Below are 40866 nucleotides of genomic sequence, written 5' to 3'. Positions count from 1 at the left end.
AGAGAATAGTGATCGAAATGAAGTTCATCGTTGTTATGAAGATCATTTGGTAGAGGAATAGCGTTTGAAATGAAGTTCATCATGGTTATGTAGATCAATTGATCGAGTAAATACCTAAAAAATGATGTTCATCCACTACTGGATGAGCATCATTCGTATTTATAGCTTATAGAACAACTTGACATTCAGGCCTCCTACCTGCCACTTCCATAAGGAAATTTTTTGAAACCTTTTTCTGTAACTATCGTATTACTTACTAAATACATACGAAAGGAGATTTAAGTTAATAAAAGAGGTGATTAAATGGAGCTCTTTGGCTATCCAATCCAGACAGTTTATTTGACGACACTGATTGTCTCGGGTGTATTAACGGTGTTGTACATCTTTTTTGGTGATATTGTGGAAGCCGCCCTTGATTTCTTGAACCCAACTCTTATTCTAGCGTTTGTCACGTTTTTATCAGCTTCGGGTTATTTATTAGAGTTAATCACGCCGCTAAATAGTTTAGTAATCCTTTTCATCGCTATTGTCATTGCTCTTATATTAGATACTCTATTAAATATCTTTGTACTGGTTCCTATGTCATCTGCTGAGGAGTCACTAGTTTACACTTCTGATTCATTAAAGGGTAGAGTGGGAAGGGTGCTTATTCCCATTCCACAAGACGGGTTTGGAGAAGTTGTGCTAAAAAGTAGTAGCGGGACGATTTCGAAACCAGCGAGAAGCTTTGAGAATCAACCGATTGCTGAGGGAGAAAAGGTGTTAGTGATTGATGTAAAGGATGGAGTACTACATGTTGCACACTACGAGAAAACAGAAAAGCTATTTTTTACTTAAGGAGAGATGTCTATGTTACCCATTTTTATCGTAGGGGGGATTGTTGCCTTTCTACTAATTGCACTTATTGCTGTATTCATTACAAAATATCGTACGGCAGGACCTGATGAAGCGTTAATCGTTACGGGGAGTTATTTAGGAAATAAAAATGTACACGTTGATGAGTCAGGAAATCGTATTAAAATTATACGAGGTGGCGGAGCATTTATTTTCCCAGTGTTTCAACAAGCAGAACCATTGAGCTTGCTTTCGAGCAAATTAGAGGTGACGACACCTGAAGTATATACGGAGCAAGGGGTTCCTGTTATGGCTGATGGGGTTGCGATTATTAAGATTGGGGGATCAATCGAAGAAATCGCCACTGCGGCGGAACAGTTTTTAGGGAAAGCGAAGGAAGACAGAGAAAATGAAGCGAAGGAAGTTTTAGAAGGACATCTACGTTCCATCCTCGGCTCAATGACTGTAGAGGAAATTTACAAAAATCGAGATAAGTTTTCTCAAGAAGTACAAAGAGTAGCATCACAAGACTTAGCCAAAATGGGACTGGTCATCGTATCCTTTACAATAAAGGATGTAAGAGACAAAAACGGATACTTGGATTCATTAGGTAAACCAAGAATTGCACAGGTAAAAAGAGATGCAGACATTGCAACTGCTGAAGCTGAAAAGGAAACACGAATCAAGCGCGCCGAAGCAGCTAAAGACGCTCAGAAGGCAGAGATTGAACGAGCGACTGAAATTGCTGAGGCTGAAAAAGTGAATCAAATGAAAATTGCTGAGTATCGTCGTGAACAGGATATTGCGAAAGCACGAGCTGACCAAGCGTATGATCTTGAAACGGCTAGAGCCAAGCAAGAGGTTACAGAACATGAAATGCAAATCAAAATTATCGAGCGTCAAAAGCAAATAGAACTAGAAGAAAAAGAAATTCAGCGTAGAGAAAGACAATATGATTCTGAAGTAAAGAAAAAAGCGGATGCAGACCGTTATGCGGTGGAACAAGCGGCTGCGGCTGATAAAGCAAAACAGCTTGCCGAAGCAGATGCGAATAAATACCGCATTGAGGCAATGGCAAAAGCGGATGCTGAAAAAGTACGTTTAGACGGACTTGCTAAGGCTGAGTCAGAGCGAGCACAAGGGGAAGCGGAAGCTGAGATCATTCGCTTGAAAGGTTTGGCTGAGGCAGAAGCGAAGCGCAAGATTGCAGAGGCATTTGATATGTATGGTCAAGCAGCTGTTATGGATATGATTGTAAGGATGCTCCCTGAATACGCCAAGGAAATTGCAAGCCCACTATCCAATATTGATAAAATCACCGTTGTTGATACAGGTGGTGGTGAAGGTGGCGGAGCAAATAAAGTGACTGGGTATGCAACCAACTTGATGTCTTCCTTACAGGAAACATTAAAAGCTTCATCAGGAATTGATGTGAAAAATCTGCTAGAGACTTTCGCAGGTAAAGGGAATGTTAGACAAAGTATTGATCAGTTAGCAGAGGATATAAAAGAGAGTAAAGCAGAATAATAAAAAAGATCCAGCGAATATTCGCTGGATCTCTTTTTATTAACGAGAGTAGAATTCAACGATAAGAGCTTCGTTGATTTCAGCTGGTAATTCAGAACGCTCAGGTAAGCGAGTGAATGTACCTTCTAATTTGTCAGCGTCGAAAGTTAAGAAATCAGGTACGAAGTTGTTCACTTCAACTGCTTCTTTAACGATGTCAAGGTTACGTGATTTTTCACGTAATGTAATTGTTTGACCAGGTAGTACGCGGAATGATGGAATATCAACGCGCTTGCCATTTACTAAAATGTGACCGTGGTTAACAAGCTGACGAGCTTGACGACGAGTACGAGCAAGACCTAAACGGTATACTACGTTATCTAAACGTGACTCTAAAAGAGCCATGAAGTTTTCACCGTGCTTACCAGAGATTTTACCTGCTTTGTCAAAAAGGTTACGGAATTGACGCTCAGTTACTCCATACATATGACGAAGCTTTTGCTTCTCTTGTAATTGTAAACCGTATTCAGATAACTTCTTGCGTTGGTTTGGACCATGTTGTCCAGGAGCGTAAGGACGCTTTTCTAATTCTTTACCAGTACCGCTTAGAGAGATTCCAAGACGACGTGATAATTTCCAGCTTGGGCCAGTATAACGAGCCATGAATGACTCCTCCTCGTGTTTTTATTTTGTTGTAAAATAAAAACAGTAGTGTTCACAAGCAGTATGACCATTTTGTTTTCATGTACCTTCGCCCTAGCAGCTCAAGGGTTACCGATACCCCATCCTAGAAGGTAATCCTTCTATTGAGGAACAAAATGTATTCATAAAGGCGTTCACATATGCTGCGATATTTTACACAAAGAATATTATATGTTTTTATATGATAGAAAGTCAAGGGAATTTTATTTTTTAGGAATATGTTATTATCTTAAGATAGATAGTAATTATGGTATAATCTTATTATGAAAAAGAGTGATTTACGTGCTAGAGACTAGGAAAGAAAGAAGAATGCGTTCTCTTTTGCTTTTTATTTGTATTGGTTTTACAATAGGAGCATTGTACTATAAATATAATAATCAAAAAGAAATTAGTAATCCTCCACTTGTTACAGTCCTCCATCAAAGCCTAGATAAAGAAGATAATCCTATCATCGTTTTAGCAAAAAAACAAGAAAACAACTATATATTAGCTGAATATGAGGTTCAGTTAAACAATAACTATCTGTTTAAAACAATGAAGGCCGCCACCCTTGAGGGAAAGCCAACGAAGCTTTCTTTGGATAAAGAGAGTGAAGGTATATGGGTGGAAATTGATGATGAATGGAATTATTTCACAAGTGATTTTGAACTAGCTATACGATCACCTAAGTATAGAGAGCGTACGTCTGCAGAACAATCAAACATCATCGTAAGAGAAGAAAGAGGACGGACAATTGTTCAAGTAGAAGACAAGCAGTTGGATTTGGGAGAGCGGAAAATCAAACAATTATATCCCTTAGCAACGGACGGTTCACTCTGGCTTGTTGTTACCGATCAAGAAATAATAATTTCAACAACATAATAATGATATGAATTTCATGCGGGATGAAAACCAATAAAGAATAGATATGGTTTCAAACTAGCTAAGGTATTAGGTGATGACGTAATGAGATTTTTTACTGAAAAATCAATTGAAACACTTAAAAGTCAGTTCTTTGATCTAATCGACACGGAGTCGGGAGTTTTCCACTATCAAGATGTAATAAAGACAATGCTTCATACCATTCAAAAAATACTTGAGCTTGAAGAAGTTACTATTTACATCAGCCAAGCTTGGAAGAACCAAGTTTCGATTAGGCTTTCTACAAATGCGAACAAAATACAGATAGGACAGTCTAGTTTATCGAATGAATGGATAGGTTTAGTGAAAACGGTTGATTTTTCTCCAACAGACATAAGATTTAAAGACTACCAAGTACTTATTCCTCTTTGTAAATCGGAGGAAGTTTTGGGTGTGTTATGTTTAAAAGGGAATCAATCCTATATTAACCCTTCTAATCAAGATTGGTTTGAACAATTTGCTATTGTATGCACTTCGTTTGTACAGAAAGCTCAGGAATTATACAAAATTGTAATGGAAGAGAAACGTTACAAGCAGTTGTTTCGTGTGAACGAAAAGTTTCATTCGACAATGGATATGGAGGCTGTGTTAGGTGAGATTATCTATACGCTTCAGGAAGAATATCCGAGTTTTACGTACTATCTCATGTTATCCCATGACAATGACAATCATAGTGAGCTCCCAATTAAGGATTTGGAGTACGATAGTGAAAATATAGCTGCTATGGAGGCATATTTAACTGGTACCATTCAAATGGAAGACTCATTGACTGAACGACGTTCTGTTCTTTATGCACCGCTAAAAGGGAAACAAGGTGTATATGGTGTGCTTCAAGTAATTGCTCCAGACACGTTAACGTTTCCTAGTAACGAAGTAGAATTTATAAAATTATTGGCAAATACGGCTGGTTCTGCGCTTGAAAATGCACAGCTCTATCAGCAATCCAAACGATTAATTGCAGACCTTCAATTGATCAATGAGACCTCTCATCGGTTAAATTCTAATTTGCGATTAACCGAAACGATGTCGTATATGACGGAACAAATTGTACAGTCATTTGATGCCGAAGAAGTATGCTTTGTGTTGGTTTCACCAGATTTAAAACCAATTAGCGTATTAGCGGGTTCGACTCCATTTTTTGAAACGGATGATTCCATGGTATACGTTTATTACGTAGTTGAAAGATTGAAAAAAGAAAAGGACTCCATTTTTATGGGGGATGTAGAAATAAAACTTGATAAAGATATGAAAAGGTATCGCTCGATTATGGCGGTTCCGATGGTGCAATCCGGATTAATTAAAGGGCTAGCTCTCGTTATGCACAGAGAGCCATATCACTTTTCTTTTGAAACCTTTAAATTGCTGCAGTCATTAATTCATCATTCTACCTTAGCGTTTACGAACTCAATGCTTAGAGAAGAATTAGAGAAAATGGTTGTTACTGATCATTTAACAAAGCTTTATTCAAGGAACTACCTAGATACTCAGGTTCATGAATCACTAGTTGAGGATCAGCAAGGAACATTCCTTTTAATTGATATTGATAATTTTAAATGTGTTAACGACAAGTTTGGTCATCAAGTAGGGGATGAAATCCTTATCCAAGTAGCCGAAATAATAAAAAGTAATATAAGAGACAGCGATATTGGTGCCCGTTGGGGTGGAGAGGAGCTAGCTGTTTATTTACCTCGTATTCCACTTGATGCTGGAATCAGTATTGCCAACCGTTTAGTAGATAAAGTAAGGGAATTATCTAAACCATCTATAACCATTTCCTGTGGTGTCTCGTATTGGAATGTGGACAATCCAGATAATTTCACAAACCTGTTTAAGCGAGCAGATACTGCCCTATATGTGGCCAAGGATACGGGCAAGGATCGAGTAGTCGTGCAAGAAAAGTTACCATCTCTTTAGAAAAGGAGCTCAAAAATTCGAGCTTCTTTTTACTTTCCAAATGGGTAGGGGTCACATATGCTAATAGGGAAGGATGTACGAAAATATTGAAAGCGGTTACACAAAGGAGGAGCATATGGGAGAGAAGAAATCTTTAAGGTTTGAAACGGATGTGATCCACCATGGCTATGAGGCAGGTTCATTTGAAGGCAGCTTAGTTCCACCTCTTTTTCAAACATCTACTTATTGTTTTTCTAGTGCGGAGCAAGGGGAAAAGAGGTTTGCTGGTGAAGAAACTGGATATATCTACTCCCGTCTAGGTAATCCAACCGTTACTATTTTAGAAGAAAGAATGGCAGCAATAGAGAAGGGGGAAGCTGCTCTTGCGTTTGGTTCAGGAATGGCTGCTGTTTCAGCTGTTTTAGTTTCCCTTACAAAAGCAGGTGATCATGTTCTCTGTTCGCAGGGGGTATATGGGTGTACGTTTGGCTTATTAAAGATGCTAAATAATAAATATCAAATCACCTACACCTTTTCTGAGATGAAGACAAGGGAACAGCTTTTACAAGCCATCAAACCTGAGACAAAGTGTATTTATGTGGAAACGCCAATCAATCCAACGATGAAGCTTGTTGACCTTGAAATGGTTGCATCTGTTGGAAAAGAAAAAGGCATTCCGGTTGTTGTAGATAATACGTTTTGTTCCCCTTATTTGCAGACACCTCTAGAGCTTGGGTGTGATGTTGTAGTTCATAGTGCAACAAAATATATTTGTGGTCATGGAGATGTAATTGCTGGCATCGTTGTCGGAAAACGTGATTATCTACATGAGGTTGCAATGACAACACAAAAAGATTACGGAGGCATTATTTCTCCATTTGATGCATGGTTGCTATTAAGAGGATTGAAAACCTTGCCAGTAAGAATGGATCGTCATTGTGAGAATGCTAGAAGGATATACTCGTTTTTGAATGATCATAGGGCTGTTAAGGAAGTCTTTTATCCAGGAGACCGTAAGCACCCAGACTTTTTAATCATGAAAAAGCAAATGCGCCAAGCAGGTGGATTACTTTCTTTTACTTTGCATGGAGGAAAGGAAGAAGCCCAGAAGTTTATGAACCGGTTAAAATTAATAAGAATTGCCGTTAGTCTAGGTGATGCTGAAACATTAATACAGCACCCGGTAACAATGACCCACTCCGTCGTACCAAAAGAAGAGAGAGAAAAGATGGGGATAGAAGATAATTTGATACGTCTATCGGTTGGATTAGAAGCATGGGAAGATATTCAGGAGGATTTAGATCAAGCTTTGCGGTTCATCATATAAATAAAGAGGCAGATATCTGCCTCTTTTATAGGTGGTTAATTAATTCATCAACAAATAGTTCAAGCATTTTTTGATCTAATTCGTCAAAACGGGCCTTACTAGGTGAGTCAATATCTAGAACTCCAAGAAGTTGCCCATCTTTAATAATTGGTACAACAATCTCTGCTTGTGAAGCGGCATCACAAGCAATATGTCCAGGAAACTCATGAACATCTTCAACTAACACGGTCTTTCTTTCCTTCGCGCTAGTTCCGCATACACCTCTACCAAGAGGAATTCTTACACATGCAGGTAAGCCCTGGAATGGTCCAAGCACTAGTTCTTTGTCGCCGTCCATTAAATAAAAACCGACCCAATTGACGTCAGATAAAAATTGATTTAATAGGGATGAAGCATTGCTCAAGTTCGCAATTGAATTTGTTTCTCCTTCAAGAAGAGCTTTTAGCTGTTTTATTAAAACACGATAATTTTCCTCACGTGTTCCTGTATAGTTATTTACTGCAAACATTATCTTCCCTCCAAAACTTAGGTAATTATCATATTTTAGCGAAAATCAGGGGACTTTGTCGAGTTTTTTATACAGGAGAAGGAATGTCGATAAAGAATTGTTTAGGTAGGGCTATTTTCTGTGGATTTAGAGATGGAGGTGGATCATATGAAAAAAAATTCAAAGGATTCCATTGTTGAGGCAGCAATTTATCTTTTTAATACGAAGGGGTTTTCAGGAACTACAATTCGAGATATTGCCCAGAAGGCAAACAGCAACGTCTCTAACATCTCCTATTATTTCCAGAATAAACACGGTCTACTTGAGTATTGCTTTTTAAAGTATTTTGAAGCGTATCTTACAGAGCTTGAGACGGCATTTTTATGTATTGACCAAGGTGCAAAAGCTACCCTACAGAAAATGGCTGAAAGTATTATTAATTATCATACTGAAAATATGCAGCTTACAAGATTAATTTTAAGAGAAATGTCCCTTGATTCCCAAACCGTCCGAGAAATTATGAGTACCTACTTTGCAAAAGAAAAATATTACTTTAAAGCTGTCATTGAGGAAGGGATAATAACGGGAGAATTCAGACAGGTGTCTGTCCCTTTTGCTATTGTCCAACTCAAATCGCTTTTATCAATGCCTTTTTTAAATACTCATTATCTCTCAGAGGTTCTCCATGTCTTTCCTCATGAACCGTACTTTACAAAGAAATATATAGATGAAATCAATAACTGGATTGAAGGAGTATTGAGCCCACATCAACCAAAGGAATTAGTTTTTTAACCCTTCAGTAACTGCTCGTAACCTTGAAAAAGCTCCTTTGCTTGGTGAGCATCCGACCCATAAACCATAGAAATGTTGAATTGAATCGCTTGGTTTGCGATTGCAGTTGGTGGATATGGCTCCCGACATAAGGGCTTAGCTGTTCCAGCTCCGTTATAATCGAGCTCGTAATCTCTTTCTTTAACTTCTTTTAAAATATTTCGTATTTCCTTGTTAAAGCTAACCGGACAAGGATATTTTTTTTGGAATTTATTCACTAATGTCATATGTCCGATGCGCTTAGGTTTGAAGCTTCCTAAATTGGATCTTATGGATAATAAAAGTGTTTGGTAATAGCATTCATACACTTTTTCTATTCCTCCATAACGCATGATCATCTCACCAAACACATCAGGGCTATAGTCTAAACAATCATACTTTCCTTCATGCTTTAAAAAGTGGACGGACAAAATACTATCACTTAAATAAGAGCCATATTTGTTCAGAAAAGCTGTTGTTTCACTCTCAAATCCCTCGATGAAATCTACTTCTAGTCCTGTATGTATGGTGATTTTTCCTTTATATTTGTCTCTTAGAATGGCTAACTCTTCCAAATAGATTGGTAAATCCTCCGCTTTCATGGCGCTGTCTTGAAGGGGAGTTGGGTCGATAAATCCAACAGGAAGAGGTGCGTGCTCCGTAAATGAGATTTCGGTTATCCCAAGTTCCATCGCATGCTCTATATAGGTTTGAAAAGCATCATTTGACCCATGGGGGCAAAACTTTGAATGAACATGCCCATCACGCATGAGAAGAAAACCTCCTTGTCTATGAATAAATGCAGTATTTGTCGAAAAAAAGGGTGTAATGTAGCGAAAGTGATTATAAATAAATTTTAGTACAAAAAATTTGAAATTAATAGTCAAAAAATGTCGTTTACATGGTATCATAATAGCATTGAAAATACATTTATATGAACCTTTATGATAGAAAAGATAAATGTAGCTCGGATTAGAACAGGGGGCTTAACATGGAGTACATAATCGGGGGCTTAGTTCTATTACTAGCTCTGTACGTGATTGGATATACGATGAAAAAACAGCTTTATAAAGAAATTGACCGTTTGGAGAACTGGAAAATTGATATTACGAATCGCCCAGTCCTTGATGAGATGTCAAAGGTAAAACAATTGAATATGACAGGTGAAACAGAAGAACTGTTTGAGAATTGGAGAAATGATTGGGATGACATCGTCACCAGTCAGCTTCCAGAGGTAGAAGAGTATCTTTTTGATGCGGAGGAGTTTATTGACCGCTATCGCTTTAATAAAGCGAAGCAAGTACAGCGGGCTATTGATGCGCATCTAAAAGAAACGGAAGAGAAGATTCAGAAGTTACTTGATGAAATTAATGAACTCGTTGGAAGTGAAGAGAAAAATAGAATAGAAATTGAAGAGTTAAAAGAGGTGTATCGTGAGCGCCGGAAAACGCTTCTTGCCCATCGACACAATTTTGGTCGCGCAGAAGCGAAATTAGAAATCCTTCTTGATGAAATCGTAGCTTGCTTTACTAATTTTGAGGAGCGAACAGAGAACGGCGATTATTTACAAGCTCGTGAGGTTGTTCTATTGATTCAATCAAAGACAGATGATTTGAGTAAAAAGATGGATGCTATACCTAATCTCCTCATAGAATGTCAGACAAGTATTCCCTCTGAGATCGAGAATCTTAGAGACGGATTCCGTGAGATGCAAAATCAAGGGTATCCTCTTGAACATCTTCATTTTGAAGAGGAGTTAGAAAACCTTCAATCAGAAGTAAGTAACTGTTTGGAGTTAATTGAAAAAACCGAGATTGATGAGCTTGAAAAGAAAATAGATGAAGTGAAGGAACAAATTGATGTCATTTATGACCTATTGGAGCAAGAAGTAAATGCCAAACAGTTTGTTATTGAAAACGAACAGCCAACGAAAAGTATGTTATTTGCAGTTAAAGAGGAAAATAATGTTCTGAAATTTGAAGTACAGGAAGTACAGCAAAGCTATCATCTTGAAGAGAGTGAATTAGAAGGACAAGCTCAGTTTGAAAAGAAACTTGCTCAGCTAATGAAACGTTTTGAAGTATTAGAACACAAGATTATTGCTGATGAAACAGCCCTAACCATCCTAAAGGATGAGCTAGCCGAGTTAAAGATTGAGCTTGAAAAGTTAAACCAAGAGCAAAAAGAATACTCTGAAAAGCTTCAGACACTTAGAAAAGATGAAATTGCAGCAAGGGAAACAGTGGTCGAACTTTCCAAGAAGATTGCAGATTGCATTCGTTTAGTAAATAAAAGCAATATCCCTGGCCTTCCAGAAGAATATCGCTATTTATTAGAGGATGCGAGAGAAAGCATTACAAATGTAAAAATAAAACTAGAGGAAAAACCTTTAAACATTCCTACCGTACAGAAATATTTAGAGGTGGCTGTTATGACGGTGGATAAAGTCTATGACCATACCTCTCAGCTTCTAGAAACGGTTCTATTATCTGAAAAGGTCATTCAGTATGGTAACCGGTACCGTAGCACTTACCCTTCTGTACAAAAAGCTTTGGTAGATGCTGAATTAGCATTCCGAAGCTACGATTATCAAGCTGCGTTAGAGGTTGCGGCAACGTCTATTGAGGAAATTGAGCCAGGGGCACTAAAGCGAATTGAGGCATTATTGCAAGAAACAGTAGAGGTGTAAATTAAAAAGATCGCTTTTAAGCGGTCTTTTTCTAGTTGTTTTCCTGTTTCTGAATTATATGATAACATTATAAGTTGAGTTTACGCGTGATTGGTAGTTAAAGGGGTTTTCATACATGATCTATTTTGATAATAGTGCAACAACCAAACCATTTCCTGAAGTTATTGATTCATTTGTTAAGGTTTCCAGTGATTTTTTTGGCAATCCATCGTCTATTCATCGATTGGGCGTAGAGGCGGAGAGCCTGTTAGGCCAAGCTAGGAAACAAATAGGTGAGCTATTACAGATAAATTCGGGTGAGGTTTATTTTACATCGGGAGGTACGGAGAGCAATAACTTAGCAATTAAAGGTACAGCTCTTATGAATCGAAATCGAGGGAAACATATCATTACCTCGGCCGTTGAACATGCTTCCGTAAGAGAGGCGTTTCAACAGCTGAAGGAGCATGGATTTCGAATAACCGTCGTTCCCGTTGATAAGGAAGGTAGAGTTTCCGTTTCAGCGATAGAGGAAGCTATCTGTCATGATACGATATTAGTGTCCATCATGCATGTGAATAATGAGGTTGGTACGATTCAACCCATCGAAGAAATTGGTAACATGTTAAAAGGCTATCCGAAAATATTATTTCATGTGGATTATGTACAGGGGGTTGGAAAAGTAGCCCTTGATATTCAAAAATACAAAATCGACCTGTGCTCCATATCAGGACATAAATTTCATGGCTTAAAAGGGACAGGAGTTTTAATCGTACGTGAGGGAATCCAAATTTCTCCTCTTTTTTCAGGAGGCAATCAAGAATGGAAGCTCCGAAGTGGAACGGAGAATGTTGCTGGTGTTGTTTCAATGGCAAAAGCATTACGACTAACTTTAAGAAGTTATGAAACAGGATTACGAAAACTGTCCGAAGTTCAAATCTATTTACTTAAAGAACTACACAAGCTTCAAGATGTCGTGATTCATACTCCAAGTAAGGGACGAGCCCCGCATATCATTAATTTCTCTGTCAAAGGCTTTAGAGGAGAAGTATTTGTACATGCGTTAGAACAGAAGGGGTTGATTGTCTCGACAACGAGTGCTTGCTCCTCTAAGAAAAAGGCGATAAGCCATACGCTGTTAGCAATGAATGTGTCAAAAGAGATAGCTGAAAGTTCGATTCGACTCAGCTTATCCTATGATAACACCCTTGAAGAGGCTAAAAAGGCAATTACAATTATACAAACAACAGTTACTGAACTAAGAGAGGTTATGAGCTAATGAAATATGATCGAATTTTAATAAGGTACGGTGAAATATCAACAAAGGGAAGAAACCGAACGAAGTTTGTTGAAAAGTTAAAGAGAAGTGCTAAGCGTGCACTAACTGAATTTCCTAATATCAATATAGAGACAACAAGGGACCGTATGTATATCTTGTTAAATGGGGAAAATGGTGAGGGCATTATAGAAAAGTTAAAAACTCTTCCCGGAATTCAATCGTTTAGTCCGGTTATTAAGACTGGCTTGGAGCTTGAGGAAATTAAGGAAGCAGCTTTGCAACTATTTTTAAACAAATATAAAGTCGGAGATACTTTTAAAATTTCTACAAGGCGAGCAAATAAGGAATACCCTCTTGATACAGGACAACTAAATTATGCTCTTGGTTCTCATATCTTACAAAATGTCCCTGATCTAAAAGTAGATGTGAAAAATCCATCCATTAACGTTCAGGTTGAGGTACGTGTAGAAGCTGTCTATCTTTCAATCGAAACCATCATGGGAGCAGGGGGAATGCCCATCGGTTCTAGTGGGAAAGCAATGCTAATGTTATCTGGCGGCATTGATAGCCCTGTTGCCGGCTACATGGCTATGAAAAGAGGGGTTGAATTAGAGGCAGTTCATTTCTTTAGTCCTCCTTTTACAAGTGAGCGTTCTAAACAGAAGGTTGTCGAATTGGCTGAGAAGTTGTCCTTACTTAACGGTGGTTACTTTACACTCCATATTGTTCCTTTTACCGCTATTCAGCAGCTTATACAAAAGCAAATACCTGAGAACTATACAATGACTGCAACGAGACGAATGATGCTTCGAATAACAGATGAGATTCGCCGTAGATTAGAAGGGTTAGCTATCATAACCGGAGAAAGCTTGGGTCAAGTAGCAAGTCAAACATTAGAAAGTATGCTTGCAATCAATGATGTGACATCAACACCAATATTAAGACCATTAATAACGATGGATAAATCCGAAATAATAGATATTGCCAAAAAAATTGATACCCACCAGATATCGATTCAGCCTTATGAGGACTGCTGTACCATATTTGTCCCCGCAGCTCCGAAAACAAAACCAAAGCTGGAAAAGGTTCAATACTACGAAGGCTTTGTTGACTTTGAGCAATTAATCCAAGAAGCGGTTGATAAAGTTGAAACCATTCAAATAAAACCAGATAACAATAAAAGGGATCAAATATTTGGAGAATTATTCTAACGAAATTGTGAACAATTTCCAAGTGATTATTTGAATGAAGGCCATGTGTTTGACACAATCTATACTCACAAGGAGGTGATTCACATGGCAAACAACAACAACTCAAATCAATTACTTGTAGATGGTGCACAACAAGCAATCGACCAAATGAAGTACGAAATCGCTTCTGAATTTGGTGTTAACTTAGGTGCTGAAACAACTTCTCGTGCTAACGGATCTGTTGGTGGAGAAATTACAAAACGCCTAGTTTCATTTGCTCAACAATCAATGAGCGGAAGAGTTCAATAATCACTCCAACTAAATAGAGAAATGGCTACAGAGGCATTCCCTTACAGGGGGTGCCTCTTTTATTAGTTGTGAAAACAATTTTAAATTTTTAAATAATTTTGTATAATAACATATGTGACATCAGGGAAAATACATAAAAAATATTTTAGGGGGAGAGGCAGTGAAACGAGAAGATTTACTAGCACCTGAAAAATATAATTTAGTAAGTGAAATGGAACGGTTTTCTGACGATCACGAAAGAGTTGCGCTTATTTGGGAAGATGAGCAGGGATGTAAAAAGCAAATCACATATCAAGATTTGTTACTGAATGCAAATAAAATTGGAAACGTTTTCTTAAATGAAGGGTTAAAACAAGGTGATGTGGTTCTCATCATGGTGCCAAGATTAATTGAGGCATATCAAGTATACATCGCTGCACTTAAAGCTGGTCTGGTGGTAATTCCAAGCTCTGAAATGCTTCGTACAAAGGACCTTCAATATCGAATTCAACATGGAGATGTAAAAGCAGTTGTAAGTTATTTTCCTTACGCTGATCAATTTAGCGGGATTGTTGAGTGCAACCATATGCCTCGTTTTGTCATAGGTGGAAAAGCGGATGGTTGGAAGACGTTAGAAGAAGAAATGCAATCTGCCCCTTCAAAGCTTGAACTAGCCAATACCAAAAGTGAAGACATGGCTTTCTTATCTTATACTTCAGGAACTACAGGGAATCCAAAAGGGGTTGTTCACACACACGGATGGGCTTACGCTCATCTTAGAACAGCAGCGCCTAACTGGCTTTGTATTGAAGAAGGTAATCGTGTGTGGGCAACGGCGGGGCCTGGATGGCAAAAGTGGATTTGGAGCCCGTTCTTATCGGTACTTGGCTCAGGAGCAACTGGCTTTGTTTACAATGGAAAGTTTGAGCCAAGTAAATACTTAAACTTATTGCAAGATTACAACATAAACGTACTCTGCTGTACACCGACTGAATATCGTTTGATGGCTAAGGTAGAGAATATTCATGAGTATCAATTAAAAAATCTTCATAGTGCGGTGTCTGCGGGTGAGCCATTAAATAGAAATGTAATTGATACATTTAAGAAGCATTTTGGCCTTGATGTTCGTGATGGATATGGTCAGACGGAAAATACATTACTCGTAGGTATTACAAAAGGGATGGAATTAAAAGCAGGTTCGATGGGCAAACCAACACCTGGAAATAACGTAGAAATTATTAATGACTACGGTGAGATATGTGAGGTAGGAGAAGTTGGGGATATTGCCGTTCATGTTGAAACCCCAGCCTTATTTAAAGCTTATTACAAAGATGCCGAAAGAACTGCCATGCAATTCCGAGGAAATTATTATATAACTGGTGATAAAGCAAAGAAGGATGATGACGGTTATTTCTGGTTTGAAGGCCGTGGCGATGATATTATTATTAGCTCTGGCTATACGATTGGGCCATTTGAAGTGGAAGATGCTCTTGTAAAGCATCCATTCGTAAAGGAATGTGCTGTGGTTGCAAGTCCGGATGAAGTAAGAGGAAATATCGTAAAAGCCTTTGTTGTTCTGAAAGAAGGGATAGACGAAGAAGATTCCCAGCTTATCAGTGTCCTTCAAGATCACGTGAAAGAATTGACGGCACCTTATAAGTATCCAAGGAAAATTGACTTTATCAAAGAGCTCCCGAAAACAACCTCTGGGAAAATTCGTCGAGTTGAATTAAGGAAGAGAGAGCAGGAATTGGCAAGTCAGAATTAATAGTAGCAGAGAGAGAAGAATCCAGGTTCTTCTCTCTTTTTTTGAAAAAAATGTATAGCATGATTGGAATTTTCCCCTTATAATAAGTAAATGTTTCGAGTCTAGAAAGAATAGAGGGTACTCATGGGGAAAAATGAAATAAAAACAGGTGCGTTTCAAGCGGGCCTTTCGTATTTATTATGGGGAATTCTACCGATTTATTGGAAGCTACTGGATCATGTGAATGCAGAAGATATTTTAGCCAATCGTATATTTTGGTCATTCGCGTTTATGATGATGGTTTTATTTTTTTCAAAAAAGATGGGGAATTTATTTACGGTCCTAAAAAGCTTTAACCAAAATCGCAAAGAAATGTATGCACTAATTATTGCATCCTTTTTAATCAGTACTAATTGGTTTATCTATATATGGGCAGTGAATCATCATCAAATGATTGAAGCTAGCCTGGGCTATTATATTAACCCATTGGTTAGTGTGCTATTGGGGGTTATTTTCCTGAAGGAGAAGCTTTCTCCCGCACAATATGCTTCCTTTATTATTGCTGGGATTGGAGTCCTTATTTTGGGTATTTCATATGGGGAATTCCCATGGATTTCAATTGTTTTAGCTCTTTCATTCGGGATTTATGGACTTGCAAAGAAGATGATTAAAGTTGATTCTGCTGTTGGGCTAACGCTTGAGACAATGGTGGTGACCCCGTTTGCTTTAGCCTATATGGTCTTCTTATTTTTTACTGGCGAGCATGCGTTGCTCTCAGGTTCGGTGTCAACTGATTTATTATTAATTGGTGCTGGTGCAGCAACCGCTCTGCCACTATTGTATTTTGCGAAAGGGGCTCAAAAAATCCCGTTATCCATGCTTGGTTTGCTGCAATACATTGCACCAACGATCACCCTATTGTTAGGCGTTCTTGTATATGGAGAGCACTTTACAAAGCACCACCTACAGGCATTTATTTTTATCTGGTCCGCATTAACAATATACACCATATCCCGGACCAAACTATTTGCCAACTCCCAAGGATCGTTTCGGAAGAAATTTGGGGCATAAAAGAGGAAGCTGACTGCCTGGCAGTCAGCTTTTTATTTGAGAGGATGGTTGACTAAGTGCCCGTGGTGAAGGACTAAGGGCTGGATGGTAAGAAAGAGTGGTTGTCAGTGCCCATTCGTGGTGGAAGCAGAGCTGAATGGTAAGATAGAGGCAGTCTCAGTGCCCATTCGAGATGGAAGCAGAGCTGGTTGGTAAGAGAGAGTGGTTGTCAGTGCCCATCCGTGATGGAAGCAGAGTTGGATGGTAAGAGAGAGTGGTTGTCAGTGCCCATTCGAGATGGAAGCAGAGCTGGATGGTAAGAGAGAGGCAGTCTCAATGCCCATTCGTGATGGAAGCAGAGTTGGATGGTAAGAGAGAGTGGTTGTCAATGCCCGTTCGTGATGGAAGCAGAGTTGGATGGTAAGAGAGAGTGGTTGTCAGTGCCCATTCGTGATGGAAGCAGAGATGGATGGTAAGAGAGATTCAGTCTCAATGCCCTATTAGTAATTAATGAGTATCAAACGGTAAGAGAGCACTACTAAGCATGGCCAATAATGCCAGATTAAACAAAATGAGTATGTCTATTTGAACCTTTCGTATTATAATTTTTCTTTAGTATTCGTCTAATTACCTTCTCTGAAACGATTCCCCCACACCAGTTAAGAATGCCGATGGTTGTCACCAGTTTTTCTGGGAAAAGTGTCTGATATTCGGTAATGTTTCTTAAAACAGCAGCCTCTACTGGTTCCTTACCTCCACAAATTTCACAGTATACATACGATTGGCTTAATGGAAACAAAAACCGCTCACAACAACCACAACGAATCCCTTTATCTAAATCCTCATAGCTATAGCAAGGTAATCTTGTATATGGTGATTTTTTGAGGTGACATGAAGCAATTTTTTCCGCAACCATCTGATCTTTATTGGTTATTTCGCAGGTTTCCTGTTTTATTTTCTGTAGGAATCTCTTTAGCTGACTTGGAAGTAATATGGATGGGTGATAGGGTGCGTGGAATAGGGTGAACTCGGGGTTTACAAAGACTACATATGCCTCAACGGGAATGTGGATGCCAAGATCTCTTAATAGGCGACGGAAGGCTGTTTCGGTTCGATGAAGTTGAATGAGGGGATTTTGGATTTCAGTTTTTGTGATCGTATACCACCTATCATTTTCCACAAAGTACTCGCCATCATAATTCTTCACTTCAAAAATGGTAAACTTCTTACTGAGAAGCAAGGAATCAATCTGAAACATTTGTCCACCACTTGTGAGTAATAAATCATTTAATAGCAGGGAACGGGAAGAGGTTAATGCATCTGTTACAATGGTGTCCCACTGTAACTCACCGGCAAATCCTTTTTCTAATATCTTTAAGTGGTCTTCATCTAAATCCTTCAGCCGCCCCCGCAAGTACCTAAGTATCAAAAGTTCTTCTGGGATGGATCGTTGTTTCAAAATCATCTTTTTCCACCTTTCTAAATTTAGAGGGGGCATGTCCACCATCTGATAGAAGCCCCCATAAAAAATTATAAAAATGTTCTCTGCACTTTTTCCCAGAAGGAATTGTCCTTCAGTTTAACCGTTTTAATTCTTTTTTCACTAAGTTTAATATCGACTCTCTCAACATGTTGTAAGCTGAGGGCCTCATTGTCCATGCCCATGGTTGGGTGATCATTTCCATCTTGTACGACTCGTAAAGAAAGCTTTCTTTCTCCGCTTAAGATAAAGGGAGAGCCGAGTGTTCGGTAATAATTCGTATTTAAGGAAGCAAGCTCACTTACTTGGATAGAAGGCAAGAATGGGTCTACAACAGCCCCATTAACCGATTTGCTGTATGCTGTACTTCCGGTCGGTGTGGAAACAATCATCCCGTCTCCTCGGAAGGTTTCAAAGTGAAGATCATCGATAAATACTTCAAGAACGAATGTCTTAATAATAGAAGAGCGAATACTAAACTCATTCAAACATTGGAAGGACATTTGTCCATCAACCAAAACATCAATGGTTGGATAGCGTCTTACTTCTATTTGTTCATTTGTTGTAGCCTCAATCATTTTATCTGTTTCATTGATATGGAAGTCACAATAGACTTTTAAACTTTCAGTTGTAGAAATACCTGCGTATAGGCAGTCTTCACGAAAGCCGGTTTTTCTAACTGCTTGTAAGAACGTTCCATCACCACCAACACTTACAACGATATTCGCGTCTTTGTGGTCTTTGACTACCGTAAATCCTTGTTTTGCTGCAAGCTCATAGAGTGGTGAAACCGTTTCTAACATATCCGAATCTTTTTTGTGATAGAAATAAATATTTCGACGGTTAGGCATTGTATATTCCTCCAAATAAGTATAGATTTACCACTATATCATTATTTTGTTAAAATGTAGGCTACAGAAATTAGTTTACCTGTTTTTGAAACATTTTAAAAGGAGAACCGTAATAGTAAAGGAAGCGGAAAAAGGAGGATCATAGATGAATGGAAAGCGTTGGGCAGCAATTGTGATTGCTGCGGTACTATTATTTATTTCTTGGGTGACAAATACACTCTCATCGATGGCATTTAGCAATATCGAGAGCTCATGGACAGAGGTGTTTTCAGCGGCAGAGGAACCTTTTATCGAGGAAGTTATCGAGGAAGGAAATGCATCTAAGAAAATTGCTGTGTTAGAAGTAAATGGGGCGATACAAGATACAGGGGATGTAACATCATTTTTCCAATCACCTGGATATAATCATTCAGCATTTATGGAAAACCTGGAACATGTAAAAGAAGATAAAGATGTTAAAGCCATTATTCTAAAAGTCAATTCTCCTGGTGGTGGAGTGGTTGAAAGTGCGGAGATCCATGACAAGCTTGTTGAAATTTCAGAAGAAACCAAGAAACCTATCTACATATCTATGGGTTCGATGGCGGCTTCAGGGGGGTATTATATATCTGCACCAGCTGATAAGATTTACGCAAGTCCTGAAACATTAACAGGCTCATTAGGAGTAATTATGCAAGGAGTTAATTACGCAGGATTAGCTGAAAAATATGGTGTAGAATTTGTAACGATTAAAAGTGGTGAGTATAAGGATATTATGAGTCCTTCAAGAGAAATGACAGAAGAGGAGAAAAATATCCTTCAAACGATGATTAATAACTCGTATGAAGGCTTTGTTGATGTGATTGCATCTGGCAGAGGATTGTCTGAAGAAGAAGTGAGAAGTATCGCAGATGGTAGGATCTATGACGGAAGGCAAGCAAAAGAACTTGGTTTAATTGACGATTTTGGATACTTTGAAGATGTAGTAGAAGCGATGAAGAAAAATGAAAAGTTAGCTGGGGCACAGGTAGTTAGCTATAGTGAGAATTTTGGTTTTGGTTCATTATTTAGTATGACAGCTAGTAAAATGGTGGGAAAAGATTTAGAGATGACTGGTTTAATGAAGCTATTGTCACAGCCTAATTCTCCAAGACTAATGTATATGTATTCGGAATAAAGAGGGTGACCGTATGGATAACAATCAATTAGAATTTGAAGGACAATCAACGCCTTCTCAAGAAGGGTATACGATTTTCTCAAATGCACGTTTTGCAGGCTTTTGGATGAGATTTTGGGCGTACTTACTGGATCTGATTGTGATTGGAAGCATTGACCGGATTGTCATCAATCCAATCTTTCGGGCAACGGGTCTAGATTTACATAGTGGTGACTTTTTTGCCCCAATTACTATATTCACTGCTATAACGTTTTATGGATATTTTGTATTAATGACAAAATTCTTTGGTCAAACATTAGGGAAAATGGTTTTTGGGTTACGGGTGATTGATTTACGTGGTGAAAAGCTAACATGGAGCTCGGTGCTTTTTCGAGAGTGGATTGGAAGATTTATTTCCACATTTATCATTATCTTATATGTAGTTGTTGCGTTTCTTCCAAAGAAGCAAGGAATACATGATTTATTTGCAGATACGGCTGTTGTCCATGAGCCATAATATTAAACCTGTCAACAAATGTGTTGGCAGGTTTATTTTTTTTTACTTTTGTCGATACTGGTTACGGAAGGGTGTGAGAGTATTGAAGTGGCTACTTTTAATCCTAATCGTAATGTTGCTCTTATTTTTACTAATCATGTTTCTCAAAATAAAGGTGTTTATCCACTTCTATCATGGACAAGATGATGACCATTTAAAAATAAAATTCAAAGCGTTATTTGGTCTAATACAATATAAGCTGGAAGTTCCAATTATTCAAATTGATGACGATACACCAACTGTTGTCATGAAAACAAAAAAGGAACCAGGGAAAACAGAACAGGTGAAAGGTGAAGAAACTAGTAAATTTTCGCCTAAAGAAATTTTCAATAGCTTTTATGACTTTGAGGTTCTAATAAAGCATGTTGTTGGTTTACATAAAATTGTTCGTAGGTTTCTGAAAAAGGTAACGATTAAAGATATCAAGTGGGACTCAGTTATTGGTGTTGGAAACGCTGCTTATACAGGAATGTTTACAGGGGCCTGTTGGGCAGCGAAAGGCAGTATTATCGGTTTGCTTAGCACCTACATGCGAATGAGGAATCTTCCGCAAATAACAGTTACCCCACACTTTCAAATGCCGATATCTCAGACCACTCTAACATGTATGATTCAATTTCGTATCGGGCATGCTATGTTAGCAGGAATTAAACTGATTAAATTTTGGAAGGGTGGACGGCCTAACTTTAAGACGAAGCCGTTATCTACTTTATCTAATGAGAAATCTAAATCCATATAAGGAGGAATTTATATGTCTGAGCATCCAATTCAAGGATTAATGACTACTGCAATGGAAAATCTTAAGGAAATGATTGATGTTAATACAATCATTGGTGATCCAGTTGAAACCCCTGATGGAAGTGTCATTTTAACTGTTTCAAAGGTTGGGTTTGGATTTGCAGCGGGTGGTAGTGAGTTTACTCTTGATAATGGGAAGGAAGAAGCTTCTAAGCATCCATTTGGTGGAGGTAGCGGTGGCGGAGTTTCTATTACTCCAATTGCTTTCCTAATTGTAAATTCAAAAGAGGTAAAAATGGTCCACCTTGATGAGAGCACACATTTATATGAAAAGATCTTGGATCTTGCTCCGCAAGCTGTGGATAAAATTCAGCAAATGATGCAAAAAAATAAGGAACAAGGTCAAGGACAACAAGGTCAAGGACAACAAGGTCAAGGACAACAAGGACAAGGACAAGGCAGTGGAAATAACCAACAGCCAAATCCAGATGAATACGATGGTCCTAAGCATGATTTACAAATATAGGATTTAACGGGTTAACTTCCTGTTAGGGAGTTAACTCTTTTTCTTGTAAAGATAAGCGTAATTATTTGCAAAATTATGTTGAACGGGCTATGATTTTTGTGTACATATTCTGGTAAGGGAGGAATTTTTTTATGGCATCAATTACGTTTAAGGGGAATCCAGTTACACTTTTAGGTCAAGAAGTTAAGGTTGGAAACAATGCACCTGAATTTACGGTACTAGCTAATGATTTATCACTAGTTACATTAGCGGATAGTAAAGGGAAAGTTCGTCTAATCAGTGTGGTACCTTCTATTGATACAGGGGTATGTGATGCTCAAACTCGCCGTTTTAATGAAGAAGCAGCGAAGTTAGACAATGTACAAATTCTAACGGTTAGCGTTGACTTACCATTCGCTCAGAAGCGCTGGTGTGCATCAGCAGGTATCGATAAGGTACAAACGGTTTCTGACCATAGAGATCTTTCTTTTGGAGAAGCATATGGTGTGGCAATCCAGGAATTACGCCTACTTGCTCGTGCTGTCTTTGTTATTGATTCGAACGACAAAGTAACTTATGTGGAGTACGTAAGTGAAGCAACGGATCATCCTAACTACGAAGCAGCAGTGGAAGCAGCGAAAGCAGCACAATAATTTAGAGAGAAAGCCTCGATCACATTCGAGGCTTTTTTACATCTCTTCATTGCCTTCTTTCTGTATGCTAGATACAATAGAAGATATGAAATTTTTCAGGAGGAAGAAATATGTCACCTTCTACTTTAGAAGATTTATTTACATTGTTTAATGAGACGGCTTCTATTTTACAAGAGGAGCTGAATTGTACATACCTAGAGGCACTAGCCGAGACAGGTGAAAATCTATTTCAACAATCTGTATTACAAGAAGAACTAAGTGAATTAACACTTAAAAGATTAAAGAAAAGTTACGAAACGTTTCGTTCCGATAAATATTCAGCTGAGGAATTGCGTAAGGCATTTCAATTAGCGATTTTAAAAGGGATGAAGGAGAATGTCCAACCGAACCATCAGATGACTCCGGACGCGGTGGGAATGTTAGTAGGTTATTTAGTGGATAAGTTTGTCCAATCAACTAATTTCCGATTACTTGACCCAGCGGTAGGTACAGGTAATTTACTTACAACAGTGATCAATCATCAAGTAAATAAGAAGGTAACTGCAATTGGAGTAGAGGTAGACGATCTATTAATTCATCTTTCTTTTGTAAATGCGAACCTTCAAGAACATCAAATTGAATTGTTTAATCAGGACAGTCTAGAACCGTTATTTATTGATCCTGTGGATGCAGTCGTGGCAGATTTACCAGTAGGTTATTATCCAAATGATGTTCGGGCACAGGAATATGAGTTAAAGTCTTCGGAAGGTCATTCCTATGCGCATCATTTGTTTATTGAGCAAAGTGTAAAACATACCAAGGCTGGCGGGTATTTATTTTTTATTATTCCTAATGGTTTATTTGAAAGCGAAGAGGCACCTAAACTGCATGCCTTCTTAAAGGAACATGCTCATATTCAAGGAATATTGCAGTTACCAATGACGATGTTTAAAAATAAAGAAGCTGCAAAGAGCATCTTAATTCTTCAAAAACTAGGTGGGGAAATTAAACCACCGAAGCAAGTTCTTCTAGTAAACATTCCGACACTTTCTAAAGGACAAGAGGTGGAACGAATGCTTCGAAATATTGATTTATGGATAAAAGAGAATAAATAACCAGAAAACGATAGCCCTCCAAAAGGCTATCGTTTTTTTGCCTCATTTTCAGAATATAATTACTTTATTTTGTAACCGATACCAAAATTAGCTTGTTCTTGAAATGTGTAAGTGGCAGTGATTTAATGGGGAATGGAGAGATAGAAACGATCGACTTAGTGCAAAATAAATTTGTATTAGCGTATTGAGAGTTTTCTTTAAAAAAGGAGCGGTACTTTTATATGTCAAAGGTAATTGCGATTAACGCAGGTAGTTCATCATTGAAATTTCAGTTATTTGAAATGCCAAATGAAGAAGTTATTACAAAAGGTTTAATCGAACGTATTGGTCTAAAGGATTCTATTTTTACCATTTCCGTAAATGGAGAAAAGGTTGAAGAGGTTACAGATATTCCTGATCATGCTGTTGCAGTTAAAATGCTTCTGAATAAGCTAACAGAATCTGGTATTATTAAGTCACTTGAAGAGATTAACGGGATTGGCCACCGTGTTGTTCATGGTGGGGAAGAATTCAATGACTCCGTTCTTATAACAGATGAAGTGTTAAGAAAGATTGAAGAGTTATCAGAGCTAGCACCTCTTCATAATCCTGCTAATATTACAGGAATTCGTGCGTTCCAACAAGTACTGCCAAATGTACCGGCGGTTGCAGTATTTGATACTGCATTCCATCAAACGATGCCAGAAAGCTCTTTCTTATACAGCTTGCCTTACGAGTACTATAAAGACTATGGCATTCGTAAATATGGCTTCCACGGTACATCACACAAATACGTATCAGAGCGTGCGGCAGAACTCTTAGGTCGCCCACTTGAACAGCTTCGTTTGATTTCTTGTCACTTAGGAAATGGTGCAAGTATTGCAGCAATCGAAGGTGGTAAGTCTATCGATACATCTATGGGCTTCACTCCACTTGCTGGTGTAACAATGGGGACTCGTTCAGGAAATATTGACCCAGCATTAATTCCTTTCATTATGGAGAAAACAGGAAACAGTGCAGATGAAGTACTAGATATTCTTAATAAAAAGAGTGGGATGCTAGGGGTTTCAGGATTCTCTAGTGACCTTCGTGATATCGAGTTAGAAGCAGAAAAAGGGAATGAACGTGCGGAATTAGCGTTGGAAGTATTCGGTAATCGTATTCATAAGTATATTGGCTCTTATGCATCTCGTATGTTTGGGGTTGATGCAATTATTTTTACAGCGGGTATTGGTGAGAACAGTCAAGCAATTCGTGCACGTGTACTTCAGGGCTTAGAGTTTATGGGTGTATATTGGGACCCAGCTCTAAACAAAACACGTGGAGAAGAAGCTTTTATTAACTATCCACATTCTCCTGTAAAAGTAATCGTTATTCCAACAAATGAAGAAGTTATGATTGCACGTGATGTTTTAAAAATAGCTTTATAAAAGGTTTATTTTACAGGCAAATGCGAATAACGCATTTGCCTGTTTGCTTTTTCTCAAAAACAATGAGTATGCTATACTTAAGCTAGTTAAGAAGGAGGGAAGGCAATGGCTTTAACCAGTCGTGAAAAACAAGTGATGGCCTCGATTAAAGAATGGGAAGAGAGTCTCTTCAACCATACTCCTAATGATCTTGAAGTAACGTATGATAAATACGTAGAACGAGCTTTTTCCCTATTGCCTGAAGATACACAAAAGCAGTTTTACATAGCCTTGGATAGTTGGCTTTTTCATTTACATGCCTTAATACAAGGAAGTCAACTTCAGTTTGATGCAAAAGAAAGAATTCTTTCAGCAGGAAGAGTATTTGATCAAACGATAACGCAAGTTGAGCATTTAAAGGTTTTAAACATTGATCAGCTTCAGTACATTGCTGAACAACAAATTTCAAGACATAGGCTTTATTCTTTTGCTCAAGGCGGTATAGCTGGAACTGGTGGTGCGCTTTTATTAGGTGTGGATCTCCCTGCGGTCACCGTTATTAATCTTCGAGTGATTCAATTAATAGCCATGACCTATGGATATGAAGTAAATACTCCTTTTGAAATGATGAATTCTTTGAAAGTATTTCATGCAGCTACCCTTCCTGTGCGAATGCAGGTGTTTAGCTGGGAAGAATTAAAGGAGGATATCGGGAAGCATAGAGAGTACTTTTATGAAGGAAAAGAAGAGCTTACAGATATTACATGGATGGAATACCCATTAAAGCAGATTTTTAAGTCGATTGCGATTCTTTTCTTTAAAAATAGAACACTTCAAGGAATGCCCCTTATCTCAATGGCTATTGGGGCAGGGACAAATTATCAATTAACTAGGAAGGTTACGGATTTTGCTCATTCCTATTATCAGTTGCGGTATCTAGTAGAAAAGGAGAATACATACGATGAGTAAAGATGAGCACAAGAAAACTGCTCCGCGCTCTGTAATATGTAAAGTAATTACAGTTAGTGATACAAGAACAGAGGAAAACGATAAAAGTGGGCAGCTCATGATCTCGTTATTGAAGCAGAATGGTCATGATATTGGAGATTACGTCATTGTTAAAGATTCACGAGAAGAAATCACAAGAGAAGTTCTACGTGGCTGTAACGATCACTCAATAGATATTATCCTAACAAATGGTGGAACTGGAATTGCGAAACGTGATGTAACAATTGAAACAGTTCAAGCGCTGTTTGAGAAAGAAATAAGTGGGTTTGGGGAATTGTTTCGTATGCTTAGTTATACAGAGGATATCGGCTCTGCTGCTATATTATCTCGAGCAGTTGCTGGTGTCGTTGAAAATACAGCGGTTTTTTCAACCCCAGGTTCAACAGGGGCAGTCATGCTAGCGATGAATAAATTAATCTTGCCTGAGCTCGGTCATATCGTCGGGGAGCTGAAAAAGGATCTTTAAAAAAGTGAGACTAGGTTCTCACTTTTTTTGGTTAAATGAACGGTTCTTTGGGAAGAGTAATATATCAATCACTTCTTAAACGAGAAGGTGGGTCGATGAGAAATTTATTCTTTTTCCTAGTTATTGTATTTATGATTGCGTTACCTGCTGAGCAAGTGAGTGCAATAGAGGAACCAGTTCCTCCGTCAATAGACCTTCGTATACTGGAGACAACTGATTTACATAGTTACATGCTGGATTATGATTATCGTAACAATAAAGAAACAGTGGAATTCGGGTTTGCAAGGACGGCAAGCCTTATTAAAGAAGCAAGAAAGGAAGCGAAGAATGTACTTCTTTTTGATAATGGTGATTTAATTCAGGGAAGTGCCTTAGCTGATCTTGCTTCTAAAACTTATCAATTTGACCAAAGTTTTATTCACCCCGCATTTAAGGCTCTGAACCGTCTTCGATATGACGGAGCCACACTTGGCAATCATGAGTTCAATTTCGGATTAAATTTTTTACAAACGAGCTTACGAGGAGCTAACTTTCCATATGTGAATGCCAATATTTATGTAGAAGACCATAACTCCCATTCGTTCGATGATATTAACTATTTTAATCCTTACATCATATTAGAAAAAAGATTCACTGATACAATGGGTGTGGAGCAAGATCTAAAGGTCGGTGTACTTGGGTTAATTACTCCCATTGCAGCAAAGTGGGACGAGGAGTATTTTAAGGGGAAATTAAAAATAAAAAGTATGGTTGAGACCTCTGAGCATTTCATCCCCATTATGAAGGGGAAGGGTGCAGATATCATTATTGTACTAGCCCATGCGGGTCTAACTGCAGATGAGGGTGTTGAAAACAAAAGAGAAAATAATGTAATGGCATTAACAGAAGTCGAAGGAATCGATGCCATCCTATATGGACATAGTCACTCTTTGTTTCCTAATGATGATTATTTTTTACAACAACAATTTATCAATATTGAAAAAGGTACCATCCATGATACCCCATTAGTTCAAGCAGGTTATTGGGGGAATCATTTAGGGATAATTGATTTATCAATTAGGAAGGTAAATGATGGCTGGAAGGTAATAAACTCACGATCAGAGGTAAGATCGGTTTATAAAAAATCAGGAAAAGAAAAGGTGCCGCTTGTCCAGTCTGATAAGGAAATTATTGATGCATTAAGAAATGATCATTCAAACACGCTTGAGTATATAAAAAATAATAAAGAATAAAAGAACCTTCAGCAACTGAAGGTTCTTTTTAATGGTGTGCTTTCCCACCTATATCCTGGTTTGTCCGATACCATAGCCATAAATCATTAATAATAGAAGCAAGTTCAGCAATTTCGCTATTTAACTGACATGATTTTCTGAAATCACTTTCATCTGATAAAGAGGCTTGTTTCTTATTAATATATTCTTCCAATTCTGCTATTCGATCTGGAATATGTCCTCTTATTTTCTCCCATTCCAAAAGAATACTTTGTTGGGTATCAAAGGTATATTCTTCCCAGTTTTTATGCAAGGTAGGGAGCCTGATTCCGAGTCTCTCATTTAATTCAAAGTAATTTTCCATTGAAAGCCCCTCCATTTCATCTTATAACCATTCTACTACAGTCTATCCATGCCTTCCAGATGGAAGCTGAATAAATAAAATAATAAATTTTTATACATTTTTAAGAATAAGTATTGAAAATAGGAAGAAAACTTGTTACATTTGTATACATATTATAAAAGTATAAAAACATAAACCGATTGAATATTTATTCGATTTTAGGAGGATTTCCAATGTCAGTTCAAAAAGTTGTTCTTGCTTATTCAGGAGGATTAGATACATCAGTAGCAGTAAAGTGGCTTCAAGATCAAGGTTATGCAGTAGTTGCGTGTTGTTTGGATGTTGGAGAAGGCAAGGATTTAGATTTTATTAAAGAGAAAGCATTGCAGGTTGGTGCGGTATCGTCATACGTGATTGACGCAAAAGAAGAATTCGCGCATGAATATGCATTAATTGCTCTACAAGCACAAGCGATGTACGAAGAGAAGTATCCTCTTGTATCAGCACTATCTCGTCCGCTAATTGCAAAAAAATTAGTTGAGGTTGCAGAGCAGGAAGGAGCAGTTGCGGTAGCACATGGTTGTACAGGAAAAGGAAACGATCAAGTTCGTTTTGAAGTTTCCATTTCTGCTTTAAACCCTGATTTAAAGGTCCTAGCTCCTGTACGTGAGTGGAGCTGGTCACGTGAAGAAGAAATTGAGTATGCAAAGAAAAATGGTATTCCAATTCCGATTAACTTAGATAGCCCATATTCAATTGACCAAAACCTTTGGGGTAGAGCTGCTGAATGTGGAGTATTAGAAGATCCGTGGGCAGCACCACCTGAAGGTGCTTACGATATTACATTACCACTGGAGAAAACACCGGACCAAGCAGATGTGGTAGAAATTGAGTTCGTTAGCGGTGTTCCTGTTAGTTTAAACGGAAAAAGCTACCCACTTTCAGAGCTTATTTTAGAATTAAATACATTAGCTGGTAAGCATGGGGTTGGTCGTATCGATCATGTAGAAAACAGACTTGTTGGAATTAAATCCCGTGAAGTGTATGAGTGTCCAGGAGCAATGACATTATTAAAAGCACATAAAGAGCTTGAAGATTTAACACTAGTGAAAGAAGTAGCTCATTTTAAACCGGTTATTAGCAAGAAGATTGCTGAAGTAATTTATGATGGACTTTGGTTCTCTCCACTTACTACTGCTTTAAAAGCATTCCTTAAGGAAACGCAAAAGCATGTAACAGGTACGGTACGTGTGAAGCTATTTAAAGGTCATGCAATCGTGGAAGGAAGAAAGTCAGATTATTCGTTGTACGATGAAAAGCTAGCTACTTATACAGCTGAGGATCAGTTTGATCATCAATCAGCGGTTGGTTTTATTGAACTGTGGGGACTTCCAACGAAGGTTCAAGCTCAAGTGCAACAAAAGAAGGTGACTGTGTGAAAAAGCTTTGGGGGGGACGCTTTACCAAAACGGCTGAGGAATGGGTAGATGAATTTGGTGCCTCCATTTCCTTTGATAAGGAGCTTGTCCTTGAGGATATTCAAGGAAGCTTAGCACATGTAAGTATGCTTTCCTCTTGCGGTATTATATCGCATGAGGAAGCAGCTCAAATAACAGATGGTCTAAAGGTTTTACAAGAAAAGGCAAAGAATGATGAGCTAGAATTCTCTGTGGAATTAGAGGATATCCACTTAAATTTAGAAAGCAAGCTCATTGAATTAATTGGCCCTGTAGGTGGGAAGCTCCATACGGGTAGAAGTAGAAACGATCAAGTGGCAACAGATATGCATTTGTACTTACGTAAGGAGACTCTGCACACTATTGAACTGATCGAGGGACTTCAGCAAAGTCTGCTTCTTCAGGCGGAAAAGCATGTAGAAACCGTTATGCCAGGTTATACGCATTTACAAAGAGCACAGCCTATTTCATTTGCACATCATTTACTAGCGTATTTTTGGATGCTTGAGCGTGACAAAGAGAGATTCCAAGAAAGCATTAAGCGTATTAATAAATCTCCACTTGGAGCAGGGGCATTAGCTGGAACAACTTTTCCTATTGATCGTGAACTTACAGCTAGCCTTCTAGATTTCTCTAGTATCTATGAGAATAGTTTAGATGCGGTTAGTGACCGAGACTTTATTTTGGAATTTATGTCTATAAGCTCGATACTAATGATGCATTTATCGAGACTAGCAGAAGAATTTATCTTATGGTCAAGCCAAGAATTTCGCTTTATTGAGCTTGATGATAGCTTTACGACTGGTTCAAGTATTATGCCACAAAAGAAAAACCCTGATATGGCTGAGTTAATACGTGGAAAAACAGGAAGAGTATATGGCAATCTTTTTGGTTTGTTAACAGTGTTAAAAGGGCTACCGCTTGCTTATAACAAGGATATGCAAGAAGATAAAGAGGGTATGTTTGATACAGTTAAGACGATCACAGGATCATTGAAGATTTTTGCTGGAATGGTTGAAACCATGAAGGTAAATGAGAAAGAAATGGAAGTAGCGACAAAGCAGGATTTTTCAAATGCGACTGAGCTAGCTGATTATTTATCTGGTAAAGGCGTTCCATTCCGAGAGGCTCATGAAATCGTCGGTAAGCTAGTACTTACGTGCGTTCAAAGTCAATGTTACTTGGCGGACTTACCACTTGAGCAATATAAGGAAGCGAATTCTTTATTTGAGAGTGATATATACGAGGTATTAAACCCAGTGACTGCTGTGAAACGTAGAAATTCAGCGGGCGGAACAGGGTTCGAACAGGTAAAAGAGGCCATCGTTAAAGCAAAATCAAAGATAAAAGAAGAAAAGCACGCTAATTACTAATAGCGTGCTTTTCCTATTATTTAATCTTTTTCTGTTCGGACAACTAATACATCGCAGCGTGCATAACGCGTTATATGTTCGGAAACGCTTCCAATTAAGAATCGCTCTACAGCATTCAATCCAGTTGCCCCACAAATAATTAAATCCACTTCGTGTTTTTTTGCTAAATCTTTAGGGATTTTCACCTTTGGAGAACCGTAATCGATTTCATAAGATACATGTTGAACGCCAGCATTCAATGCTTGCTCCTTATAGCTTTCCATTAGCTCAGTAGCAAACTTGTCTGCTCTTTCCGCAATTGTACGGTCATATGCTTCAACGGTTGCAAATGTTCGAGTGTCGATGATGTGAGCTAAAATAATAGTTGCATTATTCCGTTTGGCGACCTCTATTGATTTCTTAAACGCCCATTCAGCTTCTTTGGAACCGTCAACGGCAACTAATATCTTTTTATACGTAAGACTCATGTTCATCTCCTCCTTTACCTATATTATACAATATTTAATTCATGTATATCTGTAGCAAATTTTCGAAAAATATATAGGTGGGAAAATACACTTTGAAGGAGCTCAATATTTAATGAAAAAGGATGAAATAAAAGGGCAATCGCATTATATTTATGACCATCAAGGCGAGAGTAATGTTAGTGCACAAATCATGGACGCTTATAATAGTGGTGTCATTGATCAGCCAAACGGTCAGTTCGACAATGAAAAATACGATAGCATGTTTGGAAACGAGTCGGAGTAATAATGAAAAAGGAAGCCCTTTGGCTTCCTTTTTTATCAAATCTATTGCTTTAGTTCTTGTAGTCTTTGTTTTAACATCTGTCCAGCAGTTTTTAAGTCTTCCTTCATTTTATCTATTACTTGACTCCATTTTGAGCTTTCTTCTTTAATTACTTGCTCGATTTTTTCAGCTTTTTCCTTGATTGCTTCTTGAGTTTCATCTGCGTCTTGCTCACCTTGCATTCTCTCGTTAACCGATTTGACCGTAAAGGATGTTTGCTCGGTAAATGGAATAGCCGCCTCCATAATCTTCCTAAAGATAGGAACGACTGTTTCTGAACTTGAACCGGTTAAATAATGATCTTGATCGGTTTGATCATAACCAATCCAAATGGCCCCAACTAAATCAGGCGTATACCCGACAAACCATTGGTCCTTTGTTCCATCACTGCCAGAAAAACTTAGTTGAGTAGAACCTGTCTTCCCAGCAATTGGAGATCCATCAATTTGTGCAGCTGATCCTGTTCCAGATTCTACTACATTTAAGAGCATGGAGGTCATTTCATTCGCTACTTTTTTTGTTGTGACTTGTACAACCTTCTTCTTATGTTCAGCGATAATATTTCCTGTCGGCCCTTCGATCTTTGTAATAAGATGGTCATCAGCGCGCTTCCCCTTATTTGCAAAGGCTGAATAGGCTGAAGCTAATCTGAGAGGAGAGGTTCCTTCGTTCATTCCTCCAAGGGCAATCGCCAAATGTTCATCCTCTTCTTGTAGTTGAATACCAAATTTATTTAACGATTCTATTCCTCTGTTTAAACCAATTTGGTCTAATAGCCAGACAGCTGGTAGGTTAAGAGATTCCTGTAGCGCAACATACATAGGGACTTCACCAGCATACGTTTTATTATAGTTTTCTGGTTGGTAGTCACCAAATGCTTGCTGTTTATCTTCTAATACAGAGGATAAGGCATATCCTTCTTCAAGTGCCGGAGTATAAACAGCTAAAGGCTTTAAAGTCGAACCAGGCTGAGCCTTTAAGTGGGTCGCACGGTTAAATCCACGAAAAACGGATTCCCCACGTCCTCCAACTAGTGCTCTTACACCACCAGTCGATGGGTCAAGAAGTACAGAACCACTTTGAACAATAGCATCTTTCTTGCCCCTAGGAAAATTGTTGTTATTTGAATAGATGGTTTCAAGAGAGGATTGCAGGTTTTGGTCCATCTCTGTATAGATTTTGTATCCTCTAGTTAAAATTTCTTCCTGTGTTAAGCCATATTGAGAAATGGCTTCATCAAGAACGGCATCGGTATAAGAAGGATATTTCCTGTCAAGGAAGCTGCCACCACCCTCTTCAAGGACAATCTTTTCTCCAATAGCTTCCTTATATTCCTGCTCAGTGATAAATTTATTGTCCTTCATTTTTGCTAGTACAACATCCCTACGTTCAATTGCAGCATCGTAATTTTGAAATGGATTACGTGCAGAAGGTGCTTGAAGAAGTCCGGCCAGTAATGCAGCTTCACTAATGGTTAATTCACTCGCACTTTTATTAAAATATTTTCCTGCTGCTTGATCAATCCCCCATGCCCCATGACCAAAATATACTTGATTGATATACATCTGGAGGATTTCATCTTTTTCGTATTCCTTTTCGATTTCAAGGGCTAGAAATAGCTCTTCAATTTTTCTTTTATACGTTCTCTCGGGTGAGAGGAGGGCATTCTTTGTTAATTGCTGTGTTAATGTACTGCCGCCACCTGTAATGCGACCTGCTAGTAAATTTTTAAAAAATGCTCTTGTAATTCCTTTTAGGTCGAACCCATTATGAACATAAAAACGATGATCCTCTATGGCGACAACTGCATTACCTACATAAGCAGGGAGTTCTGAGATTTCAACCCCTTTATTACGGTTTGTACTTATTTCGGTAGCAAAGTCTCCATCCTTGTCGTATATAACCGTCGATTGTTTTAAGCCTTCCTTTAAGGTTTGTACGTTTGCTTGGCTTGCAATGAAAGCAAAATAAAGAATCGCCAATAATACAAACACTAAAAGAAGTAATAATAGAAATTGGGTAATATGTGTGTTTCTCCAAAAACGAATGATTGCATTACGAAATGTTTCGAATCGTTCCATTGAATACCTATCCTTTAAAAATGAAATTATGACCATTATAACAGGAAATTATGTCAAAGGATGACAGAAATCTCTTTATTCCTATAATAAAAAAGTGGTATATTATTATCGGCTTCATGATTACTGATTACATATTTTGGAGGGTAAGGCATGCGTATTGGAGTTCCTAAGGAAATAAAGAATAATGAAAATCGGGTCGCTATGACTCCTGCTGGTGTTATTAATTTAGTGAAGTTTGGGCATGTAGTACATATTGAAACTGGGGCTGGTCTAGGATCAGGGTTTACTGACGCTGATTATGTGGATGCAGGTGCGGTTATTGTTGAAAGCGCTTTAAAGGCATGGTCAATGGAAATGGTCATGAAGGTAAAGGAACCACTTCCAGAGGAATATCAGTATTTCCGTGAGGGATTAATTTTATTTACGTATTTACATTTAGCGCCAGAGCCTGAATTAACAAAGGCATTAATTGAAAACAAAGTAGTTGGAATTGCCTATGAAACGGTACAACTTTCCAATGGAAGCCTTCCACTCCTTACGCCAATGAGTGAAGTAGCTGGACGAATGGCTACACAGATTGGTGCTCAATTCCTAGAGAAGGTACATGGTGGGAAGGGAATTCTTCTTGCTGGTGTGCCTGGAGTAAATAGAGGAAAGGTAACGATTATTGGTGGGGGAGTTGCAGGAACAAATGCTGCAAAAATGGCAATTGGACTAGGGGCAAGCGTAACGATCATCGACCTGAGTCCTGATAGACTTCGTCAGCTTGATGACATTTTCGGTAGTGATGTAACGACTCTTATGTCTAACTATTACAATATTGCAGAAGAAGTAAAAAGCTCTGATTTAGTTATTGGTGCTGTGTTAATACCAGGAGCGAAAGCACCAAAGCTCGTAACAGAAGAAATGATTCAATCGATGTCACCAGGCTCGGTTGTAGTCGATATTGCGATTGATCAGGGTGGTATTTTTGAAACGACTGACCGTATTACGACACATGATAAGCCAACATATGAAAAGCATGGTGTTGTCCATTATGCAGTTGCGAACATGCCTGGTGCTGTACCACGTACCTCTACGATGGCTTTAACAAATGTAACCGTGCCTTATGCACTTCAAATTGCTAACAAAGGCTACAAAAAAGCTTGTCTAGAAAATGAAGCTTTATTAAAAGGAATCAATACCCTTAAAGGTTATGTCACATATGAAGCTGTAGCGGAAGCCCATGGATTAGAATATGCAGATTCTCGGGAACTTTTAGAAAAATAGAATACAAGAAAGGCTCCTTGAGGTTATCAAGGAGCTATTCTTTACCTTATTACTTGCAATTCCTTTGGAAACTTGGTTAAAATTTCAACTCCATTTGAGGTAACTAGTACATCATCTTCAATTCTGACACCCGCTACTCCAGGAACATAAATTCCCGGTTCGATGGTAAAGACCATGCCTTCTTCAAGTAAGAGCGTATTCGTTTCTGTAAGGGAAGGATATTCATGAACACTAATTCCTAGCCCATGACCGAGTCGATGAGGAAAATATTCCCCATAACCGGCAGCTGAAATAATATTTCTTGCCGTTAGATCGACTGATTGACATGTTACACCAGGCTTACTCGCTTCAATAGCTGCGGCTTGAGCTTTTAAAACAGTATCATAAATTTCTTTTTGCTTGTCGCTTATATCACCAAGCGCAACGGTACGAGTAATATCTGAGCAGTATCCGTCAACAATTACTCCTAAATCAAAAAGAACAAGATCACCTTTTTTCATCTTGGTCAATCCAGGATTCCCATGTGGAGAAGCTCCGTTTTTCCCTGTTAAAACCATAGTAGAAAAAGACATCTCTGAAACGCCTTTCTTCTTTAATTCATATTCAATTGCTGCTAAGACCTCAAGCTCTGTTTTCCCTTCAGCGATTTCGGAACAACCTACCTCAATCGCGTAATCTGCTAGGGCACATGCCTCGCGAATCGTAGTGATTTCACTTTCGCTTTTTACCATACGTAATTTGCGAAGTTTTTCCTCCGCTGGAAGAAAGTCTGCTTGTGGAAAAAGGGAATGGATAAGCTCATAGCGCTCTACATTCATATGTTCTTTTTCAATTGCAATTTTTTCTACATTTTTGGTTCTATCGTTACATAGCTTATGTAAGATTGTCCATGGATTTTCGATATCTGTATATCCGATAATGTCATAGTTCCATCCAGCTTTTCTTGCATCCTCTTTCTCCATGGAAGGACAAACGAGAAACGGATCTCCACTTTGGAATATACCTACACCGAGAAGCCTTTCGTGGGGATCGCTCAAAAATCCACTTACATAAAATACACTATCAGGGTTAGTTAAAAAGCAGAAATCAATTTGTTCTTGCATGAGCCAGTTCGCTATCTCGTTAAGTTTCCCAATCATAGTTATTCCCCCTTCTGTACTATAGATTTAGAGTAACAACATTACTTTTGAAAGTAAACTTATATTGGTAGTAAAATATGGGTATAAGGTATTTGAAAAGTCAAAAGGAGTGTGGAGTATGAAAATTAGCTTTCATGGACATTCAGTGATTTTAGTTGAGGCAAACGGAACTAGGATTCTTTTCGATCCTTTTATTAATGGAAACCCAGCAACAGATTTAAAAGTAGAGGAAGTAAAAGCAGATGTGATTATTGTAACGCACGGGCACAATGACCATCTTGGTGATACGGTAGAACTCGCTAAGAAAAATAATGCACTAGTTATCGGAACCGCAGAATTGGCAGATTATCTAGGTGCCAAAGGGATAAACACACACGGATTACATATCGGAGGAGGATATAACTTCGAGTTTGGAAGAGTGAAGCTTACCCAGGCATTTCACGGGTCAGGATACGTAAATGAGAAAAATGAAATCGTATATTTAGGTATGCCTGCTGGTGTCCTTTTAACGATAAATGGAAAAACGATTTATCATGCAGGAGATACGGGGCTATTTTCAGATATGAAACTAATTGGGGACAGAAATCAAATTGATGTTGCCTTTCTACCAATTGGAGATAATTTTACAATGGGGCCGGACGATGCTGCTTATGCGGCTGAGCTTCTGCAAGCGAAGAAGGTTGTTCCCATTCACTATGATACCTTCCCACTACTTAAGCAGAATCCACAAGCATTTGTGAGCATGCTTCCAACAGGAATGGGTGTTGTACTTAAAGTAGGGCAGTCAATAGAATTATAGAAAAAGTAGTCGGTGAGTCGTTTTAAACGATTCATCGACTTTTTTTTATTTTTTTGCATACATTTTTACTAATGGGACAAGAAAGGAGATTTACCTATTATGAAAAAAAATCGATATTTATTTTGCTTGTTGTCATGTGGTGTGATGCTCTATTACGGAGTCCCACAATTATCATCGTATAATGCGGGCTTGTCAGGTATTTTCTCAGTGACATGGTTATTATTAGCGGTATTTGTAATAGCTGGGAATTTATCTGCGATTATGTATGCTCCTAAGAAAAAAGTCTCTACTCAAGCTCAAATATCAAAAAAACAGGTGCGAAAAAAAGTGCGAGCCTACTAAATACCTATCTGCTTGCGAAATCAAATTGTAATCAAGCCCCTTCACGCTTTATAATAAGATGATAATTACAAAACAAATAGAAAATACAGAAATTTATAAAGGGTGAAGGTCTTGGCTACAAAACATGAACAAATTCTTCAATATATTGATGAACTACCGATCGGTGAAAAGATTTCAGTAAGGCAAATTGCCAAGGCGCTTAATGTAAGTGAAGGGACAGCGTATCGTGCCATAAAGGATGCGGAAAATAAAGGCTATGTAAGTACCATTGAACGTGTCGGCACGATTCGTATTGAAAGAAAGAAAAAAGAGAATATTGAAAAGCTAACATTTGCTGAAGTAGTAAATATTGTTGATGGACAAGTTCTTGGTGGACGTACAGGTTTACATAAAACGTTAAATAAGTTTGTTATTGGTGCGATGAAGCTTGAACAAATGATGCGTTACACAGGTCCAGGCAATCTGCTCATTGTAGGGAACCGGACAAAAGCTCATGAATATGCGCTAAATGCCGGAGCTGCCGTGCTCATTACGGGTGGATTTGATACGGAGGATGAAGTGAAAAGATTGGCGGATGACCTCCAATTGCCAATTATTTCGACTAGCTATGATACCTTTACGGTTGCTGCAATGATTAACCGTGCCATTTACGATCAGTTAATAAAAAAAGAAATTGTACTTGTTGAAGATATTTTAACTTCGATTAACGAGACAATCTATTTAAAAACAACGGATACGATTGAAGATTGGCATGAAAAAAATCGTGAAACACAGCATAGCCGATTTCCGGTAGTCGACCATCAAATGAGGGTGCAAGGGATGGTTACTTCAAAGGACGTTATGGGAATTGCAGATACGACAAGCATTGAAAAAATAATGACAAAAAATCCAATGACTGTTACTGGAAAAACAAGTGTTGCCTCCTGCGCTCACTCGATGGTATGGGAAGGGATTGAGGTCCTTCCAGTTGTTGACGATAATAATCGCTTAGAGGGAATCATTAGCAGACAGGATGTGTTAAAGGCTTTACAAATGATTCAACGACAACCTCAAGTCGGAGAAACGATTGATGACATTGTTACTAATCAGCTCGTCGTAACCAAAGGAAAAACAAAGAACGAGGACGTTCTCCGCTGTGAAGTAAGTCCTCAAATGACTAACTCCATTGGAACGATATCCTATGGTGTTTTCACTACTATTGTGACAGAGGCAGCCAATGGTGTGTTAAGAGGATATAAAAAAGGGGATTTAGTCGTTGAAAATATGACGATTTATTTTCTAAAACCAGTTCAAATGGATAGTGTATTAGAAATTTATCCTAAGGTGCTAGAGGTTGGCCGAAAATTCGGGAAGGTCGATGTCGAAGTATATAACGAAAATGTGTTAGTTGGAAAAGCAATGATGATGTGTCAGTTAATTGATCGACACTAGAGAAAAGGAGTTGTTCCATAAATGAACAACTCCCCTTCTTACATTTGCTTTTTTAATTCAGTTGCTTCCTTTGCAGCAAGAGGAAGGAAGTACTTATACGCTTTGATTCCACCCCAAATATTGTAAGCTCCCAGGGCAATAAAAATAGCACCGATGATATACACTACAGTTGACTGGGATATCATTAGACGATTCAGTCCAAAGGATGTAATGAATAGTCCAAGTGCAATATTGCTTTTTGCGGAAATCCATTTCCTTTCTGCCGGTCGGTTAGAACGAAAGAACTGAACTTTATAAAAAATATAAAACATAATTGATACGACAATAATAATAACGAAAATAGGCATATACTTTCCCTCCAAGCTTCGACATTCTTCCATTATTCTACCTTGTACATAAAATAATTTCTACTTTTTCTCTTTTTATGATAAAAAGAGAGTATTAGGAAAAAAGGAGATTAGCAATGAAAGATAAAATAATTGAAACGATTAAACAATACGAGACCATCATTATTCATCGACATGTTCGGCCAGATCCAGATGCGTATGGATCACAAGGGGGACTTGCAGAGATTTTAAAGGCTTCTTTCCCAGACAAAACCATTTACACCGTTGGACAAGAGGAGCGTTCTCTCCAATATTTAAGAGAGCTTGATGAAATAAGCGATGATACATACAAAGGTGCTTTAGTGATTGTTACAGATACGGCTAATCAAGAGCGTATATGTGACCAAAGGTACCTTTCCGGGGATAAATTAATAAAAATAGACCATCATCCAAACGAGGATCCGTATGGAGATATTGTCTGGGTGGATACGACTTCTAGCTCATCGAGTGAAATGATCTATGAACTTTACTTATTCGGCCAAGATAAAGGATTAAAGATGTCTAATCAAGCGGCAAGACTATTATATGCCGGTATTGTTGGAGATACGGGAAGATTTCTATACCCAAGTACGAATGATCGAACATTCCAATATGCTGGAGAGCTAATAAAATATAACTTCTCTCGTTCAGAGGTTTATGATGGAATGTACGAGCTACCAATGAATGTTGTTAAGTTAAATGGCTATGTCTTACAAAACTTTGAAATGAACGAAACGGGTGTAGCTTCTATGATCCTTCCAAAGGAACTTCTTGCTCAGTACGAGGTAAGAGCAGCAGATGCCTCCCTTCTTGTAAGTGCTCTAGGTAGCGTTCAAGGAATCAAAGCATGGGCTTTCTTTATTGAGGAAAATGACCAAATTCGTGTTCGACTTCGTTCAAAAGGGCCCGTTATTAATGGCGTTGCTAAGAAGTATAAAGGAGGAGGCCATCCTCTTGCAGCAGGAGCCTCTATTTTCTCCTGGGATGAAGTACCGAATGTGATGAAGGACATAGAAGAAGTCTGTAAGTAAAAGAAATAGGCAGGAACTTTCGTGTTCCTGCCTTAATTATTGGCTAATTCCATCTCGAGTTGAATGGATAATGTGGTATAAAACACAATTTCTTTTACTTTCAATTGGTATCTTTTATCATTTACTTTGTGTGTACGATTTTCAATTACTTTTTTTACCCAATCACTACTTTTAAAAGCAGTATCAATATCCATTTTTAATAATGGATTGATATCCTCTTTAATTTCTTCTTCCACCTCATAGATACTAAATGAATCTAATTCATATTTTTGATTCACTTTAATTTTGATTTTTATATCTTGGACGATGAGTAGCTCTTCGTTTTTCTTATTTAATTCTCGGTAGTCATTTTGCCATATATTTTTCTCTTTCTCTAAATCCTTAATGGTTTCTTCTTGCTGCTTTAGCTCTTTTGAGTAAGTTTCTTGCCAATCTCCGTAAATATAAAGAAATACACACCAACTGATTACTCCACCTAAGGCCATGCCTGCAATAAACTGCTGGACAGCACGAAGTCGGTAGAAAGGTGGAATTCGCATATTAAATATGCTCCTGGGTTAGCCAGTTAATGATGGTCGCTCCTGTTTGTGCACCGCCCATAGCAGTTAGGATAAGTAGGAATTGTTTAAAGATATCCTTCGTACCTCCATCTAAAAAACCTTTTTCAAAACTATAAACCGT

At 38.2% G+C, this 40866-nt stretch carries 42 protein-coding genes (1 of these 42 only partly in view); 30 read left to right on the top strand and 12 right to left on the bottom strand.

The annotated features are described in order from the left end of the window. The first annotated feature begins 303 nt into the window (after positions 1-303). Together BKO01S_RS06450 and floT are read left to right on the top strand one after the other, a co-directional pair. Positions 304-837 carry an NfeD family protein gene (locus BKO01S_RS06450; RefSeq protein WP_066050542.1) on the top strand — a complete coding sequence of 178 codons (534 nt, stop codon included), beginning with the start codon at positions 304-306 and terminating at the stop codon, positions 835-837. A gap of 12 nt (positions 838-849) precedes the next feature. After that, complete coding sequence (gene floT / locus BKO01S_RS06445; RefSeq protein WP_066050539.1) at positions 850-2361, top strand: flotillin lipid rafts scaffold protein FloT; 1512 nt, start codon at positions 850-852, stop codon at positions 2359-2361. Positions 2362-2400: 39 nt separating this feature from the next. Here the strand turns inward: floT and rpsD are convergent, their stop codons facing one another. Then, positions 2401-3003 (bottom strand): 30S ribosomal protein S4, encoded by a 603-nt coding sequence (gene rpsD, locus BKO01S_RS06440; protein WP_066050535.1) that lies wholly within the window; start codon positions 3001-3003, stop codon positions 2401-2403. 321 nt (positions 3004-3324) lie between these two features. Here rpsD and BKO01S_RS06435 point away from each other — a divergent pair, with 321 nt between their 5' ends. From BKO01S_RS06435 to megL, 3 genes are all read left to right on the top strand, one after another. Continuing rightward, a complete protein-coding gene (locus tag BKO01S_RS06435; RefSeq protein ID WP_157077308.1) occupies positions 3325-3903 on the top strand; it encodes a hypothetical protein in 579 nt (192 codons plus the stop codon). Between the two features lie 84 nt (positions 3904-3987). Beyond that, positions 3988-5856, top strand: a complete 1869-nt coding sequence (locus BKO01S_RS06430; protein ID WP_066050529.1) for a sensor domain-containing diguanylate cyclase — start codon at positions 3988-3990, stop codon at positions 5854-5856. A gap of 115 nt (positions 5857-5971) precedes the next feature. Continuing rightward, on the top strand, positions 5972-7162 hold the full coding sequence (megL, locus tag BKO01S_RS06425; protein ID WP_066050526.1) for a methionine gamma-lyase: 1191 nt from the start codon (positions 5972-5974) through the stop codon (positions 7160-7162). Between the two features lie 25 nt (positions 7163-7187). Here megL and msrC read toward each other — a convergent pair whose 3' ends face one another. Next, complete coding sequence (msrC, locus tag BKO01S_RS06420) at positions 7188-7670, bottom strand: free L-methionine (R)-S-oxide reductase MsrC (protein ID WP_066050524.1); 483 nt, start codon at positions 7668-7670, stop codon at positions 7188-7190. A gap of 147 nt (positions 7671-7817) precedes the next feature. On the opposite strand from msrC, the gene refZ reads away from it, so the two are divergent. After that, positions 7818-8441, top strand: a complete 624-nt coding sequence (refZ, locus tag BKO01S_RS06415) for a forespore capture DNA-binding protein RefZ (RefSeq protein WP_066050519.1) — start codon at positions 7818-7820, stop codon at positions 8439-8441. On the opposite strand, the gene hisJ is transcribed toward refZ, so the two are convergent. Next, positions 8438-9229 carry a histidinol-phosphatase HisJ gene (gene hisJ / locus BKO01S_RS06410; RefSeq protein WP_066050515.1) on the bottom strand — a complete coding sequence of 264 codons (792 nt, stop codon included), beginning with the start codon at positions 9227-9229 and terminating at the stop codon, positions 8438-8440. The genes refZ and hisJ overlap by 4 nt on opposite strands. Positions 9230-9450: 221 nt before the next feature. Between hisJ and ezrA the strand changes: the two genes are divergently transcribed. The 6 genes from ezrA to rarD all read left to right on the top strand — a co-directional run bounded on the left by ezrA (position 9451) and on the right by rarD (position 16702). Next, complete coding sequence (ezrA, locus tag BKO01S_RS06405) at positions 9451-11148, top strand: septation ring formation regulator EzrA (RefSeq protein WP_066050511.1); 1698 nt, start codon at positions 9451-9453, stop codon at positions 11146-11148. Between the two features lie 115 nt (positions 11149-11263). Beyond that, on the top strand, positions 11264-12406 hold the full coding sequence (locus BKO01S_RS06400) for a cysteine desulfurase family protein (protein ID WP_066050508.1): 1143 nt from the start codon (positions 11264-11266) through the stop codon (positions 12404-12406). After that, positions 12406-13617, top strand: coding sequence for a tRNA uracil 4-sulfurtransferase ThiI (thiI, locus tag BKO01S_RS06395; protein ID WP_066050504.1), 1212 nt, complete (start codon positions 12406-12408; stop codon positions 13615-13617). The genes BKO01S_RS06400 and thiI overlap by 1 nt, the downstream gene beginning before the upstream one ends. Before the next feature lie 84 nt (positions 13618-13701). Then, positions 13702-13905 (top strand): alpha/beta-type small acid-soluble spore protein, encoded by a 204-nt coding sequence (locus tag BKO01S_RS06390; protein ID WP_066050500.1) that lies wholly within the window; start codon positions 13702-13704, stop codon positions 13903-13905. A gap of 160 nt (positions 13906-14065) precedes the next feature. Further along, complete coding sequence (mbcS, locus tag BKO01S_RS06385) at positions 14066-15652, top strand: acyl-CoA synthetase MbcS (RefSeq protein ID WP_066050497.1); 1587 nt, start codon at positions 14066-14068, stop codon at positions 15650-15652. A gap of 123 nt (positions 15653-15775) precedes the next feature. Then, complete coding sequence (gene rarD / locus BKO01S_RS06380; RefSeq protein ID WP_066050494.1) at positions 15776-16702, top strand: EamA family transporter RarD; 927 nt, start codon at positions 15776-15778, stop codon at positions 16700-16702. Between the two features lie 541 nt (positions 16703-17243). Here rarD and BKO01S_RS06375 read toward each other — a convergent pair. Beyond that, positions 17244-18146 (bottom strand): nuclease-related domain-containing protein, encoded by a 903-nt coding sequence (locus BKO01S_RS06375; protein ID WP_066050490.1) that lies wholly within the window; start codon positions 18144-18146, stop codon positions 17244-17246. A 65-nt stretch (positions 18147-18211) separates the two neighbouring features. After that, positions 18212-19012: an NAD kinase gene (locus tag BKO01S_RS06370; RefSeq protein WP_066050488.1), complete on the bottom strand. Its 801-nt coding sequence runs from the start codon at positions 19010-19012 to the stop codon at positions 18212-18214. Positions 19013-19157: 145 nt separating this feature from the next. On the opposite strand from BKO01S_RS06370, the gene sppA reads away from it, so the two are divergent. The 10 genes from sppA to BKO01S_RS06320 all read left to right on the top strand — a co-directional run bounded on the left by sppA (position 19158) and on the right by BKO01S_RS06320 (position 27787). After that, positions 19158-20168, top strand: coding sequence for a signal peptide peptidase SppA (sppA, locus tag BKO01S_RS06365; RefSeq protein WP_066050485.1), 1011 nt, complete (start codon positions 19158-19160; stop codon positions 20166-20168). A gap of 106 nt (positions 20169-20274) precedes the next feature. After that, entirely contained in the window at positions 20275-20664 is a 390-nt protein-coding gene (locus BKO01S_RS06360; RefSeq protein ID WP_439951033.1) for an RDD family protein, read from the top strand. A gap of 73 nt (positions 20665-20737) precedes the next feature. Continuing rightward, positions 20738-21442 carry a DUF2953 domain-containing protein gene (locus BKO01S_RS06355; RefSeq protein WP_369690987.1) on the top strand — a complete coding sequence of 235 codons (705 nt, stop codon included), beginning with the start codon at positions 20738-20740 and terminating at the stop codon, positions 21440-21442. A 12-nt stretch (positions 21443-21454) separates the two neighbouring features. Then, positions 21455-21967: a GerW family sporulation protein gene (gene ytfJ, locus BKO01S_RS06350; protein WP_066050478.1), complete on the top strand. Its 513-nt coding sequence runs from the start codon at positions 21455-21457 to the stop codon at positions 21965-21967. A 131-nt stretch (positions 21968-22098) separates the two neighbouring features. Then, the gene (gene tpx, locus BKO01S_RS06345) at positions 22099-22599 is read left to right on the top strand and encodes a thiol peroxidase (RefSeq protein ID WP_066050475.1); all 501 of its coding nucleotides are present in this window, start codon (positions 22099-22101) and stop codon (positions 22597-22599) included. Positions 22600-22709: 110 nt separating this feature from the next. Next, positions 22710-23693 (top strand): class I SAM-dependent methyltransferase, encoded by a 984-nt coding sequence (locus tag BKO01S_RS06340; RefSeq protein ID WP_066050471.1) that lies wholly within the window; start codon positions 22710-22712, stop codon positions 23691-23693. 221 nt (positions 23694-23914) lie between these two features. After that, the gene (locus BKO01S_RS06335; protein WP_066050470.1) at positions 23915-25102 is read left to right on the top strand and encodes an acetate kinase; all 1188 of its coding nucleotides are present in this window, start codon (positions 23915-23917) and stop codon (positions 25100-25102) included. Positions 25103-25207: 105 nt separating this feature from the next. Further along, on the top strand, positions 25208-26050 hold the full coding sequence (locus BKO01S_RS06330) for an EcsC family protein (RefSeq protein ID WP_066050467.1): 843 nt from the start codon (positions 25208-25210) through the stop codon (positions 26048-26050). After that, positions 26043-26555, top strand: coding sequence for a MogA/MoaB family molybdenum cofactor biosynthesis protein (locus tag BKO01S_RS06325; RefSeq protein ID WP_066050461.1), 513 nt, complete (start codon positions 26043-26045; stop codon positions 26553-26555). The genes BKO01S_RS06330 and BKO01S_RS06325 overlap by 8 nt, the downstream gene beginning before the upstream one ends. A 95-nt stretch (positions 26556-26650) precedes the next feature. Further along, positions 26651-27787: a metallophosphoesterase gene (locus BKO01S_RS06320; protein ID WP_066050458.1), complete on the top strand. Its 1137-nt coding sequence runs from the start codon at positions 26651-26653 to the stop codon at positions 27785-27787. A 28-nt stretch (positions 27788-27815) separates the two neighbouring features. Here the strand turns inward: BKO01S_RS06320 and BKO01S_RS06315 are convergent, their stop codons facing one another. After that, a complete protein-coding gene (locus tag BKO01S_RS06315; RefSeq protein ID WP_066050455.1) occupies positions 27816-28130 on the bottom strand; it encodes a hypothetical protein in 315 nt (104 codons plus the stop codon). Between the two features lie 212 nt (positions 28131-28342). Here BKO01S_RS06315 and BKO01S_RS06310 point away from each other — a divergent pair, with 212 nt between their 5' ends. Both BKO01S_RS06310 and argH read left to right on the top strand, forming a co-directional pair. Further along, positions 28343-29548 carry an argininosuccinate synthase gene (locus tag BKO01S_RS06310; protein ID WP_066050452.1) on the top strand — a complete coding sequence of 402 codons (1206 nt, stop codon included), beginning with the start codon at positions 28343-28345 and terminating at the stop codon, positions 29546-29548. Then, the gene (gene argH / locus BKO01S_RS06305) at positions 29545-30939 is read left to right on the top strand and encodes an argininosuccinate lyase (RefSeq protein ID WP_066050449.1); all 1395 of its coding nucleotides are present in this window, start codon (positions 29545-29547) and stop codon (positions 30937-30939) included. The genes BKO01S_RS06310 and argH overlap by 4 nt, the downstream gene beginning before the upstream one ends. 20 nt (positions 30940-30959) lie before the next feature. Here argH and BKO01S_RS06300 read toward each other — a convergent pair whose 3' ends face one another. Next, on the bottom strand, positions 30960-31406 hold the full coding sequence (locus tag BKO01S_RS06300; RefSeq protein WP_066050447.1) for a universal stress protein: 447 nt from the start codon (positions 31404-31406) through the stop codon (positions 30960-30962). 112 nt (positions 31407-31518) lie between these two features. Between BKO01S_RS06300 and BKO01S_RS24590 the strand changes: the two genes are divergently transcribed. After that, positions 31519-31689, top strand: a complete 171-nt coding sequence (locus BKO01S_RS24590) for a hypothetical protein (protein ID WP_198158772.1) — start codon at positions 31519-31521, stop codon at positions 31687-31689. Between the two features lie 41 nt (positions 31690-31730). Here BKO01S_RS24590 and BKO01S_RS06295 read toward each other — a convergent pair whose 3' ends face one another. Continuing rightward, positions 31731-33809, bottom strand: coding sequence for a transglycosylase domain-containing protein (locus BKO01S_RS06295; protein ID WP_066050444.1), 2079 nt, complete (start codon positions 33807-33809; stop codon positions 31731-31733). A gap of 150 nt (positions 33810-33959) precedes the next feature. On the opposite strand from BKO01S_RS06295, the gene ald reads away from it, so the two are divergent. Further along, positions 33960-35078 carry an alanine dehydrogenase gene (ald, locus tag BKO01S_RS06290; RefSeq protein ID WP_066050441.1) on the top strand — a complete coding sequence of 373 codons (1119 nt, stop codon included), beginning with the start codon at positions 33960-33962 and terminating at the stop codon, positions 35076-35078. 41 nt (positions 35079-35119) lie between these two features. Here ald and BKO01S_RS06285 read toward each other — a convergent pair whose 3' ends face one another. Further along, positions 35120-36217 carry a M24 family metallopeptidase gene (locus tag BKO01S_RS06285; protein ID WP_066050438.1) on the bottom strand — a complete coding sequence of 366 codons (1098 nt, stop codon included), beginning with the start codon at positions 36215-36217 and terminating at the stop codon, positions 35120-35122. A gap of 118 nt (positions 36218-36335) precedes the next feature. Between BKO01S_RS06285 and BKO01S_RS06280 the strand changes: the two genes are divergently transcribed. The 3 genes from BKO01S_RS06280 (at position 36336) to BKO01S_RS06270 (ending at position 38789) form a co-directional block, all read left to right on the top strand. Continuing rightward, a complete protein-coding gene (locus BKO01S_RS06280; protein WP_066050435.1) occupies positions 36336-37016 on the top strand; it encodes a metal-dependent hydrolase in 681 nt (226 codons plus the stop codon). Positions 37017-37115: 99 nt separating this feature from the next. Continuing rightward, positions 37116-37358: a hypothetical protein gene (locus tag BKO01S_RS06275; RefSeq protein ID WP_066050432.1), complete on the top strand. Its 243-nt coding sequence runs from the start codon at positions 37116-37118 to the stop codon at positions 37356-37358. A 111-nt stretch (positions 37359-37469) separates the two neighbouring features. Further along, complete coding sequence (locus tag BKO01S_RS06270; protein ID WP_066050429.1) at positions 37470-38789, top strand: CBS domain-containing protein; 1320 nt, start codon at positions 37470-37472, stop codon at positions 38787-38789. A 38-nt stretch (positions 38790-38827) separates the two neighbouring features. On the opposite strand, the gene BKO01S_RS06265 is transcribed toward BKO01S_RS06270, so the two are convergent. Beyond that, positions 38828-39136: a YtpI family protein gene (locus BKO01S_RS06265; RefSeq protein WP_066050426.1), complete on the bottom strand. Its 309-nt coding sequence runs from the start codon at positions 39134-39136 to the stop codon at positions 38828-38830. 116 nt (positions 39137-39252) lie between these two features. Here BKO01S_RS06265 and BKO01S_RS06260 point away from each other — a divergent pair, with 116 nt between their 5' ends. Further along, positions 39253-40185, top strand: a complete 933-nt coding sequence (locus BKO01S_RS06260; protein ID WP_066050421.1) for a DHH family phosphoesterase — start codon at positions 39253-39255, stop codon at positions 40183-40185. A 32-nt stretch (positions 40186-40217) separates the two neighbouring features. Here BKO01S_RS06260 and ytrI read toward each other — a convergent pair whose 3' ends face one another. Then, entirely contained in the window at positions 40218-40724 is a 507-nt protein-coding gene (gene ytrI, locus BKO01S_RS06255; RefSeq protein WP_066050417.1) for a sporulation membrane protein YtrI, read from the bottom strand. 1 nt (position 40725) lies between these two features. Next, positions 40726-40866: the 3' portion of a sporulation membrane protein YtrH gene (gene ytrH, locus BKO01S_RS06250; RefSeq protein WP_066050414.1), read on the bottom strand. It continues 192 nt past the right edge of the window; 141 of the gene's 333 nt are visible here — the last part of the coding sequence; the start codon falls outside the window, past its right edge; the stop codon is at positions 40726-40728.

Source organism: Robertmurraya korlensis NBRC 107688, assembly GCF_001591645.1.
In the GTDB taxonomy this organism is placed as follows: Bacteria; Bacillota; Bacilli; order Bacillales; family Cytobacillaceae; genus Robertmurraya_A.
Note: the sequence above shows the minus strand (reverse complement) of the source record. Positions and strands in the feature narration are given on the sequence as shown.

Excerpts from the sequence above, each read along its gene's own strand:
- ald (WP_066050441.1), top strand. The coding sequence starts at position 33,960 with ATGCGTATTGGAGTTCCTAAGGAAATAAAGAATAATGAAAATCGGGTC.
- BKO01S_RS06285 (WP_066050438.1), bottom strand. The coding sequence starts at position 36,217 with ATGATTGGGAAACTTAACGAGATAGCGAACTGGCTCATGCAAGAACAA.
- BKO01S_RS06330 (WP_066050467.1), top strand. The coding sequence starts at position 25,208 with ATGGCTTTAACCAGTCGTGAAAAACAAGTGATGGCCTCGATTAAAGAA.
- tpx (WP_066050475.1), top strand. The coding sequence starts at position 22,099 with ATGGCATCAATTACGTTTAAGGGGAATCCAGTTACACTTTTAGGTCAA.
- refZ (WP_066050519.1), top strand. The coding sequence starts at position 7,818 with ATGAAAAAAAATTCAAAGGATTCCATTGTTGAGGCAGCAATTTATCTT.
- BKO01S_RS06370 (WP_066050488.1), bottom strand. The coding sequence starts at position 19,012 with ATGCCTAACCGTCGAAATATTTATTTCTATCACAAAAAAGATTCGGAT.
- hisJ (WP_066050515.1), bottom strand. The coding sequence starts at position 9,229 with ATGCGTGATGGGCATGTTCATTCAAAGTTTTGCCCCCATGGGTCAAAT.
- BKO01S_RS06265 (WP_066050426.1), bottom strand. The coding sequence starts at position 39,136 with ATGCCTATTTTCGTTATTATTATTGTCGTATCAATTATGTTTTATATT.
- msrC (WP_066050524.1), bottom strand. The coding sequence starts at position 7,670 with ATGTTTGCAGTAAATAACTATACAGGAACACGTGAGGAAAATTATCGT.
- BKO01S_RS06340 (WP_066050471.1), top strand. The coding sequence starts at position 22,710 with ATGTCACCTTCTACTTTAGAAGATTTATTTACATTGTTTAATGAGACG.
- BKO01S_RS06390 (WP_066050500.1), top strand. The coding sequence starts at position 13,702 with ATGGCAAACAACAACAACTCAAATCAATTACTTGTAGATGGTGCACAA.
- BKO01S_RS06295 (WP_066050444.1), bottom strand. The coding sequence starts at position 33,809 with ATGGAACGATTCGAAACATTTCGTAATGCAATCATTCGTTTTTGGAGA.
- BKO01S_RS06400 (WP_066050508.1), top strand. The coding sequence starts at position 11,264 with ATGATCTATTTTGATAATAGTGCAACAACCAAACCATTTCCTGAAGTT.
- BKO01S_RS06320 (WP_066050458.1), top strand. The coding sequence starts at position 26,651 with ATGAGAAATTTATTCTTTTTCCTAGTTATTGTATTTATGATTGCGTTA.
- thiI (WP_066050504.1), top strand. The coding sequence starts at position 12,406 with ATGAAATATGATCGAATTTTAATAAGGTACGGTGAAATATCAACAAAG.
- rpsD (WP_066050535.1), bottom strand. The coding sequence starts at position 3,003 with ATGGCTCGTTATACTGGCCCAAGCTGGAAATTATCACGTCGTCTTGGA.
- megL (WP_066050526.1), top strand. The coding sequence starts at position 5,972 with ATGGGAGAGAAGAAATCTTTAAGGTTTGAAACGGATGTGATCCACCAT.
- BKO01S_RS06300 (WP_066050447.1), bottom strand. The coding sequence starts at position 31,406 with ATGAGTCTTACGTATAAAAAGATATTAGTTGCCGTTGACGGTTCCAAA.
- BKO01S_RS06325 (WP_066050461.1), top strand. The coding sequence starts at position 26,043 with ATGAGTAAAGATGAGCACAAGAAAACTGCTCCGCGCTCTGTAATATGT.
- BKO01S_RS06430 (WP_066050529.1), top strand. The coding sequence starts at position 3,988 with ATGAGATTTTTTACTGAAAAATCAATTGAAACACTTAAAAGTCAGTTC.
- BKO01S_RS24590 (WP_198158772.1), top strand. The coding sequence starts at position 31,519 with ATGAAAAAGGATGAAATAAAAGGGCAATCGCATTATATTTATGACCAT.
- rarD (WP_066050494.1), top strand. The coding sequence starts at position 15,776 with ATGGGGAAAAATGAAATAAAAACAGGTGCGTTTCAAGCGGGCCTTTCG.
- BKO01S_RS06375 (WP_066050490.1), bottom strand. The coding sequence starts at position 18,146 with ATGATTTTGAAACAACGATCCATCCCAGAAGAACTTTTGATACTTAGG.
- BKO01S_RS06275 (WP_066050432.1), top strand. The coding sequence starts at position 37,116 with ATGAAAAAAAATCGATATTTATTTTGCTTGTTGTCATGTGGTGTGATG.
- ezrA (WP_066050511.1), top strand. The coding sequence starts at position 9,451 with ATGGAGTACATAATCGGGGGCTTAGTTCTATTACTAGCTCTGTACGTG.
- BKO01S_RS06315 (WP_066050455.1), bottom strand. The coding sequence starts at position 28,130 with ATGGAAAATTACTTTGAATTAAATGAGAGACTCGGAATCAGGCTCCCT.
- BKO01S_RS06335 (WP_066050470.1), top strand. The coding sequence starts at position 23,915 with ATGTCAAAGGTAATTGCGATTAACGCAGGTAGTTCATCATTGAAATTT.
- BKO01S_RS06280 (WP_066050435.1), top strand. The coding sequence starts at position 36,336 with ATGAAAATTAGCTTTCATGGACATTCAGTGATTTTAGTTGAGGCAAAC.
- floT (WP_066050539.1), top strand. The coding sequence starts at position 850 with ATGTTACCCATTTTTATCGTAGGGGGGATTGTTGCCTTTCTACTAATT.
- BKO01S_RS06260 (WP_066050421.1), top strand. The coding sequence starts at position 39,253 with ATGAAAGATAAAATAATTGAAACGATTAAACAATACGAGACCATCATT.
- BKO01S_RS06450 (WP_066050542.1), top strand. The coding sequence starts at position 304 with ATGGAGCTCTTTGGCTATCCAATCCAGACAGTTTATTTGACGACACTG.
- ytfJ (WP_066050478.1), top strand. The coding sequence starts at position 21,455 with ATGTCTGAGCATCCAATTCAAGGATTAATGACTACTGCAATGGAAAAT.
- BKO01S_RS06360 (WP_439951033.1), top strand. The coding sequence starts at position 20,275 with ATGAGATTTTGGGCGTACTTACTGGATCTGATTGTGATTGGAAGCATT.
- sppA (WP_066050485.1), top strand. The coding sequence starts at position 19,158 with ATGAATGGAAAGCGTTGGGCAGCAATTGTGATTGCTGCGGTACTATTA.
- ytrI (WP_066050417.1), bottom strand. The coding sequence starts at position 40,724 with ATGCGAATTCCACCTTTCTACCGACTTCGTGCTGTCCAGCAGTTTATT.
- BKO01S_RS06310 (WP_066050452.1), top strand. The coding sequence starts at position 28,343 with ATGTCAGTTCAAAAAGTTGTTCTTGCTTATTCAGGAGGATTAGATACA.